The sequence below is a fragment of the Streptomyces sp. NPDC005374 genome, from assembly GCF_042872225.1.
In the GTDB taxonomy this organism is placed as follows: Bacteria; Actinomycetota; Actinomycetes; order Streptomycetales; family Streptomycetaceae; genus Streptomyces.
The window spans coordinates 129,803-186,559 of the sequence record NZ_JBIAKA010000017.1 but is presented as its reverse complement, the minus strand read 5'-3'; the positions used below and the strand labels follow the sequence as shown (position 1 = coordinate 186,559).

Below are 56,757 nucleotides of genomic sequence, written 5' to 3'. Positions count from 1 at the left end.
TCCAGCGGCACGGCAGCAGATCGATCATGATCTGGGAGTCCACCGACCTGGTCCACTGGACCGACCAGCGCCTGGTGAAGGTGGCCCCGGACAACGCGGGCAACACCTGGGCGCCGGAGGCCTACTGGGACGACAGCCTCGGCGAGTACGTCGTCTTCTGGGCGTCCAAGCTGTACGCCGACGACGACCCCGGGCACACGGGATCGACGTACAACAAGATGCTGTACGCGACGACGAAGGACTTCCGCACCTTCAGCGCGCCCAAGGTCTGGGACGACCCCGGCTACTCGGTCATCGACTCGACGGTCGTGAAGTACAAGGACAGTTACTACCGCTACACCAAGGACGAGCGGGACCCCACCTCCAGCTCGCCCTGCGCCAAGTTCATCACCGGCGAGAAGTCGAGCAGCCTGACGTCGACCAAGTACGACCTGGTGGCGGACTGCATCGGCAGCGGTGCGATGGAGCGCGGCGAGGGGCCGACGGTGTTCAGGTCGAACACCGAGAGGAAGTGGTACCTGTTCATCGACGAGTACGGCGGTCGCGGTTACGTGCCCTTCGAGACGACCGACCTCGACTCGGGGAAGTGGACGCCGTCCGCGAACTACCAACTGCCCGCAAGTCCCCGCCACGGCACGGTACTTCCGGTGACGCGGCAGGAGTATGACCGGCTGCTGGCCGCGTATCCGTCGACACCGGCCTCGGTCGTGGACGCGACGGCCGCGGGCCAGAAGGGCTACGCGATCGTCACGGAGGCCGCGTCGAAGGTCGTGCTGCCGATGCGGCCGGGCGGCGATCTCGCCCACCTGGCACCGGAGTTGGCGGTCGGCGCGGGCGCTACGGTCAGCCCGGCGTCCGCTACCCGACGAGACTTCCGCACGCCGCAGACGTACACCGTGACGGCCGCGGACGGGACGGAGCGCGCCTGGACCGTCGAGGCGGTGCCGACCGGGAGTCCCGTCCTGCCCGGCCTCAACGCCGACCCCGACGTGCACTACCTGAACGGCGCGTACTGGATCTACCCGACGACCGACGGCTTCGACGGCTGGGGCGGGACGCGGTTCAAGGCGTACTCGTCGAAGGACCTGGTCCACTGGAAGGACCACGGCGTCATCCTCGACCTCGGCCCGGACGTGTCGTGGGCCGACAAGTACGCGTGGGCGCCGGCTATCGCCGAGCGCGACGGCAGGTACTACTTCTACTTCTGCGCCGAGCAGCAGATCGGCGTGGCCGTGGCGGACTCCCCCGCGGGGCCCTTCAAGGACGCGCTGGGCAAACCGCTGGTGGCGAAGGGCGGTTCACTCCAGGGCCAGATGATCGACCCGGCCGTCTTCACGGACGACGACGGGACGTCGTATCTGTACTGGGGCAACGGGCAGGGGTACGTCGTGCCGCTGAACGACGACATGACCTCCTACGACCCGGCGAAGATCGAGGACATCACTCCGGACAACTTCCGCGAGGGGTCCTTCGTGATCAAGCGGAACGGCACGTACTACTTCATGTGGTCCGAGGACGACACCCGCAGCGAGGACTACCACGTCGCCTATGCGACGGGACCGTCCCCGCTCGGTCCGTGGACCAAGCGGGGCACGATCCTGTCCAAGCGTCCCGAGTACGGGATCCTGGCCACCGGCCATCACTCCGTGGTGAACGTCCCCGGCACCGACGACTGGTACATCGTCTATCACCGGTTCGCCCTGAACGGGCCGGGGAAGGCGGGGGGTGACGGCATGCACCGGGAGACGGCCGTCGACCGCATGGAGTTCGCGGCGGACGGCACGATCAAGCCCGTGGTGCCGACCCTGGAAGGGATCCGGCCGGTGGAGGACTAGCTGACGAAGTACGTCGGGTTCGGCAGCTTGTACGTCTTGTCGGCGTAGCCGCCGTCGAGGTCCGAGTACTGGTCGCCGAGGTTGGCGACGATGTCGTACCCGAGGTCCTGCTCGATGTGCTTGCGGGTGCCGCCCTTGTACTGCACGGTCGTGCAGGTCCAGGTGCCGGGGGTGGCGCAGGCGCTCAGGTAGGACGGCGGGTTGGCCTTGTCCTTGAGGAACACGTGGGCGGCGTCGAGGTTCACATCGGCGCCGATCTTCTTCAGGTTCTCGACGGCGGCGGAGCGCTGCGCCTCGCTCAGGCCCGAGTTGTAGAAGACCTCGACGCCCTTCTTCTCGGCGTACTGCACGAGTTCGGCGCTGCCGAAGACCCCCGGGCGGTCGGCCTTGTTCACGTAGTCGGCCCACGTGGTGGCGTTGTACGTGTAGTTGTAGCGCTTCTCGTAGTCGAGGCTGAGCAGCAGCGTGTCGTCGATGTCGAAGACGACGGCGGGCTTGTGACCCTTGTGGTGCGCCTTGCGGGCGGCCTGGTCGATCTGCTTCTTCACGGCCTTGTCGACGGCCGCGAGGTCCTTGGCGTACTGGCTGTCGGGGGACGCCTGGTAGACGCCGTTGGCGTCGGCCGTGGTGCCGTAGTAGGTGTCGATGTCCTTGACCAGGAGCCCGATGTTGTAGGGCTCGTGCGTGGAGTTGGCCGTGGACTGGTGGGCCGTGGCCGCACCGGCGCCGTACACGGCGACGCCGACGACCGCACAGGCGGTGGTGGCGGCAGCGATACGCAATGTCTTATGCATGACAGAGGTTCTACGCGCGTCACCCCCGTGGGCGCGAGACCCGCCGGGTAAAAAACGGGTCAAGCGCCCCGGGGTGGGGTCCGGAGAGGAGCGATCAGTTCATCGTGGCGCCGATGGTGGTGCTGCCCGTCGTGAGGAAGGTCGTGGCGGGCAGGGTGCCGCTGGAGCTGCGGGCGTTGTACGTCGTCGAGGCGTCCGTCGACTTGAAGGCGGGGGTGCCGATGCCGCTGTCCCAGTTGTTGCCGGACGTGGAGACCTTGGAGCCCTTGCTGACCGAGCCGCCGCCGTTGCTCACCGCGAGGTTCTTGCCGAGCTTCGCGGAGCTGGTGGCGAAGTAGTAGCCCCACTTGCTGTTGGCGTAGGCGGTGGTGCGGTTGATGACGATGGCGCCGGTGTTGGAGTTCTCGGTGAAGCCGTTGCCGGCGTTGCCCCAGGCGGCGGAGTTGTTGATGACGTGGGCGACGACCTCGCCGTCGCCGCCCAGCTTGTAGCCGTTGCCGTCGCCCGCGAAGGCGGAGTCGGACCAGCGGTTGACGCCGTTGCCCATGGACCAGGTGTGCTCGACGGTGACGGGCGAGGAGAAGGACCAGAAGTCGATGCCGTCGTCCGAGTTGTTGTACAGGCGGGCGCCGGTGATCAGGTTGCCGGTGCCGGAGCCGAACTTCACGGCGATGCCGTCGGCGTTCTCGCCGTGGTTCGCGGCGTCGTAGTTGCCGTAGGAGTCGATGTTCTTGACGGTGTTGTTCACGGTCCCGTCGCCGGTGAGCGTGAAGCCGGAATCGCCGCCGTTGATGGTCTTGATGTTGTTCCAGACGGTCCCGGTGCAGGACTGGCAGACGACCGCGCTGTCGGGGGAGTTCTGGAAGGTGATGTTGGAGACGTTCCAGTAGTCGGCGGTCAGCTTGAAGATCCAGTCGCCGTCGGGCAGCGAGGACCCGTCGATCTTCACGGTCTCCGAGCCGTACGCGGTGAGCGTGATCGCGGACGACGAGGTGCCGTTGGCCGTGGACTGGAGGGTGGCCGTCGGGTAGTAGGTGCCGCCGCGGACCTGGATGACGGTGCCGGCGGTGGCGTTCTTGATGGCGTTGGACAGGTCGGTCGAGTTGCTGACGACGACCGTCGCGGCCTGGGCCTGGGTGGGGAGAACGGCGAGGCCGGAGCCGAGGGCGAGGGCGGCCGTGGCGATGAGAGCGGTACGACGAGACATGGAGTGCGGTCCCTTCTCGTGCGGGTGGGGAGTCAGAGGACGGTGTCGAGCCAGTGGAAGACCTCGTCCTGCATGCGGTCGACGAAGACATGACCGAGGTCGGGCCAGGTCTGCAGATGCAACCGCTCCTCGGCGTGGCGGGAGTGCCAGACGGCGCGCAGCTTGTCGTGGGCGACCTGTACGCCGTCGGCGGGGAACAGCGGGTCGAGCCCGCCGTTGAGGAAGAGCATCGGCCTGGGTGCGGCGATGCTCGCCACGTCGGGGAAGTCGAGGAACCGGGGAAGCCCGGGGTGGAGCATGTAGTAACTGGACTGCCCGCGCAGGGTGTTGTTGCCGGGCACCATCATTTCCTTGAGGCCGGTCATCCAGCAGACGGACGCCGTGGCCGCGACGCGGTCGGTCAACGCGGCGGTCTGCCAGGCGCGGTAGGCGCCCATGGAGAACCCGACGGCCGCGACCCTGCGGGCGTCCACCCGGTCGAGACCGGCGAGGAAGCCGGCGGCGCGGGCGTCCTCGCGGGCCATGAGTCCGGCGAGCGAGGAGCCGAGGTTGTAGAAGTTGCTGGCCAGGGCCTGCTGTTGGTCGTAGGTGATGGGTCCGCGGTCCCCCCAGCCGAGCGCGTCGGCGCACAGGACGACATAGCCGCGCCGGGCCAGTTCGTCGCCGACGAACCGGCCGCTGAAGTACTTGTCGGCCCAGCCCTGCGCGGAGGCGAGCCGGCTGTCGTCGTACCAGGGCCGGACCAGCTTCTCCTTGCCGATGTCGAACTTCGCCCCGTGGTCGTGGAGAAGCAGCACGGCGGGGAACGGGCCCGGGCCCCGCGGGGTGAGCAGGGCGGCGCGGACGCGTTCGTGACGGGTCAGGGAGAGGGTCACCAACTCCCGTGTGAAGCGGTCGGCTTGGGATCTGCCGCCGAACTCGGGTGCGTACGGGGTCCCGTCCTCGCGGTCGACGAGGAGGTGGTCCTCGACCACCGCCCTCGCTCGGGCCCGCCAGGCCCTGAAGTCGCGGATCGGTGAACGTCCCCAGGCGAGCGGGAAGTTCAGCTCCTGCTTGAGTGCCGGGTGGAAGTCGGGCAGCGGGCCGTCCACGACCCCGGCCTCCGCGGGGCTCACCGCGGCTCCGGCCAGCATGGCCGCTCCGGCGCCCGCGACGAACGCCCGCCTGCCGACCGGGCCCCTCGGGTCACGGACGCCCATAGGGCCTCCAGTCCCCGAGATAGCTCCGCCGGGTGTGCGCGGCGGCCTCCGCGGGGGTCAGCTGCGGCCGGTTCTCCGGGACCGGAATCACCGCGCCGGGACCGGAGTTGGCGTACTCCGCGAAGCGCATGGTCTGCCAGGGGTAGGCCTCGCGCATGTTGGTGTAGGGCGCCACCGGGTCGATCCCGGGACCTATCCGGGAGTTCCGGACGACGAGGGACGGCCAGGCGGTCGTCTCGTACGACGGCACCCAGGGCCGCGCCAGTTTGTACGCCCCGTCCTCGGCACCGGAGGTGATGCGGGAGCGGACGGCGAGGATGCCGTGGGGGTTGGCGCGGGCGGTGGAGGGGGCGAAGACCATGCCCTTGGGGGTGAAGCCCACGTCCCGCTGCAGGGTGTGGAAGCGGCAGTCCTCGAAGACGGCGGTGGCCCGGCCGAAGACGAAGTCGACGTCTCCCTCGATGTAGCAGTGGCGGAAGTACTGCCGGTCGAAGGAGGTGAGCGCGGTCGTCTCGACGAAGAGGGTGTCCTGGTGGGCGAGGAGGCGGACGTTCTCGAAGTGGGTGCGGTCGCCGTAGGTGTAGGCCGCCACCGCCTGGGTGCCGGTGATGTCGGGGTGGTCGGCGCGCAGCCAGTCGTTGGCCAGGGTGAGGTCGCGGACGGTGAGGCCGGGGGCCGCGGAGGTGAAGGTGGCGGAGCCCGCGGTGCCGTAGGTGCCCGAACCGTCGGGCTTCTGGGTGCCGTTGGCGTTGTCGTACACGATGACCACGTCACGGGGGTCGCGGGTGGCACCGCGTACCGTCAACTCGGCGGCGGAGGCAGGGATGTTGACGACCTCGCGGTAGGTGCCCGGGTGCACGACGATGGTCCGGCCGGGGCCGGTGACCGCGTTCACGGCGGCCTGGACGGAGTCACCGGGGCGGACGTGCAGGACCTGGTGGGCGCCGGTGGCGAAGGCCGGTGTGGCGCCGGCTCCCGCGACGGCAAGGCCCATGCCCGCTGCGAGAAGTGTGCGTCTGCGAAGCATCTCAGCACGTCTCCTTCCACGGCTGCCAGTCGCCGAGGTAGGCCTCCCGGGTCGCCGACCCGGCCTGCTCGCGGGTGAGTTGGGGCCGGTTCTCCGGGACCGTGATCCGCGCGCCGGGGCCGGTGTTGCGGTACTCGGCGAAACGCTGGTTCTGCCAGGGGAAGGCGTCCGACATGTTGGTGTAGGGGGCGACCGCGTCGATGCCGGGGCCAAGGCGGGTGTCCCGGACCACGAGCGAGGGACGGGCCGTGGTGTCGGAGCTCGGGACCCAGGGGCGGGCCAGCTTGTAGGAGCCGTCCGGGGCCTCGCTGCTGACACGGCTCCCGGTGACGAGGTAGCCGAGCGGGTTGGCGCCCGCCGTGGAGGGCGCGAAGACGAAGCCGTACGGCGCCGCCGCCAGGTCGGTCCGGTTCAGGGTCCGGAAGTGGCAGTCGTCGTAGACGGCCGTGGCCCGCCCGAAGACGAAGTCGACGTCTCCTTCGGCGTAGCAGTGCGCGAAGTACTGGCGGGCGAAGGAGGTCAGGGCGGTCGAGTCGGCGTACAGGGTGTCCTGGTGGCCGAGGAAGCGGCAGTGGTGGAAGGCGGAACGGTCGCCCTGGACCTTGATGGCGACGGCCTGGGTGCCGGTGATGTCGGGATGGTCGGCGCGCAGCCAGTCGTTGGCGAAGGTGATCCAGCGGGCGGTGAACCCGGCCGCCTGCACGGTCGTGGTGGCCGATCCGGTGGTGCCGTAGGTGCCGCCGCCGGGCTTCGGGGTACCGGCCGCGTTGTCGAAGACGATCACGACGTCCCGGGGGTCCTCGGAGGCGCCGATCCAGGTCGCCTCGGTGCGGGTGGCGTCGAGCGCGACGGTCTCCCGGTAGGTGCCGGGGGCGAGGACCAGTGTCCAGCCGCTGCCGGTGGCGGCGGTGACGGCGTCCTTGACGGTGGTGTGGTCACCGCGGCCCCGCGGGTCGACGTAGAGCGTCTGCGGGGTGAGCCGGGCGTCCGGTGATCCGAAGCGGCCGAACGGGCGTCTGCCGGAGGAAGCGGACGCGGGGGCCGCCGTCAGGGCGAGCGCGGCTGCCGCTCCGGTGCTCGCGAGCAGGAAGCCCCTTCTGTTCAGGGGGAGTCGGGTGTGGGGCGAGGACATGCGGGTGCTCCTTGGAAACGCGGCTCAGTGGTGGGGTGCCTCGCGTGGGGGGTGCGGTGGGGTGGCCGGGGCGGCCGCTGGATTCCGCCCCGGCCGGTCTGGGGGTGGGGCGTGTCAGCAGATGCGTCCGGCGCCCGCGCCGCGGTCGACGATCCCCGGGACCTTCTTCGCCGGGTCGATCTTCGTGCGCAGGGTGGGTGTCCAGCCCGCGCCGGACGGAAGGGTCTCGGCGGGGATCTCCGCGTTGTGGACGGCGATCAGGTCGGTGGGCGTGCCGTTGACGTAGTTGTCGGCGGCGGTGAGCGGCGAGACGTTCCACCGCTTGAGCACCTTGCCCGCGCTGACGCCCGTCGGCAGGGTGAACGCGTTGTGCTCGGCGACGAGTTGGGACTCCTTGCCGATGCCGAAGCTGTAGGCGTAGTCGTCGTTCGCCACGAAGTGGTTGTTGTAGGAGTCGACCTGCCCGAAGCGGACGCGGGGTGCGCGCTCCACGAGGTCCGAGAACAGGTTGTGGTGGAAGGTGACCTTGAGCTTGCCCCGGTCCCCCACTGCCGTGGACTCGCTGTCGCTGTTGCCGATCAGGATCGTCTTGTCGTGGTCGGTGAAGACGTTCCAGGAGGCGGTGACGTAGTTCGCGCCGCGGACGATGTCCAGCTCGCCGTCGTGCTGCTGGTAGAGCATGCCGAAGTAGGTCGGCGCGGCGCTGTCGGGGTGGGTTCCGTCGGTGAACGTGTTGTGGTCCAGCCACACATGGGTGGAGCCGTAGACGACGGCGGTGTCGTACTCGGAGTTCCAGTTGCCCTTGTCGCCGTCGGTCGGGTCCCACTGCGGGAAGCAGTCGATGGGGCTCTCGAAGGTGAGGTTGCGGACGATGACGTTGTCGACGGCCTTGATCTGCAGGCTGGCGCCCTTGAACCCGGCGTTCTTGCCGACGCCGATGATCGTGGTGTTGGCCGGGACGTTCGCCTTGATGGTCTGGTCCTGGTTGGCGGCGGAGACCCGGCGCAGCCCCTCGGGGCTGTCGGCGGGCTCGGCGCTCAGGTCGGTGTCCAGGCCCCAGGCCTCGGGCGAGTACTTCGCCAGGTAGGCGTCGAAGTCGTAGCCGGGTGCGGCGAGCGAGTCGCAGCCCTCGGAGACGGCGTCGATGGTCCCCTTCACCTTGATGATCTTCGGCGCGGTGCCGCCGGCGGCGAGGGCGGCCTTGAATCCGGCCCAGTCGGTGACGGTGTAGACGTGGGCGGCGTCGGCGGCGTCGCCCCCGGTGGTGCCGGTGCCGTCGGAGCCCCAGCCGTCGCCGGCGGCGAGGGCCTCGCGGGTCACGTCGTGCCCCTTGGCCTGGGCGGTGGTGCCGGTGACCGTGAGGACCAGGGCGGCGCAACCCGCCACGACCATCGCCTTTGTCATGACATGCTCATGCCATATTCGTGTGTTCATTGTGCGGCTCTCTTTCGACTGCGAAGAAGGAGGTGTCAGACAGTGGCCGGCGACGGCCAGGTGATCCACGACTCCGGGATCCGGGCGTCGAGCCGGCACACGTCCCGGGGTGCCAGCACCCGGTGCCGCAGCAGTTCACGGGCGACCAGACGCGCCACCGCGATGGCACCGGGCGGGTTGAAGTGCGTGTTGTCCTGCTCGGTGTCGGTCCAGTTGAAGTACTTCTTGGTCTCCTCGACCCCGAGCTTCTGCCACAGCGCGAGCGACAGCGCCTGGATGTCGAGCAGCGCGACGCCTTCCTCGGCGGCGAGCGCCCGCATCGCGGCGGGGTACTCCCCATGGGTCGGCACGGCGTTGCCGCTCGCGTCGAACTTCCGCCGCTCGACGGGGGTGGCGAGCACCGGCCGGGCACCCTTGGCGCGGGCACCGTCGATGTACAGGCGCAGGTAGTCCTGGTACGTCGTCCAGGGCTCGGTGTACCGGGTCGGGTCGGCGGTCTTCTCGTCGTTGTGCGCGAACTGGATCAGCAGGAAGTCACCGGGGCCGATCGACCCGAGAACGACGTCCAGTCGCCCCTCGTCGACGAACGACTTCGAACTCCGCCCGTTGACCGCGTGATTGGCGACGGACAGATCCTTGCGCAGAAAGAAGGGGAGCGCCATTCCCCACCCGGTTTCAGGGGCGGCGTCGGAGTATTTCTGGGCGGCGGTGGAATCACCGGCGATGTAAAGGGTGCGCTGTCCTCTGGCTTGAGCAGTACCGGTCGCGCTGAAAGCGACGGGCACGGCGGCAAGAGCCGCCACGGTGATCTGTCTACGTGTGAGGGACAACTTGGTTAACCTCTCTTACCTGGGGGCGCGGGGAACTGCGCGACCGACCACAACCGGCCGGCAGCTCCCCACAACCGAAACCACCCGAGCTGTCAGCCGTTCTGTTCCTTCCATTCGGCCTGAGCCGTGTTCAGCTGGTCGGCCATGGTGTCCAGGAAGTCCTTCGCACTCATGTCCCCCAGCAGCACCTTCTGGAAGTTCGGCTCGTTGTCGGCCTTGGAGATCGTGTTCCAGTCAGGCAGGTAGTACGGCAGCTGAACGATGCTGGTGGACCCGTCGGTCAGCGCGGCCGCGGCCAACTTCGTGGGCTCCGCCTCCGCGATCCACGAGTCCTTGGCAGCGTCGTTGTTCGACGGCACCTGTCCGGCCGACTTGTTGAACTTCGAGTTCTCCGCTTTCGAGGTCGCGAACTCGATGAACTTCCAGGCGGCGTCCTTGTTCTTCGAGCTCTTGAACACCCCCAGCCCGTCAACAGGGTTGGAGACCTGGACCCGCTTGCCGTTCGCGCCGATCGGCTGCGGAATGCCCCGGAACTTGTCGGCACCGAGCGCCTTCACATGGTCCTGGTAGGACCCCAGGTTGTGGTTCAGCATTCCGATCGTGCCGGAGTCCCACTGCGCGACCATCTTGGTGAAGTCGTTGTTGAGGTCGGCCGCCGGGGTGTCCTTCTTGTACAGCGCCGCGTACTTCTCCAGCGCCGCCACGTTCTTCGGGTCGTTGAGGGTGGTCTTGTCGCCGTTCCAGAACGAGGTGATCCCGCTCTGTCCGTACGAGGCGTCCAGGGCCTGGGCGATGGACCCGGCTCCACCGCGGATGGTGTACCCGAACTTGTTCTTCTTGGCGTCGGTGAGCTTCGCCGCCGCGTCGTAGAACTTCTCCCAGGTCGTCGGCTCGTCGAGGCCGGCCGCCTTGAACAGGTCGGTCCGGTAGTAGAGCACACCGTTGTTGGCGGAGGTCGGGATCGAGTACAGGGTCCCGTCACCGCCCCCGGCCGCCTTCAGCGACTCGACCATGTTCTCGTTGAGCTTGCCGTTCAGGGAGGACTTGGCGAGGCGGTCGTCCAGCGGCTCCAGCGCGTTCTGCGCGGAGAACCCGGCGAGCATGGCCGCACCGACGCCACCGACGTCCGGCAGGCCGCCGCCCTGGATGGCGGTGTCGACCTTGGACTGGTACTCGGTGGAGGCGATGCCGACGTACTCGACCTTGATGTCGGGGTTCGCCTTCTGGAACTCGGCGATGACCTCCTTCCAGACGTCGGTGCGCACACCGCCGTTGTTGTCCCAGAAGACGATCTTTCCCTTGCCGCTGCCCTCGTCGCCCTTGTCACCGCCGGACCCGCTGCCGTCGTCACCGCAGGCGGTGGCGGTCAGCGCCAGGACGGACCCGAGGGCGACGGCTATGGCAGCGCGCCTGCTTCTGCGGATGCTGATCTTCATTGGTCGGCTCTCTTCTTCTTCTGGTTCCAGCGGAGAAATGAAGTTGTGGGGGGAAGTCAGTGGCGGGCGTACGGGGCCCAGCCGTCCGTGCCCTTGAGGTGGTTCGCGACGGTGTACGACCTGGCGTCGGCGTCGCTCAGCTGCGGACGGTCCGCGGTCGGGACCGCGCCGGGGCCGGAGTTGCGGTACTCGGCGAATCGCGCGTCCTTCCACGAGAAGCCGCTCATGTCGGTCCACGGTGCGGACTTCACGGCCGCCGGCAGCTCGGTGTCCCGGATCAACACCTGTGCCACGGCGGCGGGTTCACCGCCGGGATGCCAGGGCCGTCCCAGGTGGAAGGACTGGTCCGGCGCGTCACTCACGACTTTCGAGCGGGTGATCAGGAACCCGTGGGGATTGCCCGTCCAGGTCGAAGCGGCCGTCATATAGCCGTTGTTGGTGGCGGAACCCCGGCTCAGCAGCCGGATCACGGACCGCTCCACGACGGTGCTCGCCCGGCCGTAGAGGAAGTCGACATCGCCCTCGAGATACGAGTCCCGGATGTAGACCCGGCTGATCACGTCCAGCTTGGGGCTGTCGGTCATCAAAGTGTCCTGGTTGCCCAGGAAGGCGGTGTCCTCGAAGACGATCCGGTCGCCGGTCGTCTTCATGGCGAGGGCCTGTTCGCCCTTCAGCTCGACCGCGGCCTCGTCGAAGTCGTTGCTGAAGGTGAGATGGCGGGCGGTGACGTCGTTCGCGGCAATCCGGACCGTCGCGCTGCCCGTCGAACCGCCGTACTCGGCAGGTGTGTCGAAGACGATGACGGTGTCGGACCGGTCGTGTCCGGTGCCCTGCAGCACGATGTTCGGCTTGGTCGCGGGGATGTACACCTTGGCGCGGTAGGTGCCCGGCGCGACGGCGATCGTCACCGGCACGGTGTTGCCGTCGGGCACCGCGTCCACGGCGGCCTGCACGGTCGGGTGGTCGCCGGGGACGTGCAGGGTCACGCCGATCCGCTTCTGCGGCCCGGAGAACCGGGACACCAGTGCGGGCACCGCGGCCGCGGGATCGAGCCGGTAGTCGTAGAACGACCGCGGGTCAAAGGCCGTACCCCACGCGTCCGTTCGCCCGCTCGTGTTCTTCAGGACCGACCCGCGCTGCACCAACTCGGCGGTGGCGTCGGCCTGGTAGGGATGCCGGACCCCGTCGTAGTAGCTGTTCTCGATGACCATCTTCGTCCTGCCGCGCGACCAGTTGCCGTACGTCCACACCGGGTCCTCGTCGACGACCTGTGCCGAGAGGTAGTTGTTGTAGAGGTGTGCGTAGGCGCAGTTGTCGGCGGAGGGGTTGCGCTGCTTGGTCCCCGTGAACCAGTTGTGGTCGATGGTGATCTGGGTCAGCACATTGGTGGTCCAGCCGATCCCGAACGCCTTGTTGTGGTTCCGGAACCGGTTGTAGGAAACGGTGATGTACTGGCTGTCCTTGCGGATGTCGAGCAGTCCGTCGCCCATGTGCTCGAAGGTGTTGTGGTCGATCCAGACGTGGTCGGCCGTGTCCATCTGGATGGCGTCGAAGTCGGTGGTCTTGCCGTCCCAGTCGCCCTCGACGTACGAGTCGCGGATGGTCATGTTGCGGATGATCACGTTGTGCGTGCCGGGATTCAGATGCAGCTCGCCGTGGACGATCTCGCCGGTGTCCCCGACGCCGATGATCGTCTTGTCGGAGCCGACCACGATGTCGGAGCCGAACGGCTCGACGGCGATCGCGCCCGAGACCCGTATGACATACGGCTCCTCCGCGGCCGCGTAAGCGGCGAGCGAGGCCTGGTCGGTGACCGTGACGACCTTGCCGCTGGCGCCTCCGGTGGTGCCGCCGGCGAGGGAGGCGAAGCCGTGCGGGCGGTCGTCGAAACGGTCCGCGGAGGCCGGGGCCCCGGACACCGATGCCACGGAGGCCGCCCTCGCTTCTCCGGCCGCCCCGAGACCTAAGGCGGCCACGAGGCCGAGCACCGCGGCCACGACTCTGCCGTACCCCGGTCTCTGCAAGCGCTTGCTATGAAGGTGCTGCGTCATTGCGGCTCCCAACAGGCTTACGTGTTCGGTGCGTTACAGGTGGTCGATCCTGAAGTGCGAGAAGGTTGCCGCGCCGGCGTGTCCTCCTCCGACGGGTGCGAGCGCGAACAGGCCGAGCAGAGCTCCGACCCAGCGCCAGGGGGTGGCGGCGAAGACGGGTCCGCAGGGGCGCGGGCCGTCTCCGACGTCGTAGAAGAAGCGACAGCGCGCCCCGGATCCGATCTCGATCCGCAGCCGTGCCTTTCCGGCGGGGGCGGGACGCGGATGGTCGGCGTCCCGTTCCTGCTCGGCGACGCCCTCGGCGAACCGGTGCACGAAGTGGACGGCTCCGTCGGCCCCGCGCTGGAGCCCGATCCAGCTGAAGGCGTCGCCGAGGACCGTGAGTCCGGCGCGGGCCCCCGGTTCCTCGCTGTGCAATTGCAGTTCCACCTCGACCGCCGCCGGCGTGCCGGGCAGCCGCTGGGTGAGGACGTTCGGCAGCTTGCGCAGGTCGTGCGCGTCGGCCGAGCGGACGCAGGCCAGCCGCAGTCCGTCACCGGAGTGCTGGGTGGCCCAGCCGTGCTGCGGGTTCGCGGTCCACTGCCACTGGCGGCCGAAGCGTCCGCCGGGGAAGTCGTCGTCGGTGGCGGGCGCGGCGGGCGGCTGCGGGGGCAGGTCCGGCATCGCGTGCGCCGCGACGGGGGCGCCGTCCTCGCCGAGCACCGGCCAGTTGTCGGGACCCCAGCGCATGGGCTGGAGGTGGACGACCCTGCCGTAGGCGCCCTTCTGCTGGAAGTGCAGGAACCAGTCCTGGCCGGACGGGGTGCGCACCCAGCCGCCCTGGTGGGGGCCGTTGACGTCGGTGTCCCGCTGCTCCAGGACCACCTTCTCCTCGTAGGGCCCGAAGAACCCGCGTGAGCGGAAGGCGCCCTGCCAGCCGGTCTCGACCCCACCCGCCGGGGCGAAGATCCAGAACCAGCCGTCGTGCCGGTAGAGCTTGGGGCCCTCGAGGGTGAACCAGCCGGGGATCCGGTCGCCGTCGACGATCACCTTGCCCTCGTCGAGGAGTTCACGGCCGTCGAGGTCCATCCGGTACCCGGTGAGCCGGTTCTTGACGCCGGAGCGGGACTTGGCCCAGGCGTGCACGAGATAGGCCTCGCCGGTCTCCTCGTCCCACAGCGGGCAGGGGTCGATCAGCCCCTTGCCCGGCTTGAGGAGGTGCGGGCGGGTCCAAGGGCCCCTGATCTCAGGGGCGTTGATCTGGAAGATGCCCTGGTCGGGGTCGCCCCAGAAGATCCAGAACCGTTCGTCGTGATACCGGAGCGAGGGGGCCCAGACCCCGCAGTCGTGCCGGGGCCTGGTGAACTCCCCTGCCGGTTCCAGGCGTTGGAGGGCGTGGCCGATCAGGTTCCAGTTGACCAGGTCACGGGAGTGCAGCAGGGGCAGGCCCGGGACGCGGCCGAAGCTGGAGGCGGTGAGGTAGAAGTCGTCGCCGACGCGGATGACGTCCGGGTCGGACCAGTCGGCGTTCAGGACCGGGTTCGTGTACGTCGGAGGAAGGGACGGGTTCAGGTCCCTCTCAGGGTCTGTCTCCGGCAGGATCGGGTCCGGGTACGTCACTGGCTGACCGCCTTCCGCACCAGGGCCGCCGCCTCGAGCCGCGTCAGGCGTCCGTCGGCGACGACGGTGACGATCCGCCGTACGGCGGTCTCGCCCGCCGGCACGGTCAGCCGTTCCTCGGACGCCAGCGAGGAGCCGACTCCCGGGTACTCGTCGGCACGCACGAACCAGGGGTCGCGCCGGGTCCGGTCGGTGGCCCCGGCGAAGACGAGGGTCCAGGCGCTGCCGGCGAGGGCGACCCAGTCGGCGCGGGTGCCGTGGACCGCGGCCTCGCCCTCGCGGTCGGTGGTGAAGACGTCCGGCGTCTCCTTCTCCTTCCGGGCCCGCCAGAAGAACCCGCCGTAGGCCGCGCCCGGGCGCCCGTTGGTGGCCGGGCTGCCGATCGTCACAGGGTCCGGGGTCACGTTGGTGAGGGAGAAGGTGAAGTCCAACGCCCAGGCGGCAGCGGTCAGTTCGGTGGCGGCGACGGTACGGCGCTCGCGCAGCAGCTCGGCTCCCGCGGCCACCCAGCGCAGCTCCTCCACGAAGCCGTCCGGGTCGCGGAGCTGGAAGGAACTGTGGCGCTGGGCACCGTGGTTGTCTAGCTCGGTCGGGCCCTGGTCGCGGACGTAGGTGCGGCCGCCCCAGAAGTTGTGCCCCTCGACGTCGGGAACGGCGACACCGACGCCGAGGTGGTGGATGTGGTCGGCGGGGCTGAGTTCGGTGACCGCCGTGCCGGCCAGGGTGGTGACGGGGTGCAGATAGGGGCGCGGGGAGAGCTGCTCGGGCAGCTCGGGCCGGGTGACGTAGCGGCCGACCGGGCGGCCCGCGACACGCAGGACCGGGGAGTCCGGGGTCGTCATGTGCTCACCTCGTTCGCGTCATGTGGCGGGGCCCAGTCGGCGCCCAGCTCGGAGTACAGGGCGAGGGTGTCGGCGGCGGCCTCGACGAGCCCGTCGATGCCGGGGACGACCCGGCGGTCCTCGTCGGGGAGCAGCTGCCAGGCCGTGGCGGGCAGCGGGGCCGGGTCCGGGGCCAGCCGGATCGCCTCGACGACCTTCATGAAGGCGCCGGTCACGTCCGGGACGACCAGGAGGCCGGTGCCGTCGGTGAGGTGGTCGACCAGGTTCTCCAACAGGTCGGTGCGGCCGTACTGGTACTCCTCGGGGCCGTGGCCGGCCCGCTGGAGCAGTACGCGGTCCTGCTTGTACCAGTAGGTGATCCGGCCGCGGTCGCCGTGCACGACGACGTACGGCTCGCCGGGGTCCTCGGCGCACAGGGTCACCGCGACGGTGACCCTGAGACCGGTCGCGGTGGTGACGCGGACGCAGGAGGTGTCGTCGGACTCGATGTCGTTGGCGCGCAGCAGCTCGGTCTCGATGCGGGCCACGTCCTCGGCGCGGCTCGCGTCGCCCAGGGCCAGCGCGGTGGCGACGGCGTGTGCGAGGGGGTTGGTCAGCGCGCCGTCGATGACGTCGACGCCGTTCATCCGCCGCCTGCCCGCCCAGGGCGCACGCCGGTAGTACGCCTCGGCACGCGCCCAGGCACCGGCGCCGCCGATCCCGGTCAGCTCGCCGATCGCGCCCTCCTCGACCAGCTCGCGGATCGCGGGCACGGCGTGCGAGCCCAGCGACTGGAAGCCGATCTGGCAGGCGACACCGGCCGCGGCGACCCCGTCGGCCATGCGGCGGAACTCGGCGTAGGAGGGGGCGGGGGGCTTCTCCAGCAGGATGTGCACACCCCGCTGGGCCGCCACGAGCGCCAGGTCCGTGTGCGTCGGGATCGGTGTGCAGATCACGGCGATCCGGGCGCCGGTCGAGTCGAGGAGTGCGCCGAAGTCGGCGGACTGCTCGGGCGTGCCGAGGCCCTCGGGGAGCTCGTCGCCGGTCAGCGGGGTCAGCTCGCAGATCCCCGCCAGCCGCACGATCCCCTTGTCCTGCAGCCGTCGGATGTTCTCCAGGTGCCAGCGGCCGTGGCCGCGCGCGCCCGCCAGGACGATGTCTACGGTGCTCATGGGGTCCTCCCTGCGCCTGCGCCGCGCGCCACCTGTCGGTCGGCCGCCTCGGCGCTGTCGATCTTTGTGTGCAGGGTAGGCGGCCGGCCGACGTCCGCCGTGAGATCGCGCTCGCTGCCGGAGTTGTAGGCGTTGTGGAGGGCGAGTAGCTCCACCGGACAGCCTCCCCCAGACTCCGTCCGGGGGGACCCCCAGAGGGTGCCGTTCCAGCTTTTGACGAGGTCGGCGGCCTCGATGCCCGAGGGCTTCGCCGGAACACGGCCCTCGGCGTGGAGCAGGGCGGTTTGACGGAACCTCATGTCCTCGCCCCCTCGCCGGAGCCGGGGAACGACCGGCTGCGCACACCCGCGGTCCGGTGCACGAACGCGTCCGCGCCACCACGGCCGACCGGCACTGCGGCCCCGTCGGACACCCGGGCGTCGCCCACCCCCAGCAGGACGCGGCCGACGGCGCGCCCCTCGGCGCGTACGACGACACCCAGCAGGCCGAGCACCATGCCGCCCAGGGCGATCCGACGGAGGCTCATCCCTTCACCGCCCCCGCGCTGAAGCCGGTGATCAGCCACTTCTGGATGAAGGCGAACACGATCACCACGGGGACGGCCGCGATGATGCCGCCCGCCGCGAGGGCGCCGAGGTCGACGCTGTCCGCGCTCATCAGGGTGTTGAGGCCGACCGGGATCGTCTGCTTGTCCTGGTTGTTGAGGAACATCAGGGCGAACAGGAAGTGGTTCCAGGAGTGCACGAAGGCGAAGGAGCCGACCGCGATCAGACCGGGCCGCAGCAGCGGGAGCACGACGATCCGGAACGCCGTCAGGCGGTTGCAGCCGTCGACCCAGGCCGCCTCCTCCAGGGTGTACGGCACGTTCTTGATGAAGTTGCTGATGAGGATCATCGACAGCGGCAGCTGGAAGACCGTCTCGGCGATGATGACGCTGGTCAGGGAGTTGATCATCTTCAGTTCGGCGAAGATCTCGAACAGCGGCACAAGGAGCAGCGCGCCCGGCACGAACTGGGAGCACAGCAGGGCCAGCATGAAGGCGTTCTTGACCTTGAAGTCGAACCGGGCGAGGGCGTATCCGCCGGCCAGGGCGACGAGCGTCGTCATCACCAGGGTGGCGAGGCCGACGTACACGCTGTTCTCGAAGTAGGTGCCGAACGACCGCTCCGTCCACACCTTCTCGAAGTGGTCGAAGGTGATCGGCCAGGGCACGAGCGAGGTCGAGCCGGCCGGGCGCAGCGCGAAGAGCAGGATCCAGTAGAAGGGGATGAGCGTGAAGACGAGGTAGATCGACAGCGGTGTGTAGATCTGCCAGCGGGGGGCCTCGTCCCAGGCGCGGCGGTGCTTCACCGGGCGGGGTGCCTCAGGGGTGTCCCGCACGGGCGGGGGCGCGACCTCGGTGGCTTCCTTGGTGATCACTTGGAACCGCCTCCGAACTTGCTCAGCCGCAGATAGACCATCGAGCAGAAGAGCAGGATCACGAACGCGACCGTGGTCAGGGCGGACGCGTAGCCGAAGTTGTGGGCGTCGACGCTGGTGTTGGCGATGTAGAGCGGGAGAGTGGTGGTCTCCCCCGCCGGGCCGCCGCCGGTGAGCGTGTAGAGCAGGTCGACGTTGTTGAACTCCCACACCGCGCGCAGCAGCGTGGACAGGATGATCGCGTCCTTGAGGTGGGGCAGCGTGATGTGCCAGAACTGCTTGATCTTGCTGGCCCCGTCGACCTCGGCGGCCTCGTACAGGTCCTTCGAGACGGACTGCAGGTCGGCGAGGATGAGGATCGCGAAGAAGGGGACACCGCGCCACAGGTCGGCGACGACCGCCGCCGAGAAGACGGTGGAGGTGTCCGAGAGCCAGCTGGTGCCGTAGGAGCCGATACCCATGTCGGCGAGGTAACGGGTGACGCCCGTCTGGGAGTTGTAGAGGAGCACCCAGATCGCGGAGGTCAGCACGCCGGAGACGGCCCACGGGGAGAAGACGAGCGCGCGGCCCATCGACCGGCCCACGAAGGTCTGGTTGACGATCAGCGCGAGTGCCAGGCCGAACAGCAACTGGAGTCCGACCTCGACGAAGACCCACTTGGCGCTGAAGGTCAGCGTGTCCCAGAACTGCGGGTCCTTGGTGAAGATCTGGACGAAGTTGTCGAAGCCCGCGTACCCGTTCCGCCACGGCTTGGTGGGGTTGTAGTTCTGGAGGCTGTAGTAGAAGACGCTGATGACCGGGTAGGCGATGAAGCCCAGCATCAGCAGGGCCGCCGGCGCGATCAGCAGGTACGGCAGCCTGCGCGGTGTGGCGGAGGCACGGCGTCGCCGGGGTGGCGCGGGCGGTTTCGCCACGGCTGCGGCTTGGGCCATGACAGGGGCTCCGTTCTCGGTACGTCGTACGGGAAGCGCTTTCTCGTTGAGCAGGGGTCCGCCCGGTTCTCGCGGTACGGGGTGCCTCTTGCTGCTGTGTGGCGGGTGCGGGTGCGTTGTGGCTTGTCGCGCAGTTCCCCGCGCCCCTACGGGGCTCGGTTCAGCTTGCGTAGGGGTCTGGCGATGCGCCCGGCCTGGCCAGGAACTCGAAGTCGCAGCCGGTGTTCGCCTGGGTGATCTGGTCGTTGTAGAGGGCGCCGTAGCCGCGTTCGTAGCGGGTGGGCGGTGGTGTCCAGGCCGCCCTGCGGCGCTCCAACTCCTCTTCGTCCACGTTGAGTTGGAGAGAGCGGGCCTCGACGTCGAGGGTGATGCTGTCCCCCGTGCGAACGAGGGCCAGCGGTCCGCCGACGTACGACTCGGGCGCCACGTGCAGGACGCAGGTGCCGTAACTCGTGCCGCTCATCCGGGCGTCGGAGATCCTGACCATGTCCCGCACCCCTTGCTTGAGCAGGTGGTCCGGGATCGGCAGCATGCCGTACTCGGGCATGCCCGGGCCGCCCTTGGGCCCGGCGTTGCGCAGCACCAGCACGCTGTCGGCGGTGATGTCCAACGCCGGGTCGTCGATGGTGCGTTGCATGGTCCTGTAGTCGTCGAAGACGACCGCGGTGCCGGTGTGCTTGAGCAGGTGCTGCTCGGCGGCGACGTGCTTGATGACCGCGCCGTCCGGACAGAGGTTGCCACGCAGCACGGCGACCCCGCCCTCGCTCGCGACCGGGTTCTCGCGGGTGCGGATGACGTCGTCGTTGTGGACGACGGCTCCTTCGAGCTGCTGTCCCAGGGTGCCGTTGACGGTCGGCCGGTCCAGGTGCAGCAGGTCGGTGATCCGTGAGAGGAAGGCGGGCAGGCCGCCGGCGAAGTAGAAGTCCTCCATGAGGTACGTCTGTCCGCCGGGCCGTACGTTCGCCAGCACCGGCACGGTACGCGCGATGCGGTCGAAGTCGTCGAGGGTGAGGGGGACGTGGGAGCGTCCCGCCATCGCGATCAGGTGGATGACCGCGTTGGTGGAGCCGCCGAGCCCGAGCACCGTGGTGACGGCGTCCTCGAAGGCCTCGCGGGTGAGGATCTCCGACGGCTTGAGGGCGGTCCAGGCGAGGTCCACGGCGCGGCGTCCGGAGGCGGCCGCCATCCGCTCGTGCCCGGAGTCGACGGCCGGGACCGAGGAGGCGCCCGGCAGTGTCATACCGAGGGCTTCCGCGGCGGCGGTCATCGTGGACGCGGTCCCCATGGTCATGCAGTGACCGGGAGAACGCGCCAACCCGCCCTGGAGTTCGCGGAGTTCGCAGTCCGTGAGGTTGCCCGCGCGGTGCTCGTCCCAGTACTTCCACATGTCGGTACCGGACCCGAGGGTCTCACCGCGCCAGTGCCCCGGCAGCATCGGCCCGGCCGGGACGAAGAGCGAGGGGACGTCGGCCGAGGCCGCGCCCATGAGCAGCGCGGGCGTCGACTTGTCGCAGCCGCCGAGCAGCACCGCCGCGTCGATCGGATACGACCGCAGCAGCTCCTCCGTCTCCATCGCGAGGAGGTTGCGGTAGAGCATCGGGGTCGGCTTCTGGTAGGTCTCCGAGAGTGTGGAGACCGGGAACTCGAGCGGGAAGCCGCCGGCCTGCCACACGCCCCGCTTGACGGCCTCGGCGCGCTCGCGCAGATGGACGTGGCAGGGGTTGATGTCGGACCAGGTGTTGAGGACGGCGATCACCGGACGGCCCCGGTACTCCTCCGCCTCGTAACCGAGCTGGCGCATGCGGGCGTTGTGCGACCAGGTCCGCAACTGGCCCTCGACGCCGTACCACTGGTGGCTGCGCAGTTCCTCCGGCTTCAGTCGCTCCCTGTCGGTCATATGGCCCACCCGCCGGCTATCGCGGCGACCTCGGCCCGCTCGTTCTCCGGCAACTCGCGGCTGGGCGGGCGCACTTCACGGCGACACAGGCCGAGGAACGCGAGGGCCTCCTTGACGACGGTGACGTTGTCGGCGGAGCCGTTGGCCGCGCGGAGTTCCTCGAAGCGGCGGATCTGCTCCCACACCTTCATGGCGGCCGGGTAGTCACCGGATCGAAGCGCTTCGATCATGTTCAGCGAAACGGCGGGAGCGACGTTCACGAGCCCCGAGGTGAAGCCGGTCGCGCCCGCGGAGAAGTACGAGGGGGCGTAGGGCTCGGCCAGCCCGGCGACCCACACGAAGCGTTCGAGGCCCGCGTCCCGGGCGAAGGCGGCGAACTTGGCGGCGTCCGGGACGGCGTACTTCACGCCGATCACGTTGGGGCAGGCGTCGGCGAGTTCGGCGAGGCGGTCGCCGCTGAGCTGGGCGTTGCGGATGTACGGGACGACACCGAGCTCGGGCACCGACTCGGCGATGGCGCGGTGGTAGTCGACCCAGCCGGCCTGCGAGACATAGGGGTGGACGGGCTGGTGGACCATGACCATGCCCGCGCCGAGGTCACGGGCGTGGCGGGCGGAGGCGACGGCGGTGGGGACGTCGTGTCCGACGCCGACCAGGATGTTCGCGCGGTCCCCCGCCTCGTCGACGGTCAACTCGGTGACCAGGCGGCGCTCTTCGGGGGTGAGGGCGTAGAACTCGCCGGTGTTCCCGTTGGGGGTGAGGGTGGTGATGCCCCCGTCGAGCAGCCGACGCAGCAGGGCCCGGTGGACGTCCCTGTCGACGGTGCCGTCCTCGGCGAACGGAGTCACCGGGATCGCCACCACGTCGGCCAGTGCCGCCCGTTGGGTCTGATAGCTCTCGCTGCTCATTCCTGACCTTCCTGGTCCATCACTCCGGGAAACGCTCGTTCGACGAAGGACGCGATGTGGGCGTGCAGGGCACGGGCCGCGCCGTCCGCGTCGCCCTCCAGGGCGAGCCGCAGGATCTCGCGGTGCTCACCGGCCTCCCGCTCCCATGAGGGCGAGGCCGCCCAGGCGACCGCGGAGACCAGGGCCGCCTGGTCGCGGACCTCGTCGAGCATCCGGCCGAGCAGCGGGTTGCCGCACGGCAGATAGAGAGAGCGGTGGAACTCCCGGTTGGCGAGGGAGCGTTCGGCGGTGTCGGTGGCGTCGTCGGCCCGGGTCAGCGCGTCGCGGGCGGCGTCGAGCGAGGCCCCCCGGCGCACGGCCCGCTTCAGCGCCTCGGGTTCGAGGAGCAGCCGGACGTCGTAGACCTCGCGCGCCATGTCCGCGTCCACCATGCGCACCGTGACGCCCTTGTACTGGTTCATCACGACGAGCCCGGTTCCGGCCAGGGTCTTGAGCGCCTCGCGCACCGGGGTCTTGGACACCCCGAACTGTGCGGCGAGTTCGGTCTCCACCAGGGCCTGACCCGGCGTCAGGCGCCCGGTGAGGATGCGGCGTTTGATCTCTTCCTGCACGTACTGCGTGCGGGAGGGGATCGGCGTGGGCACAGAGGTCATGCGCGCCTCTCGGATCTCGCGTATCGGATCGTGTGTATCTGATCTCGCGTATCGCGTCTCATATATGACGTACGAAGTACGACGGGTTGAAGGTAAGAGGACGGTGTTGTTTCGTCAATGCTTCCGACAGAGCAAGCCGAAGTTTCTGTGAAGCCGCGTCAGAAGGCGCGTCAGACGAGCCGGGTGGCGCCCTCGAACGCCGTACTGGTGCGCCCCGCGAAGGCGACGGCCGCACGCGTGGTCGCCGCCTCCCTGGTCAGCGTGGGTCCGACATGGGTGACGATCAGCTCGCGCGCTCCGGCCTTGCGGGCGAGGTCGCCGGCGTCCTCGGGGGTCAGGTGGACCTGTTCGCCTTCGCGATGACGGTCGATGTCCGCCTCGCACAGGAACACGTCGGACTCGGCGGCCAGTTCGACGAGGGCGTCACAGGGCCCGCTGTCCCCCGAGTACGCGAACACGCGCCCCGCGCACTCGGCGCGCAGCCCGTAGGCCTCGGCGTCGTGGACGACGGCACGGGCGGCGAGCCGGAGGTTCCAGTGCCGGACGGCATGGCCGTCGTACAGGGGATGGAAGTCGAGGATCCCGTCGAGGAAACGGATGTCGGACCGTCCGAAGAACCCGGCCAGCCGGTGCGCGCAGCCCGGCGGCGCGTACACCGGGATCGGGGCGGGCGGGGTGAGTCCGCCGTAGGCGAAGGCGTAGACGGCGGAGAGCAGATCGGCGCTGTGGTCGGCGTGCAGATGGGAGATCCAGATCGCCGTCAGCCGGGAGGGGTCCGTGTGCCGCTGCAACTCCGCGAAGGTCCCGGGACCGGCGTCCACCCACACCTCGGCGCCCCCGCCGCGCACCAGATAGCCGGAGCAGGGGCGGCCCGGTCCCGGATGCGGAGAGGCGGTTCCGAGGACGGTGAGACTGAGGGGCGGCATGGTGGGGAGCGTACGGTCCGGGCCTCCCACCCGCCGCCGGTTTCCGTTCCTCTACGGCACTCTCGTACCGGCGTCTACGGGATCCGTCCCCCGGTTACGGCGTCCACCGCGGGTCCCGCCCGCTGAGCCCCAGGGCCCGGTCCAGCAGCGGCGCGTCCTGCGGGACCGGGACGATCGGGCCGAAGATGGCGCCCCGGCCCGGGTCGTCGGCGCAGGCCTGGAGGAAGTCGTACGTCGCCTGGAGCGCGGCGGGGTCCGGGTCGTACGGCCGGCCTGTCGCGCGGGCCAGGTCCCAGCCGTGGACGACCAGTTCGTCGACGGCCACGGCAGCGGCGACCTCGCCGGGCAGGTCGACGCCGCCCGCGCGCGTCATGCCGGTCCAGGCAGCCGGGTCGCTCCAGGCCTCGGCGAGTTCGTCGAGGACCTTGGGGAGTTCCTCACGCCAGCCGGGGCCGATGTCCGGGACGGAGTCGGTCGGGGGCGTGTCGGTGGTGGGGCCGAGGTCCTTGCGCGCGGCATCGCGGAAGGCGACGGCGAGGTGGAGCAGATGGCCGAGCATGTTGTGCACCACGAGCTCCGGGCACGGTGTGGCGCCTCCCAGCTGATCGTCGGTGACTGCGTCGGCCAGCTGGGCGATGGCGCGGGTCTGCGGTCCGAGGTCCAGGGTCGGGACGGTCATGCGGCGCTCCTCGTGGTGTTCGGGCAACGGTTCCCGGGGTCGTGAGGGGTAGACCGTCAGCGTCCCGAGAACTCATCGCACGGCCCCCGGCCCGCGTGGTGTCCGTCGGCATCTAAGGCACCTGCCCCATCCCGGCGCCGGGGCCTTAGACCCACGATGTCCAGGCATGACCAATACATGGAAGACACGGAAGCCATGGCAGACATGGAAGCCATGGTCGGTTCTGCGCGACCGTGACTCCGCCCTGTTCCTCACCGCTGTCGTCGTCTCCGGCTTCGGCACCTCGGCCCTGTGGCTGGTGTCCGGCGTGTGGGTCAAGGACCTCACCGGCTCGGACGGCCTTGCCGCCCTGTGCATGCTCGCGATGTGGGCACCGACGCTCGCCGGACCGCTGCTCGGAGCACTCGCCGACCGGGTCCGCCGCAAACCCCTGCTGATCGGCGCCAACCTGCTGTTGGCGGCCCTCCTGCCGGCCCTCTTCGCCGTCGACGCCCCGGACCGCGTGTGGCTCCTCCTCACGGTCCTCTTCGTGTACGGCGCGGCAGGCGTGGTCCATGACGCGGCGGAGTCGGCCGTGGTCGCGGGGGCGGTGGCCCCGGCTCTGCTCGGTGACTTCAACGGGCTGCGGATGGCGATCACGGAGGGCATGAAGCTGGTGGCGCCACTGGCGGGCGCGGGCCTGTACACGGTCTACGGCGGCCCGGGTGTCGCCCTCCTCGACGCGATCACGTTCGTGATCGCCGCCCTCTTGTACGCCCGCCTGCGCGTCCACGAGAGCCGACCGGAGTCCCCCGCACCGCCGACGACCACCGCACGACGTCGGTTCGGGCGGGCCAGGACGTTCCGGAGCAGGCGCGACCTCGCTGGTAGGGCGGCCACCGCAGCCGAGGCCGCGGACGGCCAAGAGAGCCGACCGGGCTCCCCCACACCACCGACGGCCACCGGGCAACGCCCGGCCACGACCGGCCGCCCGAGGTCACCCCGCAGCACCCCGGCCACCGTAGGCGCCCGCCACATATGGGCCCACCCCACACTGCGCCCCCTGATCCTGGCCGGTGGCACCACCATGCTCTTCGCCGGGCTCAACGGCGCCCTGATCTACGCCGTGCTCGACGGCCTCGGCCGCTCCCCCGCGTACGCCGGTGCGCTGTACGCCGTCCAGGGCGCCGGATCCGTGGCGGTGGGGCTGCTCTCCGGGCCCGCGCTGCGGCGCCTGGGCGAACGGCGGTTCGCCGGGTACGGCATCGCCCTGACCGCGGTCGCCGCCGGGCTGCGGGCGATCCCCTCCGATCCGCTCGCCCTGGTGTGCAGCGCGGCCATCGGAGCGGGCCTGCCCTGCGTGCTGATCGCCGCGCTCACCGCGGTGCAGCGCGAGACACCGGACGCACTGCTGGGCCGTACGGTCGCCACGGCCCACACTCTCGTGTACGCCCCGAACGTGCTCGGTCTCGCCGCCGGCGCGGCCCTGGTCGAACTGGTCGACCAGCGGCCGCTGTCGGCCGTCCTCGGCGTGGTGTGGCTCGCGACGGCCCTGCCGCTGTTTCAGAGGCCGGCCAGTGCCTCGCGGATCGCCTCCAGGTCGCCGTCCGACGCCAACCCGGCGTGATACAGCCGGATTTCGGTGGCCCCGAGCTCCCGCGCCGCCGTCACGTCCGCCGCGAGCGTGCCCGGGCTGCCGCCCATCGCCGAGATGACGGGGAAGTTGGCGGCGATCACCGCGTCCTTCCGGGCCCGGGCGAAGGGCGCGAGCAGGCCCGGTCCGCCCGCGCAGGGCACGACGACGCCGTCCGCGACGGACAGGATGTGTTCGGGGTCGACTCCCGGGTTGGCGCCGACGTGGTACGTCACGGGGTCCGCGTGCAGCAGGATCTGGAAGCCCTCGGGCGCCGCCGCCCGGACCGCCCGGACCGCCGTCTCCTGGAGGGTGCGGGCGGTCTCGTCGCGCCACGCGCGTGTGGCCGCCGTGTGGGACGCGCCGAGCAGCTTCTCGACCGTCGGCCAGCCCTCGTCGGCGGCGGTGCCCTGCCACAGCGGCTCCAGGGCGGTGCGTACGGCCGTCGCCAACTCGTCGGCGTCGACGCCCTGTTCGCCGTAACCCGCTCGGCAGGCCGGGCAGAAGCAGAGCGCCATGAGGTACATCCCGGCGTCGCCGAGCGGGACCCCGCCGGTCTTGTCGTGCGCGTGCAGGTGCTGGAGGCCGTACCAGCCGAGGGACTCCAGCTCGGTGCCGGCCGCGCCCGGGCGCACCGCGGCCTCGACGGCGAGGTCGACGAGGTACGCGCGCGTGGCGGGCTGCGCGATGCACGGGGCCCACGGGTAACGGTCGCCGTAGGCGTTGACGACGGAGGTGCCCGGGTGTTCGGCGCCCAGGCGGGAGTTGTGCGCGAGGACGACCCAGGTGTGCACTTCGAGGCCCGCTTCGAGAAGCTGGGAAGCCGCCTCGCCGAAGGCGTCGCCCGGGGCCCAGTCTCCGGCCGCGTACGGCCGCAGTTCGCGTCCTTCCCACCGCGAGTCCGTCGGGTACAGCACGGAGGCGTGCTCGGCGGTGACGATGCGGTGGCGGGGGTGGCGGGGGGTCAACGCGCGCGTGGAGTGGTAGGCGGCGGCGAGGGTGGCCTGCCGTACGCCGAGCGCGGCGATGCGGGCCGCGGCCTCCGGGTCCCCGTTGACGTCCCAGGGGTAGACGAACGTCGACGCCTTCACTGCTGCTCCTCCAGAAGTTCGTACCCTCGCTCGATGATCCGCGCGAGCTGCTTCACATGGTCCTCGGTCGGCTCGTGCAGCGGGGGCCGGACCTCCCCCACCTCCAGTCCGCGCAACCGTACGCCTGCCTTGACCAGCGCGACGGCGTAGCCGCGGCCACGCGCGCGCAGTTCGACGAAGGGACGGTAGAAGCCGTCGAGCAGCCGGTCGGCCGTGGCCCGGTCGCCGTCGGTGAGCGCGCGGTGGAAGGCGAGGGCGATCTCGGGGGCGAAGCAGAAGACGGCCGAGGAGTACAGGGGGACGCCGATGGCGTGGTAGGCGAGCTGGGTCTGCTCGGCGGTCGGCAGCCCGTTGAAGTAGAGGAAGTCGCCGCCGGGGATCTCGGTGCGCACGGCGCTGACGGTCCGCTGCATCAGGTCGAGGTCGCCCAGACCGTCCTTGAGGCCGATGATCCCCTCGGTACGGGCCAGTTCGACGACGGTCTCCGGGGTGAAGACGGCGTTGTCGCGCTGGTAGACGATCACCGGGAGCGCGGTGGAGGCGGCCACCTCGCGGTAGTGCCGCAGCAGGCCCTCCTGGCCGGCGATCACGAGGTAGGGCGGCATGGCGAGAAGTCCGTCGGCCCCGGCGGCCTCGGCGAGCCGTGCGTACCGTACGGCGAGGGCGGTGCCGTATCCGGCGCCCGCGATCACCGGTACGCGTCCCGCCGTGGCCTCGACGGCCGCCCGGACGCAAGTCTCGAACTCCTCGGGCGTGAGCGCGTGGAACTCCCCGGTGCCGCAGCACGCGAACACGGCCGCCGCGCCCGCCTCCACGCCCCGGCGCACATGCGCGCGGTAGGTGTCGAGGTCGACCGAGCCGTCGGCGCCGTACGGCGTGACCGGGAAGAACAGCGGCCCGCTGGGGATGCCGAGTCGATGGACGAGGTCGGCAGACGTCACAGGCTCTCCCTAGAACGAGTAGAACGAACGGAACCCACGGATCGAGAACAGACGTGCGGCATTCTGATCAGAGTTTACATTTATGAACAGAGGTCGCGCCACCCTTGACGCAGCAGGGCAATGATCCTTAGCTTGTCCATGAATGTGAATACCGTGCACTCATACGGCCGTCGCCCCAAGGAGACCCGAGGATGCCCGCTCCCCGTACCGTTCTGCTCACCGGTGCCGCCGGCGGGCTCGGCACCCTGATGCGGGATCTGCTCCCGGCCTACGGCTACGAGCTGCGCCTGCTCGATCTGCGCCCCGTGGAGGGCGAGCCCGACGCGGTCGTCGCCGACCTGGCCGACAAGGACGCGGTGCGCGAGGCCGTGCGAGGCGTCGACGCGATCATCCACCTGGCGGGCATCTCCCTGGAAGCCCCCTTCGAGAAGATCCTCAAGGCGAACATCGAGGGCACCTACAACCTGTACGAGGCCGCCCGTGAGCAGGGCGTGCCCAGGATCGTCTTCGCGTCCTCGAACCACGCCGTCGGCTACAACCCCCGCCCGCAGGCCGGCGATCCCCTCATCCCGATCGACGCCCCGCGCCGCCCGGACACCTTCTACGGCCTGTCCAAGTCCTTCGGCGAGGACCTCGCACAGTTCTACTGGGACAAGCACGGCCTGGAGAGCGTCTCCGTACGCATCGGCTCCTGCTTCCCCGAGCCGACCAGCGTGCGCATGCTCTCGCTGTGGATGAGCCCGGCCGACGGCGCCCGCCTCTTCCACGCGGCGCTGACCGCCGAGGAGGTCGGACACACCGTGGTCTACGGCTCCTCCGCCAACACCCGGCTGTGGTGGGACCTCGGCACCGCGCGGGCGCTCGGTTACGAGCCCCAGGACGACTCCGAACCGTACGCGGAGAAGCTGATCGCCGAACAGGGCGAACTCCAGGACGGCAACGAGGGCCACGCCTACCTGGGCGGCCAGTTCGTGACGGACCCCCCGATCTGGCCCTACTGACCCCGCTCACGAGCACAGACGGGCACCGAACGGGCCCGCCCGCAGCCATTCCGGGCACGGGAAGGAACCCCGGGGGCAGGCGCGAAGCGCCACCCCCAGGGGCGCGGGGAACTGCGCGACCAGCCACGACGGTCCGGCACCCGCGACGCAACCGCACAGCCCGAGCTCCCCGGCCGACTCCGCCCGAACGGGCACACGCGGTCACTATCACCCGAGCAACAGACCTGGTCACCACACCCCGCCCGCTGTACAACTTCCTGCAGACGGCCCGAACGGGCAGCGCACGGCAGGAGGGCGGGTGACCGAATGACCAGTACCGCGGAAGAACGCCAGCGGCACATCGTGCGCACCGCCCGCACCACAGGCGCCGTCGACGTCAACACCCTCGCCACCCAACTCGGCGTGGCCAAGGAAACCGTGCGCCGAGACCTCCGCGCCCTGGAGGACCACGGCCTGGTCCGCCGTACACACGGCGGGGCCTACCCCGTGGAGAGCGCCGGGTTCGAGACGACGCTCGCCTTCCGCGCCACCAGCCACGTGCCCGAGAAACGGCGGGTCGCGGCCGCCGCGGCCGAGCTGCTCGGGGACGCCGAGACGGTCTTCGTCGACGAGGGCTTCACCCCGCAGCTCATCGCCGAGGCCCTGCCCAGGGACCGGCCGCTGACCGTGGTCACCGCGTCCCTGCCGGTCGCGGGCGCTCTCGCCGAGGCCGAGAACACCTCCGTACTGCTGCTCGGCGGCCGGGTCCGCCCCGGCACCCTGGCCACCGTCGACCACTGGACGACGAAGATGCTGGCCGGCTTCGTCCTCGACCTGGCCTACATCGGCGCCAACGGCATCTCCCGCGAACACGGCCTCACCACACCGGACCCCGCGGTCAGCGAGGTCAAGGCGCAGGCGATCCGGGCCTCGCGACGCACGGTGTTCGCGGGCGTGCACACCAAGTTCGGCGCGGTCAGCTTCTGCCGGTTCGCGGAGATCGGCGCGCTGGAGGCGATCGTGACGAGCACCCTGCTGCCCTCCTCCGAGGCCCACCGCTACTCACTCCTCGGCCCGCAGGTCCTCCGCGTCTGACTGTCCGACCGATGTGTCCAACAGGGGTTCACCACACCTGACGGCACCCCTTTTATCCCCCTATGTCCAGGAGCGATCCATGCGAACCCAGAGCCGACGACGGCCACCGCGAGCCACGCTCGCCATGGTCGCCGCAGGGACGCTGCTCGCCCCGCTGCTCTCCGGCTGCTGGGTCGGAGCGGGCGGGACGGGAGCGGGCGGCAACTCCATCAACGTCCTGATGGTCAACAACTCCCAGATGACGGAGCTGCAGAAACTCGCCCCGCGCTTCACCGAAGAGACCGGCATCAAGGTCAACTTCACCGTCCTGCCCGAGAACGACGTCCGCGACAAGATCAGCCAGGACTTCGCCAACCAGGCGGGCCAGTACGACGTGGCGACCCTGTCCAACTACGAGATCCCGATCTACGCCCGCAACGGCTGGCTGCACGAGATGAACTCGTACGTGGCCAAGGACCCCGCCTACGACGAGCAGGACATCCTCAAGCCGATGCGCCAGTCCCTGACCGGCGACGACGGCAAGCTCTACGGCCAGCCCTTCTACGGCGAGTCGTCCTTCCTGATGTACCGCAAGGACGTCTTCAAGGAAAAGGGCCTGACGATGCCGGCCCACCCCACCTGGACCCAGGTGGCCGACCTGGCCGCGAAGGCGGACGGCGCCGAGTCCGGCATGAAGGGCATCTGTCTGCGCGGACTGCCCGGCTGGGGCGAGATCATGGCCCCGCTCACCACGGTAGTGAACACCTTCGGCGGCACCTGGTTCGACAAGGGCTGGAAGGCCCGGCTCGACTCGCCCGCCTTCGAGAAGGCGACGAAGTTCTATGTCGACCTCGTCCGTGAGCACGGCGAGGCCGGCGCCGCCCAGTCCGGGTTCGCCGAGTGCCTCAACAACATGACCCAGGGCAAGGTCGCCATGTGGTACGACGCCACCAGCGCCGCCGGCCTGCTGGAGGCGTCCGACTCCCCGGTCAGGGGCAAGCTCGGTTACGCCCCCGCCCCTGTGGAGGAGACCGAGTCCTCCGGCTGGCTCTACACCTGGGCCTGGGGCATCCAGGACGCCTCCCGCAATCCCGACAAGGCCTGGAAGTTCGTCTCCTGGGCCTCCGGCAAGCAGTACGAGCAACTGGTCGGCGACGAGATCGGCTGGTCCAACGTCCCGGCGGGCAAGCGCGCGTCGACGTACACGAACCCGGCGTACCGGAAGTCGGCCGCCTCCTTCCAGGAGATGACCAAGCAGGCCATCGAGGGCGCCCGGCCGGACGACCCGGGGGTGCAGCCGCGCCCGGCGCCCGGCATCCAGTTCGTCGGCATCCCCGAGTTCACCGATCTCGGAACCAAGGTCTCCCAGGAGATCAGCGCGGCCGTCGCCGGACGCCAGTCCGTCGAGGCGGCCCTGAAGCGGTCCCAGCAGCTCGCCGAGAAGATCTCCGAGGAGTACGAGGGACGATGACCGCGACCACCACGGCCCCCGTGGCCACCGCGCACATACGCACCGCGGACCCGTCGAAGGCCCGCCTGAGGGCCTGGGCCACCCGGGCCCCGCTGCTCCCCGCCCTGGTCTTCATGATCGTGGTCACCCAACTGCCCTTCGTGGCCACGGTGGTGATCTCGTTCTTCGACTGGAACGCCCTCTATCCCAAGGCCCGCCACTTCACCGGCGTCGACAACTACAAGGAGGTCCTCACCGACGCGGACCTGCGCCAGTCGGTGTGGACGACGGTCCTGCTGACGGTGACGGTGGTCCTGGTCAGCCTGGTCCTCGGACTGCTCCTGGCGCTGCTGCTCGACCGTCGTTTCCGGGGCCGGGGAGTGGTCCGCACCCTGCTGATCGCGCCCTTCCTGGTGGTCCCGGTGGCAGCCGCCCTCCTCTGGAAGCATGTGCTCTACAACCCTGAATACGGCCTGCTCAATGGGCTGTTGCACTATGTGGGCGGCCCACAGCCCGACTGGATCTCCCACACCCCGCTGCTCGCGGTCGAGGCGTCCCTCGTCTGGCAGTGGACCCCGTTCATGATGCTGATCCTGCTGGCCGGACTCCAGAGCCGCGACCAGCAGCAGATGGAGGCCGCGCGCGTGGACGGCGCGAGCGACTGGCAGATGTTCCGCTATCTGACGCTCCCGCACCTGCGCCGGTATCTGGAACTGGGCGCGCTGCTCGGCTCGATCTACATCGTCCAGAACTTCGACGCGGTCTTCACCATCACCTCGGGCGGCCTCGGCACCGCCAACCTGCCCTACACCGTCTACCAGAGCTTCTACCAGGCCCACGAGAACGGCCTCGCCTCGGCCGCCGGCGTCCTGGTCGTCATCGGCTCGATCATCATCGCGACCTTCGCCCTGCGCGTGGTGTCGTCCCTGTTCCGTGAGGAGGCGGGCCGGGCATGAGCACAACCGTCGTACAACGCAAAGGCCGTGGCCTCGGCCTGGTGGCCTGGCTCCTGGGCATCGTGTTCTTCCTGCCGATCGCGTGGATGGCCCTGACGTCCTTCCACTCGGAGGCGGACGCGGCCACCAACCCGCCCTCCTTCGGCGCCGCCCTCACCCTGGACGGCTACCGCGAGTTCTTCGGCACGGGCGGCGGCGCGAGCCCCTGGCCCGCGCTGATCAACTCGACGGTCGCGTCACTCGCCTCGACACTGTTCGTCCTGCTCCTCGCCCTCCCGGCGGCGTACGCGCTGTCCATACGGCGGGTCCGGAAGTGGACGGACGTCCTGTTCTTCTTCCTGTCGACGAAGATGCTGCCGGTGGTGGCGGGCCTGCTCCCCATCTACCTGTTCGCGAAGAACACCGACATGCTCGACAACATCTGGCTGCTGGTCATCCTCTACACGTCGATGAACCTGCCGATCGCGGTCTGGATGATGCAGTCCTTCCTCGCCGAGGTCCCGGTCGCGGTCATCGAGGCCGCGCGCGTGGACGGCGCCCGGCTGCCGACGATCCTCGCGCGCGTGGTGGCCCCCATCGCCCTGCCCGGCATCGCCGCCACCGCCCTGATCTGCTTCATCTTCAGCTGGAACGAGCTGCTGTTCGCCCGGGTCCTGACCGGCGTGGTCGCCGAGACCGCCCCCGTCTTCCTGACCGGCTTCATCACCAGCCAGGGCCTGTTCCTGGCGAAGGTGTGCGCCGCGTCGCTCGTCGTCTCCCTGCCGGTGCTCGCCGCGGGGTTCGCCGCCCAGGACAAACTGGTCCAGGGCCTGTCCCTTGGAGCCGTGAAATGAAGGCCGCCGTCATCGAGTCCGTGGGCCGTGCCGTCGTCACCGAGGTCCCGGACCCGACGCCGGGCCCGCGCGAGGTCGTCGTCGAGGTCGCCGCGTGCGGCCTGTGCGGCACCGACCTGCACATCCTCCAGGGCGAGTTCGCCCCCAAGCTGCCGATCGTGCCGGGCCACGAGTTCGCGGGCGCGGTGGTCGGAGTCGGCACCCAGGTCACCGAGCTGGCGGTCGGCGACCGGGTCGCGGTCGACCCGTCCCTGTACTGCCACGAGTGCCGGTACTGCCGTACCGGCCACAACAACCTCTGCGAACGCTGGGCCGCGATCGGCGTGACGACGGCGGGCGGCGCGGCGCAGTACGCCCTCGCGCCGGTCGCCAATTGCGTACGACTGCCCGAACACGTCCGTACGCAGGACGCGGCGCTGGTGGAGCCGTTGTCCTGTGCGGTCCGTGGCTATGACGTCCTGCAGTCCCGCCTGGGCGCCCACGTCCTGATCTACGGCTCGGGCACGATGGGTCTGATGATGCTGGAGCTGGCCAAGCGGACCGGCGCTGCGAGCGTGGACATGGTGGATGTGAACCCGGCCCGCCTGGAGACGGCACGCCGGCTCGGCGTCTCGGCCTCCGCCGCGGGCCCGGACGAGCTGGACCGTCCGCAGGGCTGGGACCTGGTGATCGACGCGACGGGCAACGCGGCGGCGATCCAGGACGGTCTGGAGCGGGTGGCCAAGGCGGGCACCTTCCTCCAGTTCGGGGTGGCCGACTACGCGACCCGCGTGACGATCGACCCGTACCGCGTCTACAACCAGGAGATCACCATCACCGGTTCCATGGCGGTCCTGCACAGCTTCGAGCGCGCGGCGGAACTGTTCGCGACCGGCGTCCTGGACCCGGAGATCTTCATCAGCGACCGGATCCCGCTGGAGCGCTATCCGGAGGCGCTGGAGCAGTTCGCGGCGGGGGTGGGGCGGAAGATCGTGGTGCTGCCGTAGGCCGCAGAAGATTAAGGGAACGGTAAAGCGGTGCCGCTCGTTCACCGGGCATGACAGCTATGACCCCCGGCTCGAACATCCCCCTCCCCGTCGCCCGTGTGACGGTGGACGTCTCCGCACCGGTGCGGCTCGACGTATCGGGCCTGCTGCTGACCGCCGACGGCAAGGTGCGCTCCGACGACGACTTCATCTTCTACAACCAGCCGACGGGGCCGGGGGTCACCTACCGGTCGGGCGGCGGTACGGCGCCGGACGCGATCAGCGTCGACACCGCCGCCCTGCCCCCGGGCATCGAGAAGATCGTCGTCACCGCCAGCCCGGACGCGGCCGGCCAGACCTTCCAGGGCATCGAACCGACGGCCACGATCCGCAACGCGGACGACAACAGCGCGCTGGCCACGTTCACACCGCCGCAGCTGGGCGCCGAGACGGCCCTGGTGGTCGTGGAGATCTATCTGCGCAACGGCGCCTGGAAGGCCCGGGCGGTGGGGCAGGGGTACGCCAACGGTCTGGCGGGCATCGCGACGGACTTCGGCGTGACGGTGGAGGAACCGGCGCCGACGCCCGTCGCCCCGCCGCAGCCCGTGGCTCCGACGCCCACGCAGACCCCGGTGGCTCCGCCGGCCCCGGCCATGGACCCGCGGATCGCCGCGCCGCCGGCACCCGCGGCTCCGCCGGCCCCGCCCGCTCCGGGGGCCGGGAAGATCAACCTCGACAAGGGCCGCGTCAGTCTCCAGAAGAACCAGACGGTGTCCCTGGTCAAGGGCGGGCGTCCGCTGCTCTCCCAGGTCAAGATGGGTCTGGGCTGGGAGCCGGCGTTCCGCGGCAAGGACATCGACCTCGACGCCTCCGTCATCGCCTACGGTCCGCAGCGCAACCACATCGACAGCTGCTACTTCGGCAAGCTGTCCATCGTCGGCGGCGCGATCAAGCACTCCGGGGACAACCTCACGGGTGAGGGCGGGGGCGACGACGAGGTGATCGTCGTCGACCTCGGGCGGATCCCCCAGGAGGTCACCGGCCTGGTCTTCACGGTCAACTCCTTCTCCGGTCAGAAGTTCACCGAGGTCGCCAAGGCGTACTGCCGGCTCATCGACGCCGCGAGCGGAGAGGAACTGGTCCGCTTCGACCTCACCAACGCCGAGGCGCAGACGGGCGTGATGATGGCCAAGCTGATCAAGCAGTTCTCCGGTGAGTGGGAGATGACGGCGATCGGCGACTTCGTGAAGTCCCGCACGGTGCGGGGGATGGTGAAGCCGGCGGCGCAGGCCCTCTAGGACCGCGGTCGTCGACGCGCCGCCGTGCGGATGCCGCGTCCGCACCGGTGTTCCGGCAGCGAGGTAATTCCGTTGCCGGAACACCGGTGTCTTCGATCGAATGCCTGCATGACTCATGACGGCCCTGCGGACCATCTGGAGAAGAACCGACGCTTCTGGGACGACGAGGCGGCCGCATGGCACGGGCCGCTCGCCCGTGAGCACTGGGCCAGGGCGGAACCGTCCTGGGGGCTGTGGGCCACCCCCGAATCGCAGGTCGGCGTACTTCCCGACGGCGTCGAAGGGATGCGTGCCATCGAGCTCGGCTGCGGGACCGCCTACGTCTCCGCCTGGCTCGCCGGAGCAGGCGCCCACCCGGTCGGGATCGACCTGTCGGAGAAGCAGCTCGCCACCGCCCGCGCGATGCAGGCGGAGTTCGGCATCGACTTCCCCCTCGTCCTGGGCAATGCCGAGAAGGTGCCCTACAGGGACAACAGCTTCGATCTGGCGATCAGCGAGTACGGCGCCTCGTTGTGGTGCGACCCGTACCGGTGGATCCCGGAGGCGGCCCGGCTTCTCGTTCCCGGCGGCCGGCTGGTCTTCATGCGCTACTCACCCCTGTTCGCCATGTGCGCCTCGCCCGAGGGCCCGGCATCCACGACCCTGTCCCGCGGGCAGTTCGGCCTGACGCGGCTGCACCGGGAGAACAACGTCCAGTTCGTCCTGCCGCACGGCGAGATGCTCCGTCTGCTTCGGTCCTGCGGCTTCGTCGTCGAAGACCTGATGGAGATCCAGGCGCCCCGGTCCGCGCACCAGGACTACGCGGAGGTTTCCGTCGACTGGGCCCGGCAGTGGCCCTGCGAGGAGATCTGGAAGGCTCGGCTGGCAGGCTGACCACCACGCCGTCGTTCCCCGGATCCGGAGAATCACGGCTGCCGAGCCTTCCCGGCGAGCGCTGACGGATCTCGGATCACCAGGGCACGGGCGTTCCGTCCCAGGAGAAGAAGCCGCCGGTGGGGCCGTCGTCCGGCAGGAGGGCCAGCCGGAGGGCTCCCCGGGCGGCCTCGGCCGGGTCGCCGCCCGCGGCGGCCCGGGAGTTGAGGTCGGTGGCCCGCAGGCCGGGGGCGAGCGCGTTCACCTTGAAGCCCTCCTCGGCGAGCGACTGGGCGTACAGGAGGGTGAGGGCGTTGACAGCCGCCTTGGACGACCGGTAGGCGGCGGCGCCACCGCTCCCGGGGGTGAACTGGGGGTTGGCGGTGGTGCTCCAGGTCAGCGACGCGGTGCCGCTGGAGACGTTGACGATGCGCGGGTGCGGGGACCGGCGCAGCGCGGGCAGGAAGGCATTGGTCACGGCCACCACCCCGAACACGTTGGTCTCGTACGTGCGCCGGAACTCCTCGACCCCGGTGTCCCCCGGCAGGGCGAGTGAGGGTGAGATCCCGGCGTTGTTGACCAGCACGTCCAGGCGGTCCACCCGAGCCGCTGCCTTCACGATGCCGTCGGGGTCTTCCACATCGAGGACCAGCAGGCGGGCGCCCGCACCGATCTCCTCGACGGCCCGCTGTCCGCGCCCGGGGTCACGGGCGCCCACGTACACGGTGAGGCCCTCCGCAACGAGCAGCCGGGCGATGTGCTTGCCGATGCCCTTGTTGGCACCGGTCACAAGAGCTGTGCGATCGTTCATGGCAACCACGGTTCCCTGGCCATGGACGCCCTGCCAGGGACAGCCTGTACCAGGCAGCGGGAGGAGGCGGCATGGCGCGGCAGGAACTGGCCCGCTTCCTGCGGGACCGCCGGGCAGGCCTGCGCCCGCACGAGATCGGCCTCCCGGTGACGGGCACCACTCGCCGTACACCGGGCCTGCGCCGCGAGGAGATGGCGGAACTCGCCCATATGTCGGTCGACTACTACACGCGTCTCGAGCAGGCCCGGGGACCGCGGCCGTCGGCCGGGATCCTGGACGCGCTGGCCCGGGCGCTGCGGCTCACGCCGGCCGAGCGCAGCCACCTGTTCCGCCTGGCGGGATCGAGCGCGCCGCCCGGCATCAGCGCCGTGCGGCGGGTTCGCCCGCACGTGACCCGGATGCTGGAGCGACTGCCGGAGACCGGTGCCCTGGTCACCGATGCGGCGTACGGCGTCGTCGCCTGGAACCCCCTGGCCCAGGCACTGTTCGGGGGCGACCTCGCGGGCGGGACGACCAACCTGGCCCGGCGCCGCTTCCTGGGCCGGGGACGGAGGTACGAGAGCTCCGGCGCCGAGGAGTTCGGGCACATCGTCGTGGCGCGGCTGCGCCGGGCCGCCGACCGCTACCCGTACGACCCTCAGCTCGCCGTCCTGCTGGCCGAACTGCACGCCGGCAGCGAGGAGTTCCGGCAGATCTGGCAGACGCGTCCGGTCCATGCTCCCGGACACCGCACCAAGACGCTCGACCACCCGGAGTCCGGCGCGCTGCGGGTGAACTGCGACGTCCTGCTCGTGCCCGAGGACGATCAGGAAGTCGTCCTCATCACGGCCGACCCCGGATCACCTGCCGCGCGGGCCCTGCGCGAGTTGGCCGGGCAAGCGGCCCGCGGCCCGCTACCGGACCCGCGGTGACGGGCGGTTCGTCCGCCGCGGCCGGATGAGGGCCGGACACCCGGTTCCCCGCGCCCGTGCAGGTCCCCACCGCCCGGTCCGTCCCACCCGGTTGCGGGCGGTGGCGCCGGGCGCCGATACGGCTACGCCCTCAGGCCCTCCGTGAGCAGTGACAGGTACCGTCGGATGGACTCGCCTCCGCCGTCCGCCAGTTCGGCCGCCCCGGCGACCCCGTGCGCCAGCCGGAGCAACTCGACCGGCTCGACGTCCGCCCGCAGCGTCCCCTCCGCCCTCGCGCCCTCCACGAGCCGCGTGGCCGCCCCCCGCACATGCGTCCCGCAGACCGTGAGGACCGCGTTGGTCCCGTCCGCGACCGCGGACCCCAGCAGCGCCTTCATCCCCCGCACCTGGATCGTCCCGACGCACAGCTCGTAGAGCCATTCCGCCAGCGCCTCCCCCGGGGGCAGCTCCTGAGCGAGCTCGTCGGCACGGCGTGCGAGCCCCTCGATGCGGTCCACGTACGCCGCCTCCAGCAGCGCCTGTCGCGTGGGGAAATGCCGGTACAGCGTCCCGGACCCCACCCCGGCCCGCTTGGCGATGTCGTCCAGCGACGCACCCTCCCCATGCTCGGCGAAGGCCTCCGCCGCCACCTTGAGCAACCGCTCGTAGTTGCGCCGAGCGTCCGCGCGCATGGGCCTGACCTGCGTCATCCAGATACTCCTTGCGAACCGGGGGCTCTCTCCGTATGTTATCCAACACTAAACGGAGACAGTCCCCGCTTAGCCCGACGGCAGCGGTGACGGGTCGATCCGTCCTGCCCGCGCGCCTCTCAGGGGACGCAAGAACGGGAGAACCCCATGTCCACCCCGTCAACGGCCACCGCCTCGCCCTCCGCCCCACCGGCCGGTTCCGCCCGGCTCGGCACCACTCTCCTCGTCATCGTCACCTCCTACCTGATGGTCGGCGTCGACTCCACGGTCGTCAACGTGGCGCTTCCCGACATCCAGAAGGATCTCCACTTCAACCCCACCGGTCTGTCCTGGGTACTCAACGCCTACACCCTCGCCTTCGGTGGCCTGCTGCTGCTCGGCGGCCGCTTCGGAGACATCGTCGGCCGCCGCCGTACGCTCATGACCGGCGCGCTCCTGTTCGCCGGCTCCTCCCTGCTCGGCGGGCTGGCCACCGACAGCGCCTGGCTGCTCGCCGCCCGCGCCCTCCAGGGCGTCGGCGCCGCCCTCATCGCCCCGAGCACCCTCGCCCTGATCACCACCAACTTCCCCGACGGCCCGCGCCGCCACCACGCCCTGAGCGTCTACTCGGCCATGGCCGGCATCGGCGCCTCCCTCGGCCTGGTCCTCGGCGGCATGCTCACCGACTGGGCGTCCTGGCGCTGGGCCCTGCTCATCAACGTGCCGATCGGCATCGCGGTGACCGTGGCCCTTCCCCGCTTCACCGCCGAGACCCCGCGCCACGCGGGCCGGTTCGACCTGGCGGGCGCACTCACCGGCACCGCCGGGACGACCTCGCTGGTGTACGCGTTCATCCGGGTGTCGCGGGAGGGCTGGAGCGACACCCAGGCGCTGCTCGGTTTCGGTACGGCGGCCGCGCTCCTCGTCGGCTTCGCCCTGGTGGAGTCCCGAGCCGGGCAACCCATCCTCCCCCTGCGGCTGTTCGCCGACCGTGACCGGGCGGGAGCGTACGCGGGGGTCCTGCTGCTGCCCGCGGGCATGTTCGGCGCGTTCTACTTCCTCACGCTGATCAGCCAACAGGTTCTGGACTACAGCCCGTTGCGCGCGGGCTTCGCGTTCTTGCCGATGACCCTGGCGATGTTCAGCACCGTGCGCCTGGTGCCGCGCCTGCTGCAACTCCTGGGCGTCAAGCCCGTGTTGCTCACCGGCATGACCCTCGTCGCCGGTGCGGCCATCTGGCTGTGGCGTCTGGACGCGGGCGACGGCTATCTCTCCGGGCTGCTCGGCCCGCTGCTCCTGCTGGGCGTCGGGGTCGGCCTGAGCTTCATGCCGCTCAACGCGACGATCCTCGCCCGGGTCCAGCCGTCCGAGGCGGGCGCCGCCTCCGGGCTGCTCCAGACCCTCCAGTGGCTCGGCGGCACCCTCGGCCTGTCCGTCCTGGTCACGGTCTACGGCACGGCGACCCGGCACGCCTCCGGGTCACCGTCCGCGACCCTCGTCGAGGGCTCGGCGCGCGCGTTCGGTGCGGGCGCCCTGATCGCCGTGACCGCACTGCTGGTGTGCGGGACGGTGATCAGGGGCAGGCGGCCGAAGCGCCCCGCCTGAAGGCCACCGGCCCACGGCACCGGGCCTCCTCCCGGCCCGGGTCAGAACAGCGCGCTGTACCCGTTGAGCGCGGGCTGTCCGCCGAGGTGGGCGTAGAGGACCGTGGAGTCGGCGCCGATCTCCCCGCGCTCGACCAGGTCGATCATCCCCGCCATCGACTTGCCCTCGTAGACGGGGTCGGTGACCATCCCCTCGGTACGGGCGACGAGGCGCATCGCGGCGAGGGTGGTCTCGTCGGGGATGCCGTAGACGCCGGCGTGGTAGCGCTCGTCCAGCTCCACGTCGGCCTCGGTCAACTCCTTCTGTACGCCGATGAGTTGCCCGGTACCGTGGGCGATCCGCGCGATCTGCTCCCGGGTGGCGGCGGGCTTGGCGGAGGCGTCGATGCCAAGGACGCGCCGGGGGCGGCCGCCCGCCTCCTCCAGCGCCCGGAACCCGGCGATCATGCCCGCCTGGGTGGAGCCGGTCACCGAGCAGACCACGACCGTGTCGAAGAACACGCCCAACTCACGCTCCTGGTCGACGACTTCGTACGCCCACGCGGCGAAGCCGAGCCCGCCGAGCGGATGGTCGGAGGCGCCGGCGGGAATGGCGTACGGCTTTCCGCCGCCCTCCTCGACATCCCTGAGCGCCTGCTCCCAGCTCTCCTTGAACCCGATCCCGAACCCGGCCTTCACCAGTCGCACGTCGGCCCCGGCGAGCCGGCTGATCAGGATGTTGCCGACCTTGTCGTACACGGCGTCGGGCCAGTCCACCCAACTCTCCTGCACGAGCACGCACTTGAGCCCGGCCCGGGCGGCGCAGGCCGCGACCTGGCGGGTGTGGTTGGACTGGATGCCGCCGATCGAGACGAGGGTGTCGCAGCCCTTGGCGAGCGCGTCGGCGACCAGGTACTCCAGCTTGCGGGTCTTGTTGCCGCCGTACGCGATCCCGGAGTTGCAGTCCTCGCGCTTGGCCCACAGGGCGGCGCCGCCGAGGTGGGCGGTGAGGCGCTCCAGGCGGTGGACGGGGGACGGTCCGAAGAGGAGGGGGTAACGGTCGTAGGACGAAAGGGGCATGGGTCCTCCCGGATCGGTTGCTGTGGCTCAGTCGATGTCGGCGAGTTCGGCCAGACCCCGCCAGATCTCCGCGGTGACCCGGACCGCCCCGTCCACGTCACCGGCCGCGCAGGCCTCGATCAGCCGGTCGTGCAGACCTGCGGAACGGCAGTTGCCGCCCTCGCCGAAGCGCCGGCGTTCCAGCCTGCGGATGAGCGGGGTGTAGCGGGCGGCGGTGGCGGCGGCCGCGCGGTTGCCGCTGACGCGGACGAGGACGTCGTGCAGTTCGTCGTCGGCACGGATGGCCTGGTCCACCTCACCCGCGCGGACGGCCGCCGCGAACCGTTCGTTGGCCGCGCGCATCGTCTCGATGTCGGCGGCGAACAGCCGCGGCACGGCGACCCGCGTGACCAGCTCGTGCATGGCCCCGACCACGGCGGCGGCGTCCCGCACCTCGGCGGCGACGACCTGGGTCACCCGCGTGTAGCTCTGCGGCTTGCTCTCCAGCAGCCCCTCGTCGACCAGCCGGGCGAAGGCCTCCCGCACCGGCGCCCGCGACAGCCCGAGCCGCTCGGCGAGCTCGGCGTCCCGCACCACCGCCCCGGGTTCGATCTCCCCGGCCACGATGGCGTCCCGGATGGATGCGTAGGCGCGGTCGCGGAGAAGGGTGCGGGCAAGCGGTCGTATGGCGTCCATGAACTGAAATGTTAGATGTCAGCAGTCGACAGGGGCAAGGGTGTGACCCGCACCCCCGTGAAGTGCGGGTCACACGTTCGGGGCTCAGGCAGCCCAGGGCCAGTCGGCGTCCTGAGCCGCCTCGAGCAGCGGCACCATCCGGAAGGCCGCGTCCGAGAGGCCCCCGAAGGTGTGGCGGTTGCCGGTGCCGGAGGGGCCGTGGCCCGCCCGGTAACCGGCGAGGTTCCAGGTGTAGACCGGCACGTCGGCCGGGACCTGCTCGGTCGGGCCGCCGTGGCGGTTGTACGTGTACTGCTCGTCGGTGACGATCAGCACCCGGTCCTGTCCCCGGTAGTGCGCACGGACGGCGGAGGTGGTGTCGGTGCCGCCCAGGTCGCCGAAGCGGTCCAGGATCCTCAGCACCGACTCGCCCTCACCGAACGTCAGACGCCGGCTCGTCGTACCGAACTCGACGAGGTCCGCGTCCGCCGCCCGCAGCGCGAGCGCCGTACCGAAGACCGCCGCCGCGTCGGCCCGGTTGAGCTGCGAGCGGTCGGACAGCCGCGCCCACATCGAACCGGAGCGGTCGACGAGCACCAGGGTCCGGCCGGGCAGCGCGGGCACGTTGGCCAGCGAGTGGCCGAGCGCCTGCTCCAGCGGGTAGGACCAGCGCAGCGACGGAGCGTGCTGGTACGCGGCGAGGTACCGGAAGGGGAACTGCCGCGACCGTACGACCTCCGCCGGATCGCTGAGCCGGGCCGCCACCCGGGCCGCGACCTCGTCGGACACACCCGCCTCGTCGAAGTTGCGCAGGTTCCTGACCAGCGCCATCGCACCCATCGACGGAATGACCGCCTCCCAGGCCGCCTTGTCCATCGGCCCCTGCAGCCAGCCCGCCAGCGCCTCCCACGTCATCCCGGCCGCGGCCAGCCGCTCGGCCCCGCCCTCGGACGTGACCACGGCCCGCCGCTGCTCGACCGGCAGCGCCATCAGCTCGCGGTGCGCCGCGAGCACGCGGCTCGACTCGGGCGGCACGGCGGTGTCCGGGTTGTGCCGCCGGTCGAGGGCGTACCGGAACAGCTCGCCCTGCCAGGGCTTGTCCGGGTCCGGGGCCGCGTGCACGAGGTTGAGGATGTCGCCGAAGCGGTAGCCCTTGGACGCGGTGTCGTACTTCAGCAGCGACGTGCCGCTGTAGAGCCGCCGTACGGCGTCGGCGATCCCGCGCTTGACGGGCTTGGGGACGTTACGGCCGTACCGCGCCGTCCAGTACCCGAGGAACTCGCCGGGCTCGTCGGGCCGCTGGAGTACGGACGCCACGACCTGCCGGTTGGAGGGGCCGTCGATGACGCCCGCGTCCAGGCGCGCCTTCACGTACTCGGCGGCGCCCACGATCGAGGCGGTACGGAGGTTGCCCTCGCCGCGCAGCCAGCCGAGCAGGCCCGCGGTCCAGGTGGAGTCGGTGACGGCGAGCTCCCGCACCAGCGCGGCGAACCGGTCGTCGCGGTCCGCGCCGGACTCGTAGAAGGTCTGCTGGGAGACGAAATTGGCGACCGCGAGCAGAAAGAGCTCGGAGCGTGCGTCACGCTCATGGCCTCGGCCGCCCTGGAATGTCCGCAGGATGCGTCCCGTCGAAGTGACCCGCGAAGTGGGACGGGCCCGCGCGGCCTTCTTGTTGAATCGTGCCATGGTGAATTCCCCCGAATTCCTGGAAGTTCGGAGGAGGCACAGCAAAAGGTGGGTGCCCGAGATCAGGAGTCGGCGACGGACTTATTCTGGTGCTCTACCCAATTGAGCTACACCGACCGAAGTCGATGACGGGAGTCGAACCCGCAACCGCCGGATCCCATGAAGTAACCGTTGCCTGCGCACCGGGCACCCACCATGAGCTGCGCCTCCCGAGATCAAGTCGGCGGCGGCGTTTGATTCTTTGAGAGAGAAGTAGCCGCTGCCTTCGCACCGGGAGGTGCGCTGTCTTGATCTCACTGTAGGAGGCACAACTCGGGGGTGGCGAGCGAATTAACTAGCCGCGCTTCTGCCGCTTCCACGGCCCCGTGATCGCCAGCATGATTCCCGGCGTCTGGATGTTGGCGTACAGCGTCCTTCCGTCGGGCGAGAAGGTGACGCCGGTGAACTCGCTGTACTCGGGGTCCTCTTCGGTGCCGATGTTGAGCTCGTTGCGGGCGATCGGGTAGGTGCGGCCGCTCTCCGTGGCGCCGAACAGGTGCTGGACGCCCTCGCCGTCCTCGGCGATGACGAGGCCGCCGTAGGGGGAGACGGTGATGTTGTCGGGGCCGTCGAAGGCGCCGTCGACGGAGGGGTCGGGGTTGACGCCGAGGAGGACCTTCAGGGTGAGGGTGCGGCGCTTGGGGTCGTAGAACCAGACCGCTCCGTCGTGCTGGACGGGGCTCTCGGTGCGGGCGAACGAGGAGACGATGTAGGTGCCGCCGTCGCCCCACCACATGCCTTCGAGCTTGCGGGCGCGGGTGACCTGGCCGGTGGCGAACTGCTTGCGGACCGAGGTCGTCCTCGCGTCGCGGTCGGGGACGTCGATCCAGTCGACGCCGTACACCGTCCCGATCCTGGTGGCGCGGGAGAGGTCGTCGACGAACTTGCCGCCGGAGTCGAAGCACTTGAAGGCCTGGAGGGTGCCCGCGTTCTCGGCGAGGGTGCGCAGCTTGCCGTGGCCGTGACAGAAGCCCTCGGGCGGGGTCCAGCGGTACAGCAGGCCGTTGGGGTTGGACGCGTCCTCGGTGAGGTAGAGGTGGCCGCGCTTCGGGTCGACGACGACGGCCTCGTGTGCGTAACGGCCCAGCGCCTTGATGGGCGCCGGGTTCTTGTTGGCGCGGCGGTCGGAGGGGTCGACCTCGAAGACGTAGCCGTGGTCCTTGGTGAAGCCGTTGGTGCCGGCCTTGTCCTCGGTCTCCTCGCAGGTGAGCCAGGTGCCCCAAGGGGTGTTGCCGCCCGCGCAGTTGGTGGCGGTGCCGGCGATGCCGACCCACTCGGCGACCTTGCCGCCGGGGCGTACCTCGACGACCGTGCAGCCACCGGCCGCGGCGGGGTCGTAGACCAGGCCGTCGATGAGCGGCACCGGGTGCGGCCAGTTGGCGCGGGGTCCGGCGAGCTCGTGGTTGTTGACGAGGAGGGTGGTGCCGCGAGGACCGTCGAAGGTGGAGGTTCCGTCGTGGTTGGACGGGGTGAACTCGCCCGACTCCAGCTTGGTCTTCCCGCTGTAGGTGATGACCTTGTACTTGAAGCCGGCGGGCAGGGCGAGAATGCCGTCCGGGTCGGAGACGAGCGGGCCGTAGCCGACCCCGCCGTGGGCGCCCGCGGTCTGCGCCCCCTCGCTCTCGACGTCGGTGGCGGCGAGCGCGTTCGGCGCGGTGGCGAGGGCGCCGACACTGCCCGCCAGCGCGACACCGGCACCGGTGATCGCGGATTTCGCGGCAAAGTCCCTGCGGGTGAGCGACATGGTGGGTCTCCTGAGACGGTCGGTATGCCGTGGAGGGTGGCGGACCTCGAATCGGCGCAACCGTCTCGCCCACGTCTGAACAGGAGTTGAACGGCGAGAGGATTCAGTGGAGCAGCTTGAATGAATCAACACGAGGTGATGAGAACCTCTTTAGGAGAGCGGGGTTGAACCGATAGGCGGCCCCGCCGTGTGGGCGGGACCGGCCGCAGTGGTCCCGCGCCCATGGCCCAGGCTCAACCCCCTTGCTGCGACCGCGCCTTGAACGCCGCCTTGCGCGCTTCCTTCGCGACCTTCTTGTCCGGGTGCAAGCGCCCCATCGCCTCCAGCACATCCGCGGTGGCCGGGTGGTCCACCTTCCAGGCCGCCGCGAAGAACCCGCCGTGCTGCTGGGCCAGCCCCTCCACCAGCGCCCGGAGCTCGTCGGAGTTGCCTTCGGCCGCCAGCTGCGCGGCGATCGTGTCGACGGTCAGCCAGAAGACGAGGTCCTCGGAGGGCGCGGGCACGTCCCCGAAGCCGCGTTCGGCCAGCCAGACGCGGGCCAGTCCGCCCAGCTCGGCGTCGTCCAGGACCTCCCGGAGCGCGGGCTCCGCGGCCACGCCCACCAGTGACAGCGCCTGCTGGCACAGCAGCCGGCGCAGCGGTGCGCCCGCGTCGGCCCCTCGGGCGGCGGCCAGCAACTCCCGTGCCGCGGCCAGGGGTTCACGCCGGTCCAGCCACTGCTCGGTCTCGGCCTGCGCGGCGGCCGGCGGAAACGCCGAGGTGCCGTCCAGCAGTGCGTCCGCTCCCTTGTCGGCCAGGTCGCCGACGGCGGGGGCGGTGATCCCGGCCTCCAGCAGGCGCGAACGCAGCCCGTACAGGCCGAGCGGGGTCAGCCGCACCATGCCGTACCGGGAGACGTCGGTGTCGTCGACCGGCGCGGCGGGTTCCTCGTCGGCGTCGGCCATCAGCGCCTCGTCGACGGGCTGGTACTCGACGATCCCCACCGGCTCCAGGATCCGGAACTGGTCGTCCAGCCGCATCATCGCGTCGGACACCTGCTCCAGGACGTCGTTCGTCGGCTCCCCCATGTCGCTCGGCACGATCATCGACGCGGCGAGGGCGGGCAGCGGTACGGTCCCGTCCCCCGGGCCGTCCTCGCTGACCGTGAGGAGGTAGAGGTTCCCGAGCACCCCGTCGAGGAACTCCTGCTCGGCCTGCGGGTCCCAGTCCAGGGAGGCGAAGTCGACCTCGCCGCCGTCGTCCATCGCGTCGACCAGGTCGTCGAGGTCGGGCACGCTCGCGTCGGCCAGCACCGTCTCCAGCGCGCTGAGCCACACCGCGAGCACGTCCTGCGGCGATCCGGTCAGCAGGGCCAGGTCCTCGCCCGCCGCGACCGTGCCCGCCTCCTCGTCGAGGATCTCCACGAGCCCGGTGTCGACGGCGACCCGCCAGGCCTCGCTCGCGTACGCGGCCGCGTCCTCGTCGGTCAGCCCGAGTTCCGAGGCCGCCGCGGGCAGCTGCTCCTCGACGAGCCCGCCCCCGGCGTCGACCCGCGTGTCCTCGCCGGCCCAGCGGGCGAGCCGGGCGGCCCGGGCGAGCAGCGGCGTGGACAGGGCGTCTCGCGCCAGCTCCGCTTCGGGGTGCAGCCGCACCGGCGGCAGGGGGGAGCTGTCTGACATCGGCTGGTTCTCCTAGGGCGCCTCTGAAGGCCGTACCACCGGAGTACGGCCGAAGAACGACGGCGGGCCGTACGGCCATCCGGACGCCGTACGACTCAGTCGCTCAGCCTAGACGGATATCCACCCATGCCGCCCGGTTCATCTCCCGGACCGCTTCTGTACATGGCTGAAACCTTGACAACTGGCCTGACCAGGCACGAGATTTACGCGCGTAGAAACGGGGCGGACATCTGTTCACCGTACTTTCTACGCGCGTGGTCACCGCCCCACCGGTCGCCGCTCCCACCGTTCAACCGCCACCCTCGTCCCGGCGCCCAACGCACGTCCCCGGAGGGATTCCGTTGCCCAGCAAGAAGTCCGCGCGTCTCGCCGCGCTCACCGTCGCCGCCCTGTCCGCGGCCTCCACCGTCGTCCTGATCTCGCCCGCCCACGCGGTCGGCGTGAGCATCCATGACATCCAGGGCGCGACCCGGATATCCCCGTACGCCGGTCAGAAGGTCACGGACGTGGCCGGAATCGTCACCGGTGTGCGCACCTACGGCTCCTCCAGAGGCTTCTGGATCCAGGACCCGAACCCCGATGCCGACCCGGCCACCAGTGAGGGCGTGTTCGTCTTCACCAGCTCCGTGCCGAAGGTCGCCGTCGGCGACGCCGTCACGGTCACCGGTACGGTCTCGGAGTACGTCCCGGGCGGTGTGTCGACCGGCAACCAGTCGCTGACCGAGATCACCAAGCCGACCGTCACCGTCGTCTCCAGCGGCAACGCGGTCCCGGCCGCCACGGTGGTCGACGCGAAGTCGGTGCCCGCCGCGTACGCCCCGGCGGGCGACCCGGCCGCGGCCAACTCGATCAACGGCCTGACGCTGCAGCCGAAGAAGTACGCCCTGGACTACTACGAGTCCCTCGAGGGCATGAACGTCAAGGTCGCCGACACCCGTGTGGTCGGCGCGAGCGACCCGTACACCGAGCTGTGGGTGACGGTGAAGCCGCGCGAGAACACCACCGCGCGGGGCGGCACGCTCTACGGCTCCTACACCTCGCAGAACACCGGCCGGCTGCAGATCCAGTCGCTGGGCTCGACCTCCGCGTTCCCCGTCGCGAACGTCGGTGACGTCCTCACCGGCACCACCGCGGGCCCGCTGGACTACAACCAGTTCGGCGGCTACACCCTGGTCGCCAACGAGATCGGGACGCTGAAGAGCGCCGGTCTGCAGCGTGAGTCGACCCAGAAGCAGAAGAAGGGCGAGCTCGCGGTCGCGACGTACAACGTCGAGAACCTCGACCCGACCGACGCCACCTTCGAGGAGCACGCCTCCGCGATCGTGAACAACCTGAAGTCGCCCGACATCGTGTCCCTGGAGGAGATCCAGGACAACAACGGCGCCAAGGACGACGGCACGGTCGCCGCCGACGTGACGGTGAACAAGCTGATCGACGCGATCGTTGCGGCGGGCGGCCCGAAGTACGACTGGCGCTCGATCGACCCGGTCAACGACCAGGACGGCGGCGAGCCGGGCGGCAACATCCGCCAGGTGTTCCTGTTCAACCCGGAGCGGGTGTCCTTCGTGGACCGCGCGGGCGGCGACTCGACGACCGCCGTCGGCGTCACCAAGGTGCACGGCAAGGCGCAGCTGACGGCCTCCCCCGGCCGGATCGACCCCGCGAACGACGCCTGGAAGTCCAGCCGCAAGCCGCTGGCCGGCGAGTTCGTCTTCCGCGGCCGCACGGTCTTCCTGATCGCCAACCACCTGAACTCCAAGGGTGGCGACCAGAGTCTGACCTCGGCGACCCAGCCGGTGCCGCGCAGCTCGGAGATCCAGCGCCACGCGCAGGCGACGCTGGTCAACGCGTTCGTCAAGAGCATCCTCGACGTCCAGAAGAACGCGGACGTCATCGCTCTCGGCGACATCAACGACTTCGAGTTCTCCGACACCGCGAAGATCCTGGAGGGCGACGGCGAACTCTGGTCGGCGATCCAGTCGCTGCCCAAGAGCGAGCGTTACACCTACGACTACCAGGGCAACCAGCAGGTCCTGGACCAGATCCTGGTGAGCCCGTCGATCCGGCGCGGCTGCGACTTCGAGTACGACAGCGTGCACATCAACTCGGAGTTCAACGACCAGATCAGCGACCACGACCCGCAGGTGCTGCGCTTCCAGCCGTAACTCCGGTCAGGTCAGGGCTGGTTGAACACCCCGTTCAGCCAGCCCTGCCATTCGCCCTCGCACTCCTTGATGTCGGAGTCGGGGGCGAAGTCGTGCAGGGAGATGCCGACCGGGTGACCCCAGTGGTTGCGCCCGAAGATCCGGGTGAGGCCCCGGTCGGTGCGCAGGCCGATGAAGTACGGGTTACGGAAGTCGACCACGGCGTCGAAGGTGTCCGGCCCGTGGACGGTCAGCCGGGTACCGGCGGCCACGTCCTCCCCGACACCGAGCGCCTGCCCTACGACGGTGAGGGCGTCCGGCGCCTTGGACGCCTCGGGTCCGTCGAAGGTGGCGAAGGCGGCCGGGCGGGGTGCGAAGTGCGTCAGGTACTCGCGCAGGGTGTGGAGATAGAAGTCGGTGTGCTTGGCGGCGCCGTCGTACTGGTTGTCCCAGTCGTCGACGAAGATGCCGCTGTGCACGTACCGCACCCAGGCCCGGCGGCCCTCGTCGCGGGGTTCGACGGTGTAGTCGAGCTGGTTGAGGCTCTGCTCGGAGATCCCGTCGACGTTCTCGACGCGGTTGGTGTAGCGGTGCGGCGGGTCCCAGGCGATGACCTTGGACCCGAAGGGGCCCGTGCCACCGACGCGGGGCTCGGGCGGCTCCATGGGCCACAGGTAACCGCCGGTTCCGGTGGTGATCGCCTCCCACACCTGCTCGGGGGTGGCGTCGACCTCGAACTCACGGGCGATCTCGAACTCTTTGGACATCGCTCTACTCCAACTCGGTCTGCTCGGTCGGTTCGGTCTGCTTCAGCGTGGGGTGGACGGCCACGACGATCCGGTGGTCCCGGCCGCCCTCGGTGTCCTGGGCGTCGTACTTGCGGATCAGGGCGGTGACTCCGGCGGTCAACTCCTGGATGAACGCGGCCCGTTCGGCGGCGGAGGCGAAACGCACCTCGCCGTCCAGCGCGTAGGTGGCCAGCCGCTGCCGCGCCTTCGTCGCACCGGTGATCAGCGAGCCGACGTCCCGCACGAGGCGGGCGCCGAGTGCGAGCAGCCAGCGCGCGGAGAGCTGGTCGCGGAAGCGGTCGGGGTCGGGCTGCACGGCGGCGAGGGCGAGCGGTGAGATGACGTACGACGCCGCGGTCGCCCGCATCAGCCGCTCGGTGACGTTCCCCTTGCGGCGCTCCCCCGAGAGCTCGACCAGGCCGTGCCGCTCCAGGGCCTTGAGGTGGTAGTTCACCTTCTGCCGGGGCAGGCCGACCATGCCGGCCAGCATGGCGGCCGACGCGGGTCCTGCCGCCAGCTCGGCCAGCAGCCTCGCCCTTATGGGGTCCAGGGAGACGGCTGCCGCCTCGGGGTCCTCGATCACGGTGACGTCCAGCATGGATCCACCGTCTCACCGAAAACTTTTTTTGTCCAGGCGGTTCGAGTTGTCGGTAGGTCGGGGTCCCCCGCCTCAGCCGGCGCAGTGCGCGACGGCGACAGCGGCGACGGTGACGGAGTCCTGGTCCTGGGAATCGGTATGCCGGACGAACCGGTAGCACTGCTCGTCCCCGGCGGCCCGCACCAGGGTCGTGACGGTGACCGTGCGACCCTGGCCGGTCACGGTGGTCACCTCATAGGTGGCAGTGCGGACCGGATCGAGCAGACGCCGGACCTGGTCGCGGGTCACGGTCGTCCGGTCGATGGCGCGCAGTGCCTCCCGGGCCGCCTGGGCGCCGTTGGTGACCGCTTCCCGCTGTGCGCAGACACGGTCCGGCCTGGTGGTCACCTTCGCCTGCCATGTGCCGCTGTCGTGCCGGAAGGCCAGGGCGTAGCAGCGGGTCACCGACTCCGGGCGGCGGGCTCCCCACAGAGCGGGCCTGACCTCGTACGACCCGGAGAACAGGCCGACCGCGGTCAGGCCGTCCAGGGCCTTGTCGTAGGTCACCTTCGGCGCCACCGTTCCCTGGCCTAGGCCGGGATCCCTCGCGGTGCGCAGGACGATGTCCTCCGCCGCCTCCCGGTCGGCGTCCGGTGCCGCGGTCAGGTCCCGGACGGTCAGCGCCGCGGCGTGGCGGGCCTTCTCCGCCAGCACCGTCCGCGCCTCCTCCCGACGGCTCTCGTTGCCGGTGTCGGCGCGGTGGAAGGCGTACACCATCCACGCGAGGACGGTACCGGCCGCCAGGATCAGGACGGTGAGTGCGACCAGGCAGCCGCCGGTCACGGCGCGGGCGGCCCGCCCCGTGACCGGCGTGGAAGTGGACATGGGTGCCACTAGCTGCCCGTGTAGCCGATGTCGGCGAGGGTCTGGTCCATCACAGCAGAGTAGGCGGTGGTGCCCCGGTCCTTGGGGTGGAACGACTCCAGGCTCGCGCAGGCGCCGCCCAGGACGACGGGGAGACACACGGGCGGATTCCCGGAGTCTCCCGCGTGGTAGTCGCCGTCCCCGTTCGGGCCCACCACGACCTTGTTGATCCACTCGTCGCTGTCACAGATGGCGTGACCGGCGAAGGCGCTGGTCGGATCGGCGAACGCCACCCGGACACCCGAGCTCTTCAGCGCGGCCACCTTGGCCTGCTGCTTGTCCCGTACCTCGTCGGCGAGGCCGTTCAGTGCGTCGAAATCGGCTGTCAGACACGGATCCTGGGCGACGATGTGCGGGTAGCCCATGAGAACGATCTGTGCGTTGGGGGCCTTCGCGGCGATCTCGTCGATGAGTCTGCCGGTCGCTTCGACGGCCGTGTCCACCCTGGCCGTGTAGTCGTCCTGGTCGCACACCCCGACGAGATAGCACTGGGTGATGGCGTCGGTGAACAGTCCGCCGTCGTTCCCGCCGATGGTCAGCATGACGAGGGTGGTGTCGGAGCTGAGGACACCGGAGTTGATCTGCGCGATCTCGTGGAACTCGCCCTGGGCCTGTCCGGCGCTCGGGTCGTCCCAGGAGGCGGGGTGCACCTCGGCGTCGCCCTGATCGATGTCCTTGCCCCGCACATGCCAGGTGGCGGCTCCGGAACAGGCGACGTCCTGCAGGTCGGCGATGGCGGAGAAGCCGTCGGACAGGTCACCGAGGGGTGTCGCCTGGAACGGCAGGAGGAGCTTGCGGGGCCACGAGTTGGTGCTGCGACGGCAGGCGTTCCACCTGTTCGTCCCGTGCGAGGTGTCGGACTCGGCGGAGTAGCTCCCGGCCCCTTCGCCGGACGTGTAGGAGTCGCCCATGGCGACGACCAGGTGCTGGGGCTTGGCCGCGAGCTTCTGGAAGGCGACCGAGGTGTAGGCCACGTCGTCCTCGGCGTTGCCGTCCTCGGTGGTGTTCGTGAGTTCCACCTGGGGAGTCCCGGTGAACTGGTAGACCCCGAGCTCGGCCCAGGTGTTGTTGCCGTAGTGGGTGTTGAGGTAGCGCTCCCGGTCACCGCCCGCCACGCCGTGGATGGTGTAGTGGGCCTGCTGGGTGTGGGCGCCGGTGTCGGGCAGGTGCACGAACACCCGGGCCCAGCTGTTCAGGTTCTGGCCGAGCGTCCAGGTCCCGTCGACGGTCATCACCGCGTTGTCGCCGCCGAGGTGGGCGGTGTTGCGGGTGTGGGCGTACCAGAAGTGGCCGCCGTATCCGCCGCCTATCTGGTACAGGTCGCCCTTGGCCTCGTACTGGCCGAGTCCGGGGCCGACCGAGCCGTCGGAGTTGAAGGTGAACTGGAAGCTGCCGGCGTCGGTTCCGGTGCTCCCGCAGGTGCTGTAGGTGTTCGTGTTGTCGGGTACGGAGTTCACGATCAGTGCGCCCGAGGGCAGCTTGTTGGCCGAGTCGCCGGCACAGACGGGGGTGCCGTGCTGGAGCCGGGTGCCGCGGCCCGGTTCGGCGACCAGGGTCTGGTACTTGATGTTCTCGAAACCGCAGGTGGTGGCGCAGTCGCTCTTCCAGGTGGCGTTGGACTCGTGCCACCAGTACTGGGTGTAGCAGTCCGCGTCCGGGCAGTCGGGCGGGTTCGCGGAGTCGCAGTTGTTCTTGGAGTTGCAGAACGTGTCGAGCGACGGTGTGGCGTGTGCCCGGTTGTACTTGGCGCTGCCCGGCACGGTGTAGAGGTCGGCCGTGCCGTTCCAGTAGGCGGGCCGGAAGCCGGCGGAGGAGAAGCCGGACTCTCCGGGCCAGTCCTGCCGGCCGGAGGTGGCGTAGGAGTAGCCGGCGTCGATGGACCAGGCGGCCCAGCCCAGCACCTTCTCCTCGTACGGCCAGTACTGCGGATGCGCGGCGTCCTTGACGGCGTCCGGGTCGATGTCGGTGTTCATGAAGGCCGAACGGGACTGCGGGTACACGGGGTTGGCGGGGTTGTTGTACCAGCCCAGGCCCCAGTTGCCGTTGGCGCCCGCGTCAGCCTTCTCGTTGAAGCCCAGGTTGTAGTTCCACAGGGCGGCGAACCAGTTCTCGGGCTTGGCCGGGTCGTCGTTGTTGACGGTGATCGTCTGCGCCGTCTCGTGGAGTTCGTTCCACTTGTCCGCGAGGATGTACAGGGAGGCGGCGACGTTCACCGAGTAGTCCAGGGCGACCGCGCGCTGGGTGGCCGCGGGCAGCGCGGTTTCGCCTGTCTTCTCGTGTCCCGCGAGCCGCATGCCGTCGGTGACCTGGCCGACTCCGTAACCGCAGTCGGAGTTCGCCCAGTCGATCTTCCAGTACGACGCCGGATTGTCGCCCTTGTGGCCGTAGAACCCGGCGTAGGAGGCGAGCGGGCTGCCCATCTGGCCCGGGATCGCGCCCGGTTCGGCCTGCCAGAGGTTCGACTCCTGGGCCATGACGCCGAGCAGCACGTTGGCCGGGATGCGGCCGCCGCCGGTCAGCGAGGGGCGGGGGAAGAGTCCCTGCGGGTCGATGGTGCCCAGTCCGGTCTGGGCGCGCCAGCCGCCCTGGGTGATCCAGTTCGAGCGCAGTTCACCGCGGACGGCCATGTCGACGGCCCACTCGACCTGGTTCGGGGTGGGCTGCAGGGCCTGGGAGCCCACGTCGTTGCGGGGCACCGAGCACCAGCGGTCGGTGTCGACCGGGTCGTGGGCCCGGGGGTCGGCGTCGGCGGCGGCGGTGGCGATGCCGGTGAGCGAGGGGGACACGGAGGTGCTTCCCCCGCCGGCCGCGATCTCCGGGACCGACTGGGTGATCTTCTCTCCGGTGGTGGTGGCGGTGGACGTCACGGTGGTCGGCTCGTCGCCGGCCACGGTGTCCGGCGCGCCCTCCACGGTGTCCTGCGGTCCCGGGGTGCTCGTCGTGAAGTTCCGGCCCGCGTCCTTGATCCGGGCCAGGCCGCGGCGGACGCCGGGGGTGAGGACGGAGTCGACGGCGAGGCGTCCCAGCGTCGAGACGTCCGTGTCCGCGGGGGCGTCGATAAGGGTGACGCCGGTGTCCTTCAGGCGAGTGGCGGACGGTTCGCCGGTGAGGAAGACCCGCCCCTGCGCCCCCTGGCGCAGGTCGAGGTCGGCGGCCTTGCCGGAGGCGATCACCGACGGCTCGCCGTGCCCGCGCCACAGCTTGGCGTGGGCGGCGGAGTCGTCCTGCCGGTCGAGAAAGGCGACCTGCCCGCTCCTGGTGGGCCGGATGTCGTACGGAACGCCGTCGCCGGCGGCGAGCGTCGCCGTCCTGCCCGCCTTGTCGATGTGGATCAGGTCGTGTCCGCGTGCGCCGATCGCGCCGTCCTTGACCGGTACCGCGCTGGTGATCTCACCCGCGGTCACCGCCGAACCGGTCGTCCTGCCCGCGGTGTCGACGGTCACCACCCGGGTCCTGGTCTGCGCCGGGTCGTTCATGTCGCGGAAGGCGGTGAACGCGGCGGTGTGCGTGACCGTGTTGCAGGAGGGGTCGAAGTAGGCGAGGGACGCGGTGAACGGCAGCTTCACCACCTGACCGGTGCCGGTGTCGACGATGGCGGCGAACGCGCCGCCCTGCATCAGGTCGGGCTTGTTGGCGAACGTGCGGGGCGCGTACACGGCGGCGATGTGACCGGCGTCCATCACACACTGGTTGCCGATCCAGGTGTCCGCCGACATCGTCGGCTCCGACAGCGAGGCCACGGTCTTCCAGGCGTACGCCTTCGCCGAGTCGGCCACCAGGATCTTCAAGCCGTCGGTGTCGGCCGCGCTCGTCACCGCCCGGTCCTTGGACGCCTTCCAGCCGGTGCCGAGCTTCTCGCCCGGATCGTCGACCCGGGCGGACGGCACGGATGCGGCGGAAGATCCGGCGGACGGCTTCGGTGCCGTACCGGCGGCGACGGCCGGCGCGGCGGCCGGCAGCAGACCGACGGCCGCCAGCGCGGCGGCGGTCAGCACGAGAGAGGGGTGTGCTCTGCGTCTCGGTCTCAACGATTCTCCAAGATCTGAAAGAGCGGTTCCCTGTTCGAGGTGCACAGGGCGGTGTCAACGGCGCAGCAGACTTGACGGGGAACGGTCATGATCGAAGCGCTTCGACGATCCCCTCGTCAACGGCGTTACACAGCGGGAGCTTTACTCCTGAAAGGCCGATTTCACCTGAGCGGGACCCGACCAAAGACGTGAAAGCACGCAAACCGCCCCCGCTTACGCGAAGCAAACATTGGGCAAATCTGCCCGCCGAGATTCAGGACCGGCAGCCGATTCGAACGGCTCGTTCGGGAGACCCGCTGCTCATGGACGAGAAGGACGACAGGGCCGAGAAGGTCGAGAAGGCCGAGAACCCAGAGCCGGAAAGCCCCTCCGAGCTGCCCAAGCGGTCATGGGGTGCCGTGGTGCGGCGCACGTTCAAGGAGCTGCTGGACGACGAACTCGCCGACCGGGCGGCGGCGTTGACGTACTACGGCGTCCTGTCGCTGTTCCCCGCCCTGCTGGTGATGGTGTCCCTGCTCGGGGTGGTGGGACAGCGCGCGACGAACAAGATCCTCGACAACATCGGGGACCTCGCGCCGGGCCCGGCCCGGGACATTTTGCGGGACGCGGTGGTCCAGCTCGGCGACAGCGGCGGCACGGGCAGCGTCCTGGCGATCCTCGGACTCATCGCCGCGCTGTGGTCCGCGTCCGGGTACGTCGCCGCGTTCATCCGTACGTCCAACGCGGTGTACGACCTGCCCGAGGGACGGCCGGTGTGGAAGCTGACGCCGCTGCGGCTGGCGTTGACCGTGACGCTGATGCTGATGCTGGCGGCGAGCGCGCTGATCGTGGTGTTCACGGGACCGCTCGCCGAACGCGCGGGCAGGGCGGTGGGGTTCGGGGACGCGGCGATCACGGCGTGGGGCATAGCCAAGTGGCCGGTGCTCCTGCTGCTGGTCGTCCTGATGATCGCCCTGCTGTACTGGGCCGCTCCCAACGTCCGCGGCCGGGGCTTCCACTGGATCTCCCCCGGCAGTGTCCTGGCCACCGTGGTCTGGCTGGCCGCGTCCGCCGGCTTCGCGCTGTACGCGGCCAACTTCGGCTCCTACAACAAGACGTACGGCACCCTCGCGGGTGCCATCGTGTTCCTCGTGTGGCTCTGGCTGACCAACCTGGCGATCCTGCTGGGCCTGGAGTTCGACGCGGAACTCGCGCGGGAGCGGGCGATCACCTCCGGCGAGCACGAGCCGGCGGAGGAGCCCTATGTGGAGCCCCGGGACACCAGGAAGTGGCCGGCGAAGCTGAGGGCGAAGCGCGGCGCGTGACAGCGCGCCGCCGGTGACACAGCCGGTGACAGCTCACAAGGGCGGGCGCGGGCCGTCACGGCCCCCGCCCCCCCACGGGCGCGCGGCGCACGTCCGGGGGTACCGCCCCCACACCACGCCCACCCCGGCCAACGCCGCGCCGCCGATCAGCACCG

48 protein-coding genes (1 of these 48 running past the window's edge) are annotated in these 56,757 nt (G+C 70.2%); 14 read left to right on the top strand and 34 right to left on the bottom strand.

Going from position 1 to position 56,757, the window contains the following annotated elements; translation table 11 throughout:
- Positions 1–1,835: the 3' portion of a family 43 glycosylhydrolase gene (locus ACFYRX_RS35840; protein WP_389109197.1), read on the top strand. Its footprint begins 364 nt before the window's first position; 1,835 of the gene's 2,199 nt are visible here — the last part of the coding sequence; the start codon falls outside the window, past its left edge; it ends in the stop codon at positions 1,833–1,835.
- Here ACFYRX_RS35840 and ACFYRX_RS35835 read toward each other — a convergent pair.
- The 21 genes from ACFYRX_RS35835 to ACFYRX_RS35735 all read right to left on the bottom strand — a co-directional run bounded on the left by ACFYRX_RS35835 (position 1,832) and on the right by ACFYRX_RS35735 (position 23,951).
- Positions 1,832–2,629, bottom strand: a complete 798-nt coding sequence (locus tag ACFYRX_RS35835; RefSeq protein WP_389109194.1) for an HAD family acid phosphatase — start codon at positions 2,627–2,629, stop codon at positions 1,832–1,834. The two genes, ACFYRX_RS35840 and ACFYRX_RS35835, sit on opposite strands and share 4 nt — an antisense overlap.
- 94 nt (positions 2,630–2,723) lie before the next feature.
- On the bottom strand, positions 2,724–3,836 hold the full coding sequence (locus ACFYRX_RS35830; RefSeq protein WP_389109191.1) for a chondroitinase-B domain-containing protein: 1,113 nt from the start codon (positions 3,834–3,836) through the stop codon (positions 2,724–2,726).
- Between the two features lie 32 nt (positions 3,837–3,868).
- A complete protein-coding gene (locus tag ACFYRX_RS35825; protein WP_389109188.1) occupies positions 3,869–5,035 on the bottom strand; it encodes a dienelactone hydrolase family protein in 1,167 nt (388 codons plus the stop codon).
- Positions 5,022–6,062 carry a pectinesterase family protein gene (locus ACFYRX_RS35820; protein ID WP_389109185.1) on the bottom strand — a complete coding sequence of 347 codons (1,041 nt, stop codon included), beginning with the start codon at positions 6,060–6,062 and terminating at the stop codon, positions 5,022–5,024. The genes ACFYRX_RS35825 and ACFYRX_RS35820 overlap by 14 nt, the downstream gene beginning before the upstream one ends.
- Position 6,063: 1 nt before the next feature.
- Positions 6,064–7,194, bottom strand: coding sequence for a pectinesterase family protein (locus ACFYRX_RS35815; protein ID WP_389109183.1), 1,131 nt, complete (start codon positions 7,192–7,194; stop codon positions 6,064–6,066).
- Between the two features lie 114 nt (positions 7,195–7,308).
- Complete coding sequence (locus ACFYRX_RS35810; protein ID WP_389109180.1) at positions 7,309–8,628, bottom strand: polysaccharide lyase family 1 protein; 1,320 nt, start codon at positions 8,626–8,628, stop codon at positions 7,309–7,311.
- Positions 8,629–8,663: 35 nt separating this feature from the next.
- Complete coding sequence (locus tag ACFYRX_RS35805) at positions 8,664–9,458, bottom strand: rhamnogalacturonan acetylesterase (RefSeq protein WP_389109177.1); 795 nt, start codon at positions 9,456–9,458, stop codon at positions 8,664–8,666.
- A gap of 92 nt (positions 9,459–9,550) precedes the next feature.
- Complete coding sequence (locus ACFYRX_RS35800) at positions 9,551–10,894, bottom strand: ABC transporter substrate-binding protein (RefSeq protein ID WP_389109175.1); 1,344 nt, start codon at positions 10,892–10,894, stop codon at positions 9,551–9,553.
- 56 nt (positions 10,895–10,950) lie between these two features.
- A complete protein-coding gene (locus tag ACFYRX_RS35795; protein WP_389109172.1) occupies positions 10,951–12,945 on the bottom strand; it encodes a pectinesterase family protein in 1,995 nt (664 codons plus the stop codon).
- A 33-nt stretch (positions 12,946–12,978) separates the two neighbouring features.
- A complete protein-coding gene (locus tag ACFYRX_RS35790) occupies positions 12,979–14,496 on the bottom strand; it encodes a family 43 glycosylhydrolase (RefSeq protein WP_389109339.1) in 1,518 nt (505 codons plus the stop codon).
- Between the two features lie 44 nt (positions 14,497–14,540).
- Complete coding sequence (locus ACFYRX_RS35785; protein ID WP_389109169.1) at positions 14,541–15,386, bottom strand: PmoA family protein; 846 nt, start codon at positions 15,384–15,386, stop codon at positions 14,541–14,543.
- On the bottom strand, positions 15,383–16,537 hold the full coding sequence (locus tag ACFYRX_RS35780; RefSeq protein ID WP_389109167.1) for a Gfo/Idh/MocA family protein: 1,155 nt from the start codon (positions 16,535–16,537) through the stop codon (positions 15,383–15,385). The genes ACFYRX_RS35785 and ACFYRX_RS35780 overlap by 4 nt, the downstream gene beginning before the upstream one ends.
- Positions 16,534–16,836, bottom strand: a complete 303-nt coding sequence (locus tag ACFYRX_RS35775; protein ID WP_389109165.1) for a hypothetical protein — start codon at positions 16,834–16,836, stop codon at positions 16,534–16,536. Before ACFYRX_RS35775 ends, ACFYRX_RS35780 begins: the two co-directional genes overlap by 4 nt.
- Entirely contained in the window at positions 16,833–17,063 is a 231-nt protein-coding gene (locus ACFYRX_RS35770; protein ID WP_389109164.1) for a hypothetical protein, read from the bottom strand. The genes ACFYRX_RS35775 and ACFYRX_RS35770 overlap by 4 nt, the downstream gene beginning before the upstream one ends.
- Positions 17,060–17,956, bottom strand: a complete 897-nt coding sequence (locus ACFYRX_RS35765) for a carbohydrate ABC transporter permease (protein WP_389109161.1) — start codon at positions 17,954–17,956, stop codon at positions 17,060–17,062. Before ACFYRX_RS35765 ends, ACFYRX_RS35770 begins: the two co-directional genes overlap by 4 nt.
- Positions 17,953–18,888, bottom strand: coding sequence for a carbohydrate ABC transporter permease (locus ACFYRX_RS35760; RefSeq protein ID WP_389109159.1), 936 nt, complete (start codon positions 18,886–18,888; stop codon positions 17,953–17,955). Before ACFYRX_RS35760 ends, ACFYRX_RS35765 begins: the two co-directional genes overlap by 4 nt.
- Before the next feature lie 160 nt (positions 18,889–19,048).
- Positions 19,049–20,785 (bottom strand): L-arabinonate dehydratase, encoded by a 1,737-nt coding sequence (gene araD, locus ACFYRX_RS35755; protein ID WP_389109156.1) that lies wholly within the window; start codon positions 20,783–20,785, stop codon positions 19,049–19,051.
- Complete coding sequence (locus ACFYRX_RS35750; protein WP_389109154.1) at positions 20,782–21,693, bottom strand: dihydrodipicolinate synthase family protein; 912 nt, start codon at positions 21,691–21,693, stop codon at positions 20,782–20,784. The genes araD and ACFYRX_RS35750 overlap by 4 nt, the downstream gene beginning before the upstream one ends.
- Positions 21,690–22,346, bottom strand: coding sequence for a GntR family transcriptional regulator (locus ACFYRX_RS35745; RefSeq protein WP_389109151.1), 657 nt, complete (start codon positions 22,344–22,346; stop codon positions 21,690–21,692). Before ACFYRX_RS35745 ends, ACFYRX_RS35750 begins: the two co-directional genes overlap by 4 nt.
- 170 nt (positions 22,347–22,516) lie before the next feature.
- Positions 22,517–23,272: an MBL fold metallo-hydrolase gene (locus ACFYRX_RS35740; RefSeq protein ID WP_389109148.1), complete on the bottom strand. Its 756-nt coding sequence runs from the start codon at positions 23,270–23,272 to the stop codon at positions 22,517–22,519.
- A gap of 94 nt (positions 23,273–23,366) precedes the next feature.
- Complete coding sequence (locus ACFYRX_RS35735) at positions 23,367–23,951, bottom strand: TIGR03086 family metal-binding protein (RefSeq protein WP_389109146.1); 585 nt, start codon at positions 23,949–23,951, stop codon at positions 23,367–23,369.
- Positions 23,952–24,117: 166 nt separating this feature from the next.
- Here ACFYRX_RS35735 and ACFYRX_RS35730 point away from each other — a divergent pair, with 166 nt between their 5' ends.
- Positions 24,118–25,557, top strand: coding sequence for an MFS transporter (locus ACFYRX_RS35730; protein WP_389109143.1), 1,440 nt, complete (start codon positions 24,118–24,120; stop codon positions 25,555–25,557).
- Here ACFYRX_RS35730 and ACFYRX_RS35725 read toward each other — a convergent pair.
- Positions 25,494–26,654, bottom strand: coding sequence for a hypothetical protein (locus ACFYRX_RS35725; RefSeq protein WP_389109140.1), 1,161 nt, complete (start codon positions 26,652–26,654; stop codon positions 25,494–25,496). The genes ACFYRX_RS35730 and ACFYRX_RS35725 overlap by 64 nt on opposite strands.
- Positions 26,651–27,595 carry a 5-dehydro-4-deoxyglucarate dehydratase gene (locus ACFYRX_RS35720; RefSeq protein ID WP_389109137.1) on the bottom strand — a complete coding sequence of 315 codons (945 nt, stop codon included), beginning with the start codon at positions 27,593–27,595 and terminating at the stop codon, positions 26,651–26,653. Before ACFYRX_RS35720 ends, ACFYRX_RS35725 begins: the two co-directional genes overlap by 4 nt.
- Before the next feature lie 191 nt (positions 27,596–27,786).
- On the opposite strand from ACFYRX_RS35720, the gene ACFYRX_RS35715 reads away from it, so the two are divergent.
- The 8 genes from ACFYRX_RS35715 to ACFYRX_RS35680 all read left to right on the top strand — a co-directional run bounded on the left by ACFYRX_RS35715 (position 27,787) and on the right by ACFYRX_RS35680 (position 36,024).
- Positions 27,787–28,596 carry an NAD-dependent epimerase/dehydratase family protein gene (locus ACFYRX_RS35715; RefSeq protein WP_389109134.1) on the top strand — a complete coding sequence of 270 codons (810 nt, stop codon included), beginning with the start codon at positions 27,787–27,789 and terminating at the stop codon, positions 28,594–28,596.
- Positions 28,597–28,902: 306 nt separating this feature from the next.
- A complete protein-coding gene (locus tag ACFYRX_RS35710) occupies positions 28,903–29,670 on the top strand; it encodes a DeoR/GlpR family DNA-binding transcription regulator (protein WP_389109131.1) in 768 nt (255 codons plus the stop codon).
- A 79-nt stretch (positions 29,671–29,749) separates the two neighbouring features.
- Positions 29,750–31,120 carry an ABC transporter substrate-binding protein gene (locus tag ACFYRX_RS35705; RefSeq protein WP_389109128.1) on the top strand — a complete coding sequence of 457 codons (1,371 nt, stop codon included), beginning with the start codon at positions 29,750–29,752 and terminating at the stop codon, positions 31,118–31,120.
- Positions 31,117–32,055, top strand: a complete 939-nt coding sequence (locus ACFYRX_RS35700; RefSeq protein ID WP_389109125.1) for a carbohydrate ABC transporter permease — start codon at positions 31,117–31,119, stop codon at positions 32,053–32,055. The genes ACFYRX_RS35705 and ACFYRX_RS35700 overlap by 4 nt, the downstream gene beginning before the upstream one ends.
- Positions 32,052–32,888, top strand: coding sequence for a carbohydrate ABC transporter permease (locus tag ACFYRX_RS35695; protein WP_389109122.1), 837 nt, complete (start codon positions 32,052–32,054; stop codon positions 32,886–32,888). The genes ACFYRX_RS35700 and ACFYRX_RS35695 overlap by 4 nt, the downstream gene beginning before the upstream one ends.
- Entirely contained in the window at positions 32,885–33,874 is a 990-nt protein-coding gene (locus ACFYRX_RS35690; RefSeq protein WP_389109119.1) for a zinc-dependent alcohol dehydrogenase family protein, read from the top strand. Before ACFYRX_RS35695 ends, ACFYRX_RS35690 begins: the two co-directional genes overlap by 4 nt.
- Positions 33,875–33,933: 59 nt before the next feature.
- Positions 33,934–35,151, top strand: a complete 1,218-nt coding sequence (locus tag ACFYRX_RS35685) for a TerD family protein (RefSeq protein WP_389109336.1) — start codon at positions 33,934–33,936, stop codon at positions 35,149–35,151.
- Between the two features lie 108 nt (positions 35,152–35,259).
- Positions 35,260–36,024, top strand: coding sequence for a class I SAM-dependent methyltransferase (locus ACFYRX_RS35680; protein ID WP_389109116.1), 765 nt, complete (start codon positions 35,260–35,262; stop codon positions 36,022–36,024).
- Between the two features lie 76 nt (positions 36,025–36,100).
- On the opposite strand, the gene ACFYRX_RS35675 is transcribed toward ACFYRX_RS35680, so the two are convergent.
- Complete coding sequence (locus ACFYRX_RS35675) at positions 36,101–36,814, bottom strand: SDR family oxidoreductase (RefSeq protein ID WP_389109114.1); 714 nt, start codon at positions 36,812–36,814, stop codon at positions 36,101–36,103.
- A 71-nt stretch (positions 36,815–36,885) separates the two neighbouring features.
- Here ACFYRX_RS35675 and ACFYRX_RS35670 point away from each other — a divergent pair, with 71 nt between their 5' ends.
- Complete coding sequence (locus ACFYRX_RS35670; protein WP_389109111.1) at positions 36,886–37,725, top strand: helix-turn-helix transcriptional regulator; 840 nt, start codon at positions 36,886–36,888, stop codon at positions 37,723–37,725.
- Positions 37,726–37,847: 122 nt separating this feature from the next.
- On the opposite strand, the gene ACFYRX_RS35665 is transcribed toward ACFYRX_RS35670, so the two are convergent.
- Positions 37,848–38,414 (bottom strand): TetR/AcrR family transcriptional regulator, encoded by a 567-nt coding sequence (locus ACFYRX_RS35665; protein ID WP_389109108.1) that lies wholly within the window; start codon positions 38,412–38,414, stop codon positions 37,848–37,850.
- A gap of 147 nt (positions 38,415–38,561) precedes the next feature.
- On the opposite strand from ACFYRX_RS35665, the gene ACFYRX_RS35660 reads away from it, so the two are divergent.
- Positions 38,562–39,998 carry an MFS transporter gene (locus ACFYRX_RS35660; RefSeq protein WP_389109105.1) on the top strand — a complete coding sequence of 479 codons (1,437 nt, stop codon included), beginning with the start codon at positions 38,562–38,564 and terminating at the stop codon, positions 39,996–39,998.
- A 41-nt stretch (positions 39,999–40,039) separates the two neighbouring features.
- Here ACFYRX_RS35660 and ACFYRX_RS35655 read toward each other — a convergent pair whose 3' ends face one another.
- The 5 genes from ACFYRX_RS35655 to ACFYRX_RS35635 form a co-directional block, all read right to left on the bottom strand.
- Positions 40,040–41,056, bottom strand: a complete 1,017-nt coding sequence (locus ACFYRX_RS35655) for a 1-aminocyclopropane-1-carboxylate deaminase (protein ID WP_389109102.1) — start codon at positions 41,054–41,056, stop codon at positions 40,040–40,042.
- A 27-nt stretch (positions 41,057–41,083) separates the two neighbouring features.
- Complete coding sequence (locus tag ACFYRX_RS35650; protein ID WP_389109099.1) at positions 41,084–41,731, bottom strand: GntR family transcriptional regulator; 648 nt, start codon at positions 41,729–41,731, stop codon at positions 41,084–41,086.
- Between the two features lie 84 nt (positions 41,732–41,815).
- The gene (locus ACFYRX_RS35645) at positions 41,816–43,396 is read right to left on the bottom strand and encodes a TROVE domain-containing protein (protein ID WP_389109096.1); all 1,581 of its coding nucleotides are present in this window, start codon (positions 43,394–43,396) and stop codon (positions 41,816–41,818) included.
- A gap of 334 nt (positions 43,397–43,730) precedes the next feature.
- The gene (locus ACFYRX_RS35640) at positions 43,731–45,179 is read right to left on the bottom strand and encodes an alkaline phosphatase PhoX (protein ID WP_389109094.1); all 1,449 of its coding nucleotides are present in this window, start codon (positions 45,177–45,179) and stop codon (positions 43,731–43,733) included.
- Between the two features lie 233 nt (positions 45,180–45,412).
- Positions 45,413–46,837 (bottom strand): hypothetical protein, encoded by a 1,425-nt coding sequence (locus ACFYRX_RS35635; RefSeq protein ID WP_389109092.1) that lies wholly within the window; start codon positions 46,835–46,837, stop codon positions 45,413–45,415.
- 341 nt (positions 46,838–47,178) lie between these two features.
- Between ACFYRX_RS35635 and ACFYRX_RS35630 the strand changes: the two genes are divergently transcribed.
- Complete coding sequence (locus tag ACFYRX_RS35630; RefSeq protein ID WP_389109089.1) at positions 47,179–49,002, top strand: endonuclease/exonuclease/phosphatase family protein; 1,824 nt, start codon at positions 47,179–47,181, stop codon at positions 49,000–49,002.
- Positions 49,003–49,013: 11 nt separating this feature from the next.
- Here ACFYRX_RS35630 and ACFYRX_RS35625 read toward each other — a convergent pair whose 3' ends face one another.
- The 4 genes from ACFYRX_RS35625 to ACFYRX_RS35610 all read right to left on the bottom strand — a co-directional run bounded on the left by ACFYRX_RS35625 (position 49,014) and on the right by ACFYRX_RS35610 (position 55,265).
- Positions 49,014–49,748 carry an SRPBCC domain-containing protein gene (locus ACFYRX_RS35625; RefSeq protein WP_389109086.1) on the bottom strand — a complete coding sequence of 245 codons (735 nt, stop codon included), beginning with the start codon at positions 49,746–49,748 and terminating at the stop codon, positions 49,014–49,016.
- A gap of 4 nt (positions 49,749–49,752) precedes the next feature.
- Positions 49,753–50,367, bottom strand: a complete 615-nt coding sequence (locus tag ACFYRX_RS35620) for an ArsR/SmtB family transcription factor (protein ID WP_389109083.1) — start codon at positions 50,365–50,367, stop codon at positions 49,753–49,755.
- Positions 50,368–50,439: 72 nt separating this feature from the next.
- On the bottom strand, positions 50,440–51,231 hold the full coding sequence (locus ACFYRX_RS35615) for a hypothetical protein (protein WP_389109080.1): 792 nt from the start codon (positions 51,229–51,231) through the stop codon (positions 50,440–50,442).
- A gap of 8 nt (positions 51,232–51,239) precedes the next feature.
- The gene (locus ACFYRX_RS35610) at positions 51,240–55,265 is read right to left on the bottom strand and encodes an SGNH/GDSL hydrolase family protein (RefSeq protein ID WP_389109077.1); all 4,026 of its coding nucleotides are present in this window, start codon (positions 55,263–55,265) and stop codon (positions 51,240–51,242) included.
- Between the two features lie 335 nt (positions 55,266–55,600).
- Between ACFYRX_RS35610 and ACFYRX_RS35605 the strand changes: the two genes are divergently transcribed.
- On the top strand, positions 55,601–56,602 hold the full coding sequence (locus tag ACFYRX_RS35605) for a YihY/virulence factor BrkB family protein (RefSeq protein WP_389109075.1): 1,002 nt from the start codon (positions 55,601–55,603) through the stop codon (positions 56,600–56,602).
- The last annotated feature ends 155 nt before the right edge of the window (positions 56,603–56,757 follow it).

Coding starts and splice junctions, on each gene's coding strand:
- ACFYRX_RS35835 (WP_389109194.1), bottom strand. CDS start 2,629: ATGCATAAGACATTGCGTATCGCTGCCGCCACCACCGCCTGTGCGGTC.
- ACFYRX_RS35830 (WP_389109191.1), bottom strand. CDS start 3,836: ATGTCTCGTCGTACCGCTCTCATCGCCACGGCCGCCCTCGCCCTCGGC.
- ACFYRX_RS35825 (WP_389109188.1), bottom strand. CDS start 5,035: ATGGGCGTCCGTGACCCGAGGGGCCCGGTCGGCAGGCGGGCGTTCGTC.
- ACFYRX_RS35820 (WP_389109185.1), bottom strand. CDS start 6,062: ATGCTTCGCAGACGCACACTTCTCGCAGCGGGCATGGGCCTTGCCGTC.
- ACFYRX_RS35815 (WP_389109183.1), bottom strand. CDS start 7,194: ATGTCCTCGCCCCACACCCGACTCCCCCTGAACAGAAGGGGCTTCCTG.
- ACFYRX_RS35810 (WP_389109180.1), bottom strand. CDS start 8,628: ATGAACACACGAATATGGCATGAGCATGTCATGACAAAGGCGATGGTC.
- ACFYRX_RS35800 (WP_389109175.1), bottom strand. CDS start 10,894: ATGAAGATCAGCATCCGCAGAAGCAGGCGCGCTGCCATAGCCGTCGCC.
- ACFYRX_RS35795 (WP_389109172.1), bottom strand. CDS start 12,945: ATGACGCAGCACCTTCATAGCAAGCGCTTGCAGAGACCGGGGTACGGC.
- ACFYRX_RS35785 (WP_389109169.1), bottom strand. CDS start 15,386: ATGACGACCCCGGACTCCCCGGTCCTGCGTGTCGCGGGCCGCCCGGTC.
- ACFYRX_RS35780 (WP_389109167.1), bottom strand. CDS start 16,537: ATGAGCACCGTAGACATCGTCCTGGCGGGCGCGCGCGGCCACGGCCGC.
- ACFYRX_RS35775 (WP_389109165.1), bottom strand. CDS start 16,836: ATGAGGTTCCGTCAAACCGCCCTGCTCCACGCCGAGGGCCGTGTTCCG.
- ACFYRX_RS35770 (WP_389109164.1), bottom strand. CDS start 17,063: ATGAGCCTCCGTCGGATCGCCCTGGGCGGCATGGTGCTCGGCCTGCTG.
- ACFYRX_RS35760 (WP_389109159.1), bottom strand. CDS start 18,888: ATGGCCCAAGCCGCAGCCGTGGCGAAACCGCCCGCGCCACCCCGGCGA.
- araD (WP_389109156.1), bottom strand. CDS start 20,785: ATGACCGACAGGGAGCGACTGAAGCCGGAGGAACTGCGCAGCCACCAG.
- ACFYRX_RS35750 (WP_389109154.1), bottom strand. CDS start 21,693: ATGAGCAGCGAGAGCTATCAGACCCAACGGGCGGCACTGGCCGACGTG.
- ACFYRX_RS35745 (WP_389109151.1), bottom strand. CDS start 22,346: ATGACCTCTGTGCCCACGCCGATCCCCTCCCGCACGCAGTACGTGCAG.
- ACFYRX_RS35740 (WP_389109148.1), bottom strand. CDS start 23,272: ATGCCGCCCCTCAGTCTCACCGTCCTCGGAACCGCCTCTCCGCATCCG.
- ACFYRX_RS35735 (WP_389109146.1), bottom strand. CDS start 23,951: ATGACCGTCCCGACCCTGGACCTCGGACCGCAGACCCGCGCCATCGCC.
- ACFYRX_RS35730 (WP_389109143.1), top strand. CDS start 24,118: ATGACCAATACATGGAAGACACGGAAGCCATGGCAGACATGGAAGCCA.
- ACFYRX_RS35715 (WP_389109134.1), top strand. CDS start 27,787: ATGCCCGCTCCCCGTACCGTTCTGCTCACCGGTGCCGCCGGCGGGCTC.
- ACFYRX_RS35710 (WP_389109131.1), top strand. CDS start 28,903: ATGACCAGTACCGCGGAAGAACGCCAGCGGCACATCGTGCGCACCGCC.
- ACFYRX_RS35705 (WP_389109128.1), top strand. CDS start 29,750: ATGCGAACCCAGAGCCGACGACGGCCACCGCGAGCCACGCTCGCCATG.
- ACFYRX_RS35700 (WP_389109125.1), top strand. CDS start 31,117: ATGACCGCGACCACCACGGCCCCCGTGGCCACCGCGCACATACGCACC.
- ACFYRX_RS35695 (WP_389109122.1), top strand. CDS start 32,052: ATGAGCACAACCGTCGTACAACGCAAAGGCCGTGGCCTCGGCCTGGTG.
- ACFYRX_RS35690 (WP_389109119.1), top strand. CDS start 32,885: ATGAAGGCCGCCGTCATCGAGTCCGTGGGCCGTGCCGTCGTCACCGAG.
- ACFYRX_RS35685 (WP_389109336.1), top strand. CDS start 33,934: ATGACCCCCGGCTCGAACATCCCCCTCCCCGTCGCCCGTGTGACGGTG.
- ACFYRX_RS35680 (WP_389109116.1), top strand. CDS start 35,260: ATGACTCATGACGGCCCTGCGGACCATCTGGAGAAGAACCGACGCTTC.
- ACFYRX_RS35675 (WP_389109114.1), bottom strand. CDS start 36,814: ATGAACGATCGCACAGCTCTTGTGACCGGTGCCAACAAGGGCATCGGC.
- ACFYRX_RS35670 (WP_389109111.1), top strand. CDS start 36,886: ATGGCGCGGCAGGAACTGGCCCGCTTCCTGCGGGACCGCCGGGCAGGC.
- ACFYRX_RS35665 (WP_389109108.1), bottom strand. CDS start 38,414: ATGACGCAGGTCAGGCCCATGCGCGCGGACGCTCGGCGCAACTACGAG.
- ACFYRX_RS35660 (WP_389109105.1), top strand. CDS start 38,562: ATGTCCACCCCGTCAACGGCCACCGCCTCGCCCTCCGCCCCACCGGCC.
- ACFYRX_RS35655 (WP_389109102.1), bottom strand. CDS start 41,056: ATGCCCCTTTCGTCCTACGACCGTTACCCCCTCCTCTTCGGACCGTCC.
- ACFYRX_RS35650 (WP_389109099.1), bottom strand. CDS start 41,731: ATGGACGCCATACGACCGCTTGCCCGCACCCTTCTCCGCGACCGCGCC.
- ACFYRX_RS35645 (WP_389109096.1), bottom strand. CDS start 43,396: ATGGCACGATTCAACAAGAAGGCCGCGCGGGCCCGTCCCACTTCGCGG.
- ACFYRX_RS35640 (WP_389109094.1), bottom strand. CDS start 45,179: ATGTCGCTCACCCGCAGGGACTTTGCCGCGAAATCCGCGATCACCGGT.
- ACFYRX_RS35635 (WP_389109092.1), bottom strand. CDS start 46,837: ATGTCAGACAGCTCCCCCCTGCCGCCGGTGCGGCTGCACCCCGAAGCG.
- ACFYRX_RS35625 (WP_389109086.1), bottom strand. CDS start 49,748: ATGTCCAAAGAGTTCGAGATCGCCCGTGAGTTCGAGGTCGACGCCACC.
- ACFYRX_RS35620 (WP_389109083.1), bottom strand. CDS start 50,367: ATGCTGGACGTCACCGTGATCGAGGACCCCGAGGCGGCAGCCGTCTCC.
- ACFYRX_RS35615 (WP_389109080.1), bottom strand. CDS start 51,231: ATGTCCACTTCCACGCCGGTCACGGGGCGGGCCGCCCGCGCCGTGACC.
- ACFYRX_RS35605 (WP_389109075.1), top strand. CDS start 55,601: ATGGACGAGAAGGACGACAGGGCCGAGAAGGTCGAGAAGGCCGAGAAC.